Genomic DNA, 43,230 nt, shown 5'->3' on the forward strand with positions numbered 1-43,230 from the left:
AGCAAAAAGCCCCGATGTTTCCATCGGGGCTTTGCAATTTGGCGGTGAGGGAGGGATTCGAACCCTCGATACGTTGCCGTATACACACTTTCCAGGCGTGCTCCTTCAGCCACTCGGACACCTCACCAAATTTTGGTCTGTGGTTTAACGTGTTCAGCCAACACGGTGTTCGCTACGCTGTTGCGCTGGAACGGGGCGTAATTTAGGGGAAAGCCCCGCCCGCGTCAACGGCTTTTTTCACCTGGCGAACCGTTCGAACACTTAATGCACAGATTCCGGTGCAACCTGAATTTCCGGCAGGTTGAGGAAGCCGGAACGTTCGCATTCGGCAACCAATTCGTGGGTGGCGGCGATGGTGCTTTGCACGAACAGCAGGAACTGCTCGACGCTGAGTCCGGCCTTAGTAAAGACGGTGTGGCCGACCACCAGCCGCGGCAGGTTGTCATCGATGATATCGAGGAACACCTTGAGGGAGGGGTACTGCATATTGAGTCGGCCCAGTTCGGCAACCAGCGGCAGCATTGCGGAGGGGCGCACTTCCAGCTCGGAGGAGAACAGCAGGCCTTCCTCTTCCACGAAGATCCGGCTCTCCTGAATACCATCGACCGACTGCAAAGAGACAATGTGGATACCGTGACACTGGTCGCAGACATAGTGCTCGATACGAGCCTGTTGCAACCAACGCATTATCATTTCGGAGCTGGGGATATTCATCATTTCCACGACAAGATTGGGATCAAGGGGCGCAGTCTAAACCAATTTGCTATCAACAAAAAGCACGCCAACCCGATAACCCTGCGCCTCGCTTCTTTTTGGCAAGCGCTATGCATATACTCAGCCAAATCCACGATGACGCTTGCCCCACAGGGGGCCCCATGACTATCCAAGAAAAGTATCGCCTTCATCTGAAATCACTCTCGGATGAGCTGCTCACCCTGCAAAAACCCATCCGCATTCTGGATGCCATCAAATGGCCACGCCATCTGCAGGATCGCTTTCTGGCAAGCGGTGGCAGGGAGCTGCCCGCTATCGACAGGCACTTCTATGATGCCCTCCCCCTCGGCTTCGATCCGCGCAACAAGTATCTGGAGCTCAAGGAGCTGCGGGACAGGATCCGCAGAAAGTTGGGGCCACAGGACGATCTTGGCCGGATCCTGCAAGAGACGGTCGATCAGTACATGGTGGTGATCGAGATGCTGCGCCAGCGCGGCCAACCCGATTTTCAGCGTTACAGCCAGCTGCTTTATGGCTCTGCCAGCGATCACCTGCGCGGGGATCGCAAAACTCTCAAGGAGCTGGGCGCCCGCCTGTGCGATATCTTCTCCCTGCCCGGCGCGCGCCATCTGGTGCGCCCCTACCCCAAGGAGTTCGAAGGAGAAGCGGCAGTCGCCAAACTACAGGGCAAGCTGTCGAGCTACTTCAGCGACGGCACTGTGCAGGTGAAGCTGAGCGATGGCATCGTCTCCGACGCCGCGGCCGGGGGCGACTACATCAAGCTCAACTCCCACGCCCGTTTCTCCGAGCTGGATTTGCAGGTACTGGAGGTACACGAGGGGTGGGTCCATGTCGGCACCACCCTCAACGGTCGCCAGCAGCCCTATGCCACCTGGCTGAGCGCCGGTTCACCGCGGATCACCGCCTGTCAGGAGGGGCTGGCGGTATTGATAGAGACCCTCACCTTCAGCTCCTTTCCGGATCGGGCCAAGCGTATCTCCGATCGGGTGATGGCCATCGACATGGCCGAGCGCGGCGCCGATTTTATCGAGGTGTTTCAGCACTTCGTGCAGCAGGGCACCAGCGAGCACGACGCCTACAAGATCACCCAGCGGGTCTTTCGTGGCGGCATGGTGGGCGGCGGCGCCTGCTTTACCAAGGATCTCTCCTACGTGCGTGGCTATGTGGAGACGGTCAACTTCATCCGCAGCGCCGTACTGGAAGGGGTGCCCGAGATCCTGCCGATGCTGTTTGTCGGCAAGGTGACACTGGATGACATTCCGGTGCTCTATCAGCACTATCTGGAGGGGCTGATCGCCGCTCCCCGCTATTTGCCGCCGATGTTTCGCGATCTCACCGGCCTCTATGTCTGGTTCGGTTTTGCCTCCGGCATGTCACTGGTCGATATCGGCCGGGTACAGCACCATTTCCGCCAGCTATTTCAACGCCTGCCGGTGGCCGACCCCATCATTGCGCCGGTGGATATCGAGATCGACTGAACCGCAGAGAAGCAAGCAGGAAAATAAAAAGGGCGCCAGATTGGCGCCCTGCTCGACGATTCAAATATCGCAGCCGAATTACTTGTAAGCCCGACCTTCGAGATAGTGTTTGCGACAGAGTGACACATAGCGATCGTTGCCGCCGATCTCCACCTGTTCGCCATCACGCATCACCTGCCCCGCTTCGTTGACCCGGGAGTTCATGTGAGCCTTGTTGCCACACCAGCAGATGCTCTTCAGCTCTTCAAACTTGTCGGCCAGACAGAGCAGATGGTAGGAGCCCGGGAACAGCTCGCCGCGAAAATCGGTCTTGAGGCCATAGGCCATCACCGGAATATCCTGCTCATCGACGATGCGGGCCAGCTGGTAGACCTGCTCACGGGTCAGGAACTGGGCCTCGTCCACGATGAAAACATCGATATGTTTCTTCGCATGGCGCGCTTTCACCATTTCAAACAGATCGCAGCTGTCGCTGAACACGTCCACCTTCAGTTCAAGGCCAACCCGGGCACTGATCACCCCGACCCCGAAACGGTCATCGATGGCTGGCGTCATCGCCAGAGGATGCATACCCCGCTCCAGATAGTTGAAGTGCGCCTGAATGAGCTGGGTGGATTTGCCTGAATTCATGGTGGCAAATTTGTAGTGCAGTGAAGCCATGATACTGTTCCGAAACTGAATTTATGGGGCGCATGCTAACCAAAGCCCCTGACAAAACCAAGGGGCCCGCGGGCCCCTTGCTCTATAAATGTTACGCGGTGGCCAGCACTGGCCGCGCTTTGGCCTTTTTCAGGTGATAGCCGGTAAAGAGCACGAACCAGAGGGCACTGACACTGAAACCGGCCAGGCTGGAGTGCATCAAGCCCATCGCCAGGTAACCGATGGCCGCGCCGAAGGCGATGGCCAGTGCATAGGGCAGCTGGGTCATCACGTGATCGATGTGATGGCAACCGGCACCGGTGGCAGAGAGGATGCTGGTGCTGGAGATGGGTGAGCTGTGATCCCCGAACACCGAGCCAGCCAGTACCGCAGCCAGCATCGGCAACATCAGGCTGATGTCGCTGGCGGCGGCCATGTCACCGGCCAGCGGCAGCATGATGCCGAAGGTACCCCAGCTGGTGCCGGTGGCAAACGCCATGGCACAGGAGAGGATAAAGACCACAGCAGGCAGCACTTCGATCGGCAGGTTGCCGTTAGCCAGCGAAGCCAGGTACTTGCCGGTCTCCACATCACGCACCACGGCACCGATGGTCCAGGCGAACAGCAGGATGTTGATGGCCGGCAGCATGGCCATGACACCTTGCGGCGCGGCCTTGATCCAGTTCTTGGCTCCCAGCTTCAGGCGCATCGCCAGACCGATGGAGACCACCAGACTGCACAGGGCACCGTAGACCAGCGAAGAGCCGACGTTGGTGTTTTCGAACGAGCCGAGCACGCTGAACGGCAGCCCCTTCTCGCTCAGCACCGCAGCACCGGAATCAATCATGAAATAGATGGTGGCAGCTGTCAGGGTCAGGATCGGCAGTACCATGTCGATCATGCCGCCGTTGCTCTCTTCCGGGCTCTCCATATCCAGACCGATGGGGCGGCCCTTGGACTCATCCCACAGCTTGCCTTCCAGCGCCCACGCTTCGTGTTGACGCATCGGGCCGATGTCGAGTTGGAATGCAATCACCACCAGCACCATGATCAGGGTGAAGACGGCGTAGAGGTTCATCGGGATCATCTCGACAAATGCCGCGATGGGGCTCTGTTCAGTCAGACCGTGGGCCGCCATGATGCCGCCAACCAGGGCGATGATATAAGCCCCCCAGGAGGAGATGGGCATCAGCACGCAGACCGGCGCCGCGGTGGAGTCCAGCAGATAGGCCAATTTGGCACGGGAGATCTGGAAGCGGTCGGTCACCGGACGGCAGATAGCCCCCACCGACAGGCTGTGGAAGAAGTCATCGATAAAGAAGGCAAACACCATCATGCCAGTCAGCGCTTTGGCGCCCTTGCGGGTCTTGGCACGACGCTCGGCCCACTCGGCAAAGGCACGGGTCGCCCCGGAGACGCTCATCAGGCTGATGAGGCCACCCAGCAGCAGCATAAACAGGATCATGTTGACGTTGTCACGATTGAGCGCGCCATCGACCCAGAAGATCTTGAGCACGGTATTCAACATGTAATGCAGGGATTCGAGGGGTGAAAACTGATTGAGCAGCAAACTGCCGGTGACGATGCCCACACCAAGGGACAGAAGCACGCGGCGGGTCATGATCGCCAGCGCGACAGCCAACAGGGGGGGAAGAACGGACCAACCGGAGTCGGCGAAATGACTAATGTCCATGATCTCTTTGCACCTAAAGATTACAGGTGGAGATCTACCGAGAGGATCTAAAGAAACAAAACCTATGGGGAGGTCATACTCCTCAGCCCCTTCAGGTAGCGCTCCATAGTGGATGACTATGGCAGTCCTGCACCTATTAGATGCAGAACCAGCAGCCCGGTATGATGGCCTGGCCACTTCGGCGCTGACTCCTTTCCTTGTGCATCACAGGCATCACCCTCCGCACAAATACTCATAGGCAGCGCGCCTCTACTTAAAGGTATTCGCCGCACATTTTATCGAGATGGCGGCTTATAGCAAGTTTTTTGATTAAATAGTCATGATAAACAGATCAAGGTCGGAAAATGGTAGTCAAATGATGCAACAACGCCAGCTTTGACGCTATTTTCACCTGCTGCGGTTTCATTGGCATCCAATCACCAAGCCTATTGCTGGCCATATTAAATATCTGTATTGATGTTCCCCACGGATATAATATTTAACCCAGCTTGACTTATTTAAATCGCCAAGCAAGAATCTGCTGGAACATATTATTTTTCTCTGACTCGACGTGGTAACTCCTATGAATGAATTTTTAAAGGTACTGCTTAATATCCGCAGTCTGCGTGCGACCTGCCGCGAGCTTTCTCTGGAACAACTGGAAGAGGCACTGGAAAAACTCTCTACTATCGTTGCCGAACGTCAGCAGGATGAAGCTGCCGAGCGTCAGGCCCGTGAAGAGCATCTGCGGAAAATTAACGAATATAGCGAAATGCTGAAAGCCGCCGGTATTGACCCGGCAGAATTGGTAAGCGCTGTCGCTACCAACCCCGGCAAATCAGAAAAAGCCAAGCGGGCGCCACGTCCGGCCAAATATCGCTATCAGGATAATGGCGTAGAGAAAACCTGGACCGGCCAGGGCCGTATGCCTTCGGTCATTGCCAGCGCAGTGGCAGCAGGCAAATCACTGGAAGATTTTGCTATCTGACAGCTTTTGCGTTGCGAATAAAAAAACCTCGCCTTGGCGAGGTTTTTTTATTGCAGCTTAAACGTGAAATATCAGATAGCCGATTGCGGGCGATCTGCTGCCTTAACCCACAGCACTTCACGATCCCCTGCTACGCAGATGAGATAGCGGGCAACGGTAAAGAACCAGTCACTCATCCGGTTCAGATAGGGCAGCACCTCGGGATTGACCCGCTCTTCCCGGCTCAATGTCAGCAGCAAGCGCTCGCAATGACGCACCAGAGTACGCACCACATGTGCTTGCGCCGCGGCACGGGAACCACCGGGCAATATAAATTGGCGCAGCGGTGGCAATGGCTCACTATAACGATCTATCTGCTGTTCAAGGCGATTGGTCCAGGCGGCATTAACCTGCCAAATCGATTCATTCTGGGCGTCGCTGGAGAATGCCAACTCGCCCCCCAGATCAAACAACTCCTGTTGCAACAGCTGTAAATCGGCCAATAAGCCGACCTCTTGCGATGGGACGTCACAAATCAGCAAGCCAATATGGGAGTTGAGCTCATCGATATAACCGTAGGTCTCGACCCGCAAATGATCCTTAGGCAATGGGATACCATCGGCCAGCCGGGTCATGCCCTTGTCGCCCTGCCTCGTATATATTCTCATACCGATATCCTGTTAATAATGGGAATAATCATGGACTCGAGCCCATTGAGTTTGATTTCGTAAGCCAGCGCCAGCGTCTGGCCCAATTTACCCGCCGGAAAACCGCTGCGCGCCATCCACACCAGATAGGGCTCGGGAATATCGATGATACGCCGCCCCTTATATTTACCGTAAGGCATCTTGTTGGTCAGGGTCAGCAGTACCTGTTCGTCGGATAGCCAATCCATATTAATCGATATCCAGATATTTATGAGTCTGGATTGAGAGTCGCCAGTTACGCGCAATACAGGTATCCATCGCCAATTGGGTGGCCCTTGGCTTCTGGCTGATCGGCTGCAAGGCAATGACCACATCAGGGCGCAGGGTAGCAGTAGCGAGCAGCGTATCCAGCTCTTCAATATGGTGCTCGGTGGCCACCGGATGCTTGATCTCGTTGGCCCGCTCCAGCGCCGAGACCAGCACAGGCAGCCCCCCTTTCATGCCAATTTTGGGGGAGACGGTCACCCAGGTCTGCTCATGGGTCTTGATCTCGCTGGTGCCACTGGTTTCAATCTGCACCTGATAACCCGCCGCCAGCAGGGCTGACGAGAGTTCGTGCAGATCGTAGAGGCAGGGCTCGCCACCGGTGATCACCACATGGCGCGCCTGATAACCCAGGTCGGTAAAGCTCTTGATAATCTGCGCGGTGCTAAGTTGGCTCCAACAATCGGATTCGTTGGAGCGATCCAGCACCGCCGCCTTGCCCACTTCACGAGCCGGATCAACAACCCAAGTATGACGGGTATCGCACCAGGGGCAGCCCACCGGGCACCCCTGCAGGCGAACAAAGATGGCGGGCAGGCCGGTAAAGATGCCCTCCCCCTGGATGGTCTGGAAAATCTCGTTGATTGGGTAGTGCATCTCGATCACGGCTTGTTGCAAAAGTCGCGGATTATACCCCAAGCCACGGCAAGACGCAGGCTCACTCTGCGCTTTTCTCGCCCAGCCCGGTTTTCTCAAACAGTCTGGCCATGATGCCAGCCTTGTCGGCCAGATAGTTGTTCAGACCGCGACTGCGCAGTTCACACGCAGGACACGTGCCGCAGCCGTCACCGGCAATGCCGTTGTAGCAGGTCAGGGTCTGCTGGCGCACCGTGTCGAGGTGACCATAGTGATCCGCCAGAGCCCAGGTCTCGGCCTTGTCGAGCCACATCAAGGGAGTTTCAAAACGGATGCCGCGATCCAACCCCAGCGACACCGCCTGATTGAGGGCCTTGACGAACTCGTCACGGCAATCGGGATAGCCGGAGAAGTCGGTCTCGCAGACACCGGTGATCACCGCTTCGGCGCCCACCTGATAGGCATAGATGGAAGCCAGGGTCAGGAACAGGATATTGCGGCCCGGCACGAAGGTGTTGGGCAGCCCGTTATCCTGCAGCTCGCAGCTGACTGGAATGTCGTCACGGGTCAGGGCAGAGACCGCCAGCTCATTGAGCAGCGTCACATCCATCACCTTGTGGGCGGCAATCCCCAGTGCACTGCCCAGACGGCGCGCGGTGTCGATCTCTTCCCGATGGCGCTGGCCATAGTCAAAGGTGATGGCGTGCACTTCATCATACCGGGCCAATGCCTGCACCAGACAAGTAGTGCTGTCCTGACCGCCACTGAAAACCACGACTGCTTTTTTCATCTTGATAACTCCTTGAATTGTCACGCGCGGCGGCCTTCGGCAAAGTCCTGCCACTGGGTATTCAACCGATTGAACAGGGTCAGCAAGGGCACATAGCGCTCCGGCCTCCCCTCCCACCGGGACAAGAGGTGATAGCCCGCCTCTATGGTAGAGAGGGCATCGGGAAAGGGTTTCTTTCGAATGGCATATTGACCGGCAATGGCACCAATGCCGATACGGGGCAAGCGGGCCAGTGCCGGGTTGCTCTGCAACATGCGATAGGCTTTGCGCCAGGTGCCGTCAAGCAAGATAAAGGCGACGGATGCGGAGCTAGAGGATTCACTCTCCCGCTGTTGGCGAAGATCGGTCAGCGAAATGGCATCCTCATCCGGCCAGAGTAGATAGCAGCGACGAGAAGGATCTGCAAGCAACCCATTGAGCCACTCATCGCGGGAAAAGTCCTCCCCCACATGGATCTCGCACTGTTGCAAAGAGGCCGCCAGCAGCGCCGCAGTCCCCTTGGGATGTGCCACCTCGTTGGGGTGCTGCAAGATGTAGAGGGGTGTGTGATTGTCAACCGGCACAATATAATCGCACAGGCAGGCTTTGAGGGCTCGGGTGCAACGTGTACAGTATCGACTGTTCTTGTCGTTGGACTGTTTCATGTTGTCAGACAAATCTGGATTGCTCTGGGTTATCACGCTCTCTCTCACCAGCTTGCTACTCTTCTTTACCGTTCCCAATCTTCAGCTCTCATTCGATCGGCCCTTGATCGCCGGGGGCGAAGGGTGGCGGATCATAACAGGCAATCTGGCTCATACCAATCTGTGGCACCTGCTGCTCAATCTGGGCGGCCTCGCCATCCTCTATAGCCTGTTTCGCGACTATCTGGGTGGAGCTCGCCTGCCGCTGCTGATGTTGCTGCTCTGGTTGGCAGTGGGCTTGGGGATCTGGTGGTGGTGCCCGCAGACCCAATGGTACATGGGGCTATCCGGCTCGCTGCATGGCCTGTTTGTCTGGGGGGCAATGCAGGATATCCGCCACGGACGCCGCACGTCGGGCTGGCTGCTGTTGGCAGGGATGGGGCTCAAGCTGGCAATGGACTTCTACAACGCAGGAGAGAGCCCGATATCCACCCTGATCAATGCCAAGGTACACATCGGCTCTCATCTTATCGGGGCCGGTGCAGGCCTGTTACTCGGCCTGCACCGCGTATCACTGAGTGAGCCTGTTACGCACCAGCCAGCTCGGCATTGATGCTGGCCAGCATGGCGGCCGGATCGGCAGCCTGCGTAATGGGGCGACCGATAACCAGATAATCGGACCCCGCCTCGACCGCCGCTTTCGGTGTCATCACCCGGCGCTGATCCCCGGCCGCTGAACCGGTCGGGCGAATACCCGGGGTCACCAGCTTGAACTCATCACCCAGCAAGGCTTTAAGCTCATGGGCCTCGTTGGCAGAACAGACCACCCCATCCAAGCCGGATGCCTTGGTCAAGGTAGCCAGCCGGATCACCTGCTCGGCAGGGCTCACATCCAGACCAAGAGGGATCATGTCGGACTGCTCCATGCTGGTCAGCACGGTCACGCCGATAAGCAGGGGGGCCTTGTCGCCATAAGGCAGTAGCGCCTCTTTGGCGGCACGCATCATCCGCTCGCCACCACTGGCATGCACGTTGACCATCCAGACACCGAGCTCGGCACTGGCTGCCACCGCTTTGGCAACAGTATTGGGAATATCGTGAAACTTCAGATCCAGAAAGACATCGAATCCCTTGGCCACCAGCTGGCGTACAAACTGCGGGCCAAACAGGGTAAACATCTCCTTGCCTACCTTGAGACGGCACTGGGCCGGAGAGATACGTTCAACGAACGCTAAGGCATCTGCCTCGTGCTGATAATCCAGCGCTACCAGTACTTTGGGATCTTGCATCTCACATCCTATTGCTTGTTATTCACCGTCCAAACCGCGGATCGGCTTGATGGAACCCCACTGGCGACAAGACGGGCACTGCCAGAACAGCGAGTGAGTGGCAAAGCCGCACTGCCGACACTTGTGGGTTGACTTGATTTTTATCTGCTCGCCGACCAGCTGTTGCAGCAGTTCGAGGCTCTCCTTGGCAGGCCCCTCTTCCGCACTGGCCAGCTGAAAACCCACCAGCTGGTAAAAACCTTTCATCGACGGATGACGACGCAGCTGACGCAACACCAGCGAACGGGCCTGGCTCAGGCCATCACGCTCTTCAACCAGCTTGGCAAGGGCCAGGGTCACGCTGACACCGGCGTGATCTTCCACAGCCTTCTCAAGCAGCGGGATCAACGCAGGCGTGCGCCCCAACTGCTGATAGCACTCGAGCAATTTGGGCATTGCCTCGGAGGCAAAGTCGATATCCTGCTCGAACACCCGCAGCAGCTCCTTGCTGGCCTGCTCATACTCCCCTTCCGCCATGGCGAGCTCAGCGAGGCGCAAACTGGCCCGGGCACATGCCGGATTGATACTGAGCGCCCGTTTGAGCTTGGCCAGCCCTTCCCCTTTATTGCCCTCACGCAGTGCGATCTCGGCTTGTTCGCAATAGAAATGGGAAATGGGGTCGGCCAGCTTCTTGCCCTGGAATTTTTGCAGACGCACCGCCACATCGATGGCCTTGTCCCAATCCCGCAACTGCTGATGGATGATCAACAGCTGTGCCAGCGCCGTCTCTTCATAGTCGCTGTCGTCACACAGCTCATTCCAGAGCGCTTCCGCTCGGTCCAGCAGACCAGCAGCCAAAAAGTCGCGAGCCAGCTCCTGCAGAGCAAGCTGGCGCTGCTCCCGGGTCAGCTGGCGGGTTACCAGGTTCTGGTGGATCTTGATGGCACGATCGACTTCCCCACGCTGGCGGAACAGGTTGCCGAGGGAGAGGTGTGTTTCAATGGTTTCACTGTCCACCTCAAGCAGCTGGATAAAGAGATCCACCGCCTTGTCGGATTCATCGGACAGCAAATAGTTGAGGCCCGCCACATACTGGCGGGAAAACTGGTTACTCTGTTTCTGGGTGTCCTGGCGAACACTCCTGCGACCCATGTACCAACCATAACCAGCGGCGATGGGCAACAGCAGGAAAAGCAGTTCAAGCATTGAGGAACATTATTCCTTACCCGGTGACCGGGCCAGCTCCAACTCGCGGGATTGACGACGCATGGTGCGGTTGAGGGTGCGGTTTTGCATTTTCAGGCGCAGGAACAGCAGGCCGAATACCAGCCAGCCCAGCAAAAAGCCGCCAGCAAAGAAGAAGCCCAACAGCATGGCAAGTGAAAACTCACCCTGAGCGATCAAGTAATTGAACTGAACCAGCTGGCCATTTTGTGAGCCCAGCGCCAGGGTCAGAACAAACACCAGCACCAGCGGAATGAGGGCCAAAATACGCTTCATAAGAGCTCCCTGTCAGTATCTAATGAGAGGCTGATTATCCTTAAAATCGCAGGCAGACTCTAGAGTGAATGGGAAAAGAGTTTAAGAAACAAGACGATTGGCACAGGAATCGGTGCCAAAAAGAAAAAAGGCATACCCGAGGTATGCCTATTTCTGCATCATTCAATGATGTTGACGCGCTCGCGCAACTCTTTGCCAGGTTTGAAGTGCGGGACATATTTCCCGGTCAGTTCAACCTTGTCCCCAGTCTTGGGGTTGCGGCCCACACGGGGCGCACGATAGTGCAGTGAAAAACTGCCAAATCCGCGGATTTCAATCCGGTCGCCGTTTTGCAAGGTCGACGCCATCTGCTCAAGGATCTCCTTGATGGCGGCTTCGACATCCTTGGCCGGCATATGCATGCGGCTGGCTGCCAGTTGTTCGATGAGATCTGATTTGGTCATAACGTTAAATCTCCTTCCCCGATCACATGCAATATTCATTTTGCCAGGATAAAAAAGGGCGGCGCAATGCCGCCCTTTTCTTGCATCAAGGATTACTCACCCTTGGCGGCTTTGAACGCTTCCATCATAGCATTGCTGAACACAACTTCTTCTTGCTGGTTCAGGTTATCGATAGCAACACGCTCATCAGCCTCGTCCTTAGCACGGACAGACAGGCTTACGGTGCGGTTCTTACGATCAACGCCCATGAATTTAGCTTCAACTTCGTCACCAACAGACAGCACCAGAGTGGCGTCTTCTACGCGGTCACGAGCAGCGTCGGAGGCACGCAGGTAGCCTTCTACGCCATCAGCCAGTTCGATAACGGCACCTTTGGCATCAACCTCGGTAACCTTACCCTTCACGATAGCACCTTTCTTGTTGTCAGCCAGGTACTTGTTGAACGGGTCTTCTTCGATCTGCTTGACCCCCAGGGAGATGCGCTCACGCTCCGGATCCACTTGCAGAACAACGGCTTCGATCTCGTCGCCTTTCTTGAATTCACGCACGGCTTCTTCGCCCTGGTTGTTCCAGGAGATGTCAGACAGGTGAACCAGACCGTCGATGCCGCCATCCAGACCGATGAAGATACCGAAGTCAGTGATGGACTTGATCTTGCCGGAAACACGGTCGCCTTTGGCGTGAGTTTCGGCAAACAGCTGCCACGGGTTGGATTTGCACTGCTTCAGACCCAGGGAGATACGACGACGCTCTTCGTCGATGTCCAGAACCATCACGTCAACCACGTCGCCAACGTTAACAACTTTGGACGGGTGGATGTTCTTGTTGGTCCAATCCATCTCGGATACGTGTACCAGGCCTTCAACGCCTTCTTCGATTTCAACGAAGCAGCCGTAGTCGGTCAGGTTGGTCACGCGGCCAGACAGACGGGTGGTCTCCGGGTAACGCTTGGCGATAGCAACCCAGGGATCTTCGCCCAGCTGCTTCAGACCCAGGGATACACGGGTACGCTCGCGGTCGAACTTCAGAACCTTGACAGCGATCTCGTCGCCAACGTTGACGATTTCGGAAGGATGCTTAACGCGCTTCCACGCCATGTCGGTGATGTGCAGCAGGCCGTCAACACCGCCCAGATCTACGAATGCACCGTAGTCGGTCAGGTTCTTGACGATACCCTTAACTTCTTGACCTTCTTGCAGGTTAGCCAGCAGGCTTTCGCGCTCGGAGGTGTTCTCGGTCTCGATCACGGCACGACGGGAAACAACAACGTTGTTGCGCTTCTGGTCCAGCTTGATGACTTTGAACTCGAGTTCTTTGTTTTCCAGGTGAGCGGTGTCACGGATCGGACGCACGTCAACCAGAGAACCCGGCAGGAAGGCACGGATGCCGTTCAGTTCAACGGTGAAACCACCCTTGACCTTGCCGTTGATGATACCGATAACGGTAGCTTGCTCTTCGTAAGCCTTCTCAAGCTGCAGCCAGGCTTCGTGGCGCTTGGCTTTTTCGCGGGACAGCTTGGTTTCGCCGAAACCATCTTCGATAGAGTCCAGAGCCACGTCAACGGTGTCGCCGACGTTGATTTCCAGCTCGCCCATGGCGTTCTTGAATTCTTCAGCCGGGATAGCGGACTCGGATTTCAGACCGGCGTCAACCAGTACGAAACCGTTCTCGATAGCAACGACAGTACCCTTGACGATGGAACCTTGACGGGTTTCAACGGCGTTCAGGGACTCTTCAAAGAGTTGAGCAAAAGATTCGATCATTGTTTATGTCACAAATGAAACATCCACTTGCAATCCGGCACAAGCGGGGCTGTTTTAAATAATCTGCGCCATCCTTGGTGCAGACGACCGGATGTCAGCTTGCGCTGGCATCACCAAGTTGTTGCTCTGCATAGGCGAGTACTGTTGCCAGCACTTCATCTATGGTCATGGCGGTAGAGTCTACCACCAGAGCATCTTCTGCCGGTTTCAGGGGTGCAGTAGCGCGATTTCTGTCGCGATCGTCACGTTCCCGAATCTCGGTTAAAAGACGCTCAAAGTTAACATCAAAGCCCTTATCTTGCAACTGCTTATAGCGACGCTGGGCCCGTTCTTCGGCACTGGCGTCGAGGAAAATCTTCACCTCGGCCTCGGGGAAAACAACTGTGCCCATGTCACGACCATCGGCAATCAGACCCGGGGCCTGACGAAATGCACGCTGACGGCGCAACAATGCTTCGCGCACCCGGGGGAAGGCGGCGATTTTACTGGCAGCATTACCCACTTCTTCGGTGCGGATGGTGCGGGAGACATCTTCCCCTTCCAGGATCACCTTGACCAGATCGCCCTCAACCTGAAATTGCACATCCAGATTGGCGGCCAGCGGCACCAGTGAGGCTTCACTGTCCAGCTCTACATCGTGATGCAGGGCGGCCAGGGACAACACCCGATAGATGGCGCCCGAGTCCAGCAAGTGCCAACCCAGCTTCTCAGCAAGCAGCTGACACAAGGTGCCTTTACCTGCACCACTGGGGCCATCAATTGTCATTACGGGGGCCATCTGAGGCATAACTTCTCTCCTGCACTGTGTTGCTCCCATCCCGAAGGGGTGGGTTAATGGGCGCCGATTATACCCGAATGTGGTGAGCCTGGCAGTCATCAATCCGCACAAAGAGCCAAAACCTCGACGGACAGCTGTGCTTGTATCTCATTTGGAGATTTCATTAAGCAATGCAGGGACTTGTTCTTATGGTTGTTCCTGACAAGGCGCGCTAAACTGGCCCCCTTTTTTGAGCCGTTAGTAGTAAGGAGCAACCTATGAGCAGCGTTACCCTCGTGGCCAAATCAAAATTGCCAACCCCTTGGGGCACCTTCACGCTGGTAGGTTTTCAGGAAACCGGCACAGGCAAAGATCACGCCGCACTGGTGATGGGCGACATTACCGGTGAAGAGCCCGTGCTGGGCCGGATCCACTCAGAGTGCCTGACCGGCGACGCCCTGTTCAGCCTGCGTTGTGACTGCGGTTTCCAGTTGCAGGCGGCTATGGAGAATATCGCCAAAGCCGGTCGTGGCGTGTTGCTGTATGTGCGTCAAGAGGGCCGTGGTATCGGCTTGCTCAACAAGATCCGCGCCTATCACCTGCAGGATCAGGGGGCCGATACCGTGGAGGCCAACGTGGCCCTTGGTTTCGCCGCCGACATGCGCGATTACACCATCTGCGCCGACATGCTCAAGCAGCTTGAAGTCAAGTCTCTCAAACTGATGACCAACAACCCGCGCAAGATGAAAGCCATGGAATCCTTCGGTATTCCGGTGGCCGAACGGGTTCCGTTGCAGGAAGGACGCAATCCCCACAACGAGTTCTATCTGTCGACCAAGGCCAACAAGCTGGATCATATGCTGAAGAAGTGAGCCAGCATTGACGAATGCCAGATAGTCAAACGCCTCCCATTGGGAGGCGTTTTTCTTGGGATGACCACACATCAACCCAAGCTATCTAAGTGGTACGGTCAAATTGGCCAGCAGAGCTTCAAGCTCTTCGCCAGTGCGGGCTGCACAGTATTGTTCGACCCGCTCGCGGGTCAATTGCGGCGCGAGACGTTCAATCAGATCGTAGAGATAGCCGCATAAAAATGCCCCTCTGCGCAACCCGATAGCGGCCACACATCCTGGTAGCCAGGGCACCGTTTTGAGCACCAGATCGCCATCGCGCTGGGGCTCCCAGGCAAAAGTTGCCATCACCCCGATGCCCATCCCTTGTCTGACATAGGTCTTGAGCACATCACTGTCGCTCGCACAGCAGGCGATCCGGCTCTCGGCATGAGCGCAATCAGTGCCATGAGCTGTGGAGAGAGCCCTTCCATCGGTCACCAATGCAAACTCCACCAGCTCAGCCGGAGTCAGCGATATTGCTTTGGCCAACGGATGATCCTTGGGTAGCACCAAGCCCCGTTGCCACTGAAAAGAGGGGAGCACAAGCAGATCGCTCCCCTCCTCCGGTTCATCCGCCAGCAGCAGATCGGCAGCGCCATCATGCACGGCTGCGCGGCACTGCGTCGCACTCCCCTGCATCACAGTTACGGCAACTTTGGGAAAGCGGGCCATAAAACCCTTGAGGATGGCGGGCAGAATATAACGGGCTTGCAGATGAGTAGCCGCAATGGTGAGGGTTCCCTGCTCCGGATGCACATGCTGCCTGGCCATCACTTTGATGGTGGCGACCTTGTCCAGCACCTCGGCGGCCACTTTGATCACATCCCGACCGATGGGAGTGATCTGGGTCAGGTGTTTACCGCTGCGCTCGAAGATCTGGATCCCCAGCTCATCCTCCAGCATCCGCACCTGTTTGCTGATCCCGGGCTGGGAGGTAAAGAGGCTCTCGGCGGTGGCCGACAGATTCAGCCTGTGGTTCGCCACCTCGACGATATAGCGCAATTGCTGCAATTTCATGGTGTAGCCCTCAAGCGAACCCACCGTTAATAGTAACAAACTTTCAGCAATGGCCCGCCGCCATCAGGCCGGGCGCTCCTTGAGTAGGAAATCACGCAAGGCACGGTTGGCCATGGAGAGCGGATCGCCACGCCGCCACGCCACGCAGAGATCGAGATAGATAGGCGGGTCGAAGGGCACGCCACTCAGATCCGGCTCCTCTTCCAGCACCATCCGCAAGAAGGTGGTCACCGCAAAGCCTTGCCGCACCACCGCCTTGAGCAGAGGGATAAGATTGCTCTCGAAGGCGATATCGGGTTCGACGCCCAGGCTCTGGGCCAGCGCCTCCATATGCTCCCGGTGGTAGAAACCACGGCGAAACAGCGCCAGCTCCTGAGCGAAAAACTGAGAGAGGGTGACGGCCGATGCGCCACGCAAGGGGTGATCGTCCCCCACCACCATCAACATCTCTTCACTCAGCAGATGTGCCCCCTCGATGGCGGGGGGAAGATCACTGGTGATGAGAATGGCCAGATCGAGGGAGCCATCCACCATCCGGCTGAGCAGCTCACGGGTGCCGGCCTCTTCGACCCGGATCTTGAGGCCGGGATAGCGATGCTTGAAGGCCATCAGTCGAGGGGGAAAATAGTAGGAGCCCATCATATAGGGGATCCCGATCCGCACCTCCCCCCGCTCCAGCCCCTTGAGCTCGGCCATCTCGGCCTCGGCCTGATGCATCTGCAACAACAAGCGCTCGGCATGGCGACAGAGTACCTCTCCCTCCGGGGTGAGCCGTACCGCCCGGTCCTGTCGATCAAACAGCCGCAATTCGAGCTGCTGCTCCAGCTTGGCGATGGCCATGCTGATGGCCGGCTGTGCCACATGCAGACTGTTGGCTGCCTTGGTAAATGAGCCGGCATCCCTGACCGCCAGCAGATAGGTGAGCTGTTTCAGATCCATGTATCAATTCGTCTTATGAGATGGATAACTTAAATATATTATATTTATAACCGCAAGGACTCTACCCTGACCAAAAGTAGTCAGGACAATACGCAATGATTGAAGTTGGAAGTCGCGAGTGGATACGTGCAACCCTGGCCCTCAGCCTGGGCTCTTTTCTGGTGTTTCTGAACCTCTACCAGACCCATCCCCTGTTACCCCTGATTGCCGAGGTCTTCTCGGTCAACTCCCTCTCGGCCAGCTGGACCCTGGCAGGATGCACTGCAGGCCTCGCCGCCTCCCTGCTGATCTGCGCCAGACTGGCGGATCGCCATGGCCGTCGGCAAGTCATGCTGGGGACACTCACCCTGGCGATCCTGCTCTCACTGTTAATCCCGCTGGTTGAGCAGTTTGGCACCCTGCTGCTGCTACGCATCCTGCAGGGCGCGCTGCTGGCAGGGCTGCCCGCGACCGCGATTGCCTATATGGGGGAAGAGTTCAGCAAACGGGCGCTGCTCTCGGCGGTGGGGGTCTATATTGCCGCCAACTCCCTCGGTGGCATTGCCGGTCGGGTGGTCGGCGGTCTGTTGGCGGGCTGGTTTGGCGACTGGCAGCATACCTTTCTGGGGATTGGTGTGATCAGCCTGTCACTGCTGCCGCTGGTCTTCTGGCTGCTGCCCCATCAGACCCGCTTTGTGGCGAGCGCCCCCGTTCGCGGCCAATTTGCTCGCGCCTTGCAGCAACACCTGACCAATCCCTTGCTGGTAGGGGCTTACCTTATCGGCGGGCTCAACTTTATGGTGTTTTTGAACCAGTTCAGCTACCTCACCTTCCTGCTGGCCAAGCCTCCTTTCTCCTTGCCCACCCAGTGGCTCGGCATGCTGTTTCTCACCTATCTCTCGGGGACGGTGGCCTCCTCTCTGAGCGGTCGCTTTGCCAATCGCTGGGGGGCACAACGCATGCTGCTGGTCGGGATCGCGCTGATGGCCCTCGGGAGTCTGTGGCTGCTGCAGGGCAGTCTGCTCGGGATCCTGAGTGGCTTGCTGATCTCCAGCTTCGGCTTTTTCCTGGCACACGCCTGCGCCAGCGCCTGGGTTGGTCATCATGTCGAACACAACCGCGCCCTCGCCTCCTCCCTCTATCTGGTGGCCTACTATCTGGGAGCCAGTCTGGGGGGACTTTACCTGCACCCCTTCTGGGAGCAGGGTGAGCTGGGCGGTCTGGTCATGGGGATTGAACTGGTCCTCATCCTGACGGCGGGCTTGAGCCTCTGGCTCGGCCGTCTCAAGCAGCGAAGCCAATCGCCACTGCCTGCCCAGCAACCCCACCGACACGGGTAACGGGCTCAGCGCAAACAGGGTCACCCACGAGCAGATAGCGCTCTCGCCACCAAGCGTCACCAGATAGCAAAAGGGGTCACACCGGTGACCCCTTTTGCTGCGTTATTCAAGAGCCTGTCAGGCTCGCACCGCATTGAGCACAGGATCACTCCTGATCGAAATAATCCGCAGGCACCGCGACCACAGCGTCGGTCGCCACCTCTTCGGCGATCACCTCAGCCAGCGGGCGCAGATGAAACTTGATCTGGCCGGAAGGCAACATCAGGCCAATATCAGGGTTGCGGGTATCCTGCATGTTGCCAGTTTTGAATGGCAACTCGGGATAGCGCGCTACCAGATCTTGCAGTGAAGTAACCACCAGCTCGATATGTTCCAGCCCCGCCTGATGGACGCGCCCCGGTTTCGGTGCAGCCAGCTCGATACAGGGTACCTGTACCTCACCAGCCAACAGCGGCTGATGCAACTGATAAGTGGCGATGGGACGTCCGCCAATCATCCCCTCCACCAGCAAGGAGCCCGCCTCGGCCAGCACAGCACATAGCGCACGGTATTCCTGCAGGGTAGCCGCCCGATAACAGAGGTGATCGACCGTTGGCCGGGAAATGGTGACGCCAGTGGCGGCCAGTTCGGCCAACAGCTGAGAAACAAATGGGGCCATTGGCCCCAGTGTGGAATCGAGTGGGTGGGACATGCTTACCATTTCTTCTTGGGTTGAAACAGGACATCGAGCTCGTCAGCTTCCTTGTCCTTGATGTTTTGCAGATCCTGCGCGCTGTTTTGCTGCTGCAGCTCTTCAAGCTCCTTGAGCCCCTGACGCATATCTTCTTCACGGGCCAGCAGATAGGGATCCTTGTCGCCCACGCTCGCCATGGCCGACAGACCTTTGGTATAGAGCTGGCGGCATGTACCATATTGGCCCTGAATGCGGGCATCCATCGCCCGCTTGACCAGATTGGAGATGTTGATCTTGAGCTGCATCAGCTCAAGGCGGCGCTCTTCTTGGGCAAACCCCTGAGGGTCAATCTTGCCCTTGTTGTGCTCTACCCGCAGCACGGCCCGCATCTTCTTGACCAGCTGCAACATCTGGATCGCCTGACGATCGGACTCCGGGGTCTTGAACTGACCCTCATCCTGCACGCTGTAGTTCTCCTGCACATTCTTGATCTGGGTCTGCACATCGACGATGCGCTGCTTGATCTGATTGTTCGGCATCACCTGGGCGATGGCGCGATAGGCATCGAGGATCCGGTGCTGCAACAGCAACACCATGTTCTTGGAGAAAGGCACCAGATTGACGTTCAGCAACACCTCTTCGGTCTCGTCAGCCACCGTCTTGTGTCTGGCAACGGCGTGACGCTTGTCCGCCTCTGCCTTCTGCTTATATTGCTGCACCACGTTATAGGCGATAACCAAAAACAGGAGTGCGCCAATAGACAGCAATACCAAAGTTAAAATCATAGGATGTCCAAACCCCTGTTCCTATCCAATTGCGTGATCCTACAACAGCTTACCCACTTAAGGTAGCCTGCAGATCTCCCCTTGCCCACGATTTGTCACCAAGCTGTGCCCCCGGTCTCAGGGAGAGATTGCAGGATCAGGGGATGATGACCATGACGGTCACCTCCCCATAGTATCGCCCATCAGCGCCATTACTTGAGGTTAAAGCCCCGCGATTGCAGGAATCCCAGCATGAAAGGGCGGGACTCCTTGCCCAGAATGGCGCGGATCTGGCCGCTCCAGGTCTGCTGCTTGTTGTTGCTGCTGCGGGCCTGATAGTAGTCCGCGATCTGCTGATCGTACCGGGCCAGCAGGTCGCGATCCAGCTCGTGCTGGTAGCGCTCCTGATGCACCACCAATCCCCTGGGCAGACGGGGTTTCTGCTCCGGCTGCTGAGCAGGATGACCAAGGCAGAGGCCAAACAGCGGGATCACCTGATGGGGCAAGCCGAGCAGTTCGCTCACCTCGGCCGGATGGTTGCGAATGCCGCCGATATAGACCCCGCCCAGCCCCAGCGACTGCGCCGCCAGCAAGGCGTTTTGCGCCATCAGGGCGCCGTCGATGGCACCGATCAGCAACTGCTCCGCATAGCCGGTCTGGGCCTCGGGCACGATCTGGGTGTGGCGGTGGTAATCGGCGCAGAACACCAGAAACTCGGCCGCCTGCACCACATAGGGTTGATTGCCCGCCAGCATGGCCAACTGCTGACGCGCCTCGGGCTCGCAGACTCGCACAATACTGGTCACCTGCAAAAAGCTCGAGGTTGAGGCGGACTGGGCGGCGGCGAGAATGACATCCAGCTGCTGCGGGGCGATCGGCTCGGCAGTGAACTGACGAATGGAGCGATGGGAAAGGATAAGATCGATGGTCTGATTCATGGCACCTCCAAAATGAGGTAACACCATAGCGAAAAAAACGAGGGAGCCCAAGGCTCCCTCGCACACCCAGCTTAAGGGGCCGGATAGACGTAAGGGGCTTGCAACCCGAGCGGGAAGCCGAGCGCCCAGTAGAGCAGCAGGAAAATCGTCCAGCTCACCAGGAAGGCCAGCGAGTAGGGCAGCATCATGGAGACCAGAGTACCGATCCCGGTGCTCTTCACATACTGCTGGCAATAGACCACCACCAGCGGGAAGAAGACCATCAGCGGGGTGATGATGTTGGAGGCGGAATCCCCGACCCGATAGGCCGCCTGGGTCAGCTCGGGGGAGATCCCCACCGCCATCAGCATGGGTACCAGGATCGGACTGATCAGCGCCCACTTGGCGGAGGCCGAGCCGACTACCAGATTGACGCTGGCGGTGAGCAGGATCATCCCGACGATAGTCACCTCACCGGGCAGCGCCAACGCATGGAGCACTTCGGCACCGGAGAGGGCCAGCAGGGTGCCCAGATTGGAGTCACCAAACGCCTTGATAAAGAGCGCGCAGAAGAAGGCCATCACCATGTAGGAGCCCATCTTGTTCATGGTGGCCGACATGGCATCGATCACATCCTTGCCACTCTTGAAGCTGCCTGCGACAAAGCCGTAGACAATCCCGGGCAGGATAAAGAGCAAGAAGATGAGCGGCACAATGGACTTCATCACCGGCGCGGCGAAGGTGGTCAGGGAGCCATCGGCAGCACGCAGCGGTGAATCGCTCGGGGAGAGCGCCAGCGCCAGCAGCACGATAGCCGCCAGCATGGCAAACCCGGCCCAATTGAAGGCCCGGCTCTCTTGCGCGCTGTAGCGCCCCATCTCGTCGGCACTCTCCAGATCCTCGTTGAGCGCCACGTGTTTGAGGCGCGGCTCCACCACCTTTTCGGTGATGAACCAGCCGACGCAGATGATCAGCAACGAAGAGGCACCGGTAAAGATGATGTTGCACAGGGTGTTGACCATGTAGTCAGGATCGAGCAACTGAGCGGCGGACTGGGTAAAGCCCTGCAGCAGCGCATCCCCGCCGGAGGGCAGGAAGTTGGCGGCAAAACCGCCGGAGACACCGGCAAAGGCAGCGGCGATCCCCGCCAGCGGATGGCGTCCGGCAGCGTGGAAGATGATGCCACCGATGGGGATCACCAGCACATAACCCGCATCTGCGGCGGTGTGGCTGACGATCGCTACCAGGATCAGCATGGGAGTGAGAAAACGGGCAGGCGTCACTTTCAGCAACTTTTTCAGACCGGTATTGATAAAACCGGACTGCTCGGCCACCCCGACCCCGAGCATGGCCACCAGCACGATCCCCAGCGGGGCAAAGCCGGTAAAGGTGGTCACCATGGTGGAGAGAAACTCGGCCAGACCGGCACCGGTCAGCAGGTTGTTGACCACTACCGCCTCTCCGGTACGGGGGTTGACCAGATCAAACTGGAATTGTGACAACACCCAGGAGCCGACCCAGACGATCAGCAAGGCGTAGAGGAACAGCATGGCGGGGTCGGGTAATTTGTTCCCGGCTTTCTCGACGCCATTGAGGAAACGGTTCAGCCAACCCTTGGGAGGGCTGGCCGGACGGTCATTGACAGCAGCATGACTCATTATTGCGATACTCCTTTCCCTAGAAACGAGGTCGCATGCTAGCAACTCCAGCCAATCCGTCTCATGACCGATCGCAAAAGAATGATTAATTTTGATTAAATATTACGGAATAAAATACCAAGTTGTGGTCTAACGCACACTTGTTACTCTGCCATTACGGCATCTAGCAGTGGATAACGCCCAACCTGGCACTCCACCACGAAACCGCTCGCCTCGACTTGCGCTACAGTCAGCGGCTTGCTGAACAGATATCCCTGGAACACATGGCACCCCTGGGTCTGCAGTGCGGCCAGCTCGTGAGGCTCCTCCACCCCTTCCGCCATGATCCCCAACCCCAGATTAGTAGCCATGGCCGCAGTCGCCCGGATCACTGGCAAGTTGAGACCGACCACGAAGGAGCGATCCAGCTTGATGTTGTTGATCGGCAACCGGTTGAGATAGGCCAGAGAGGAGTAGCCGGTACCGAAATCATCGATGGCAATCTTGATCCCCTGCTCGCTCAAATCATCGAGAATGCCGAGGCACCCCTTCATATCGAGCATCAGCACGGTTTCGGTCAGCTCCAGCGTCAACAGGGAGGCATCCACCCCGTGCAGCTCCAGTTGCTGGCGAACTTGCCCGGGCAGCGCCGACGAGAGCTGGAAACCGGAGAGGTTGACGGAGACAGGCACTCGCTGATGGAAGCGCGTCTGCCAGCTGGCGACCTGTGCCAGCGCGGTGGAGAGCACCCAGCTGCCGATCTCGCGGATCAGCCCCATCTCTTCGGCCAACGGGATAAATTCCACCGGCGAGACATGGCCGAGCACCGGGTTGTACCAGCGCAGCAGCGCCTCGTAACCGATCAGACGCCGTTTGGCGGCATCGACCTGCGGCTGGTAACAGAGGCTCAGCTCCTGACGGCCGATGGCCTTGGCCAGAAACTGTTTGAGATTGAGCTTGCGCTGCAGGGTCTGTTGCATGCTGGGGGTGAAACGCTGCCAGCGCAGCCGCCCCATCTGCTTGGCCTGATACATGGCCATATCGGCACGGGTGATGAGGTTGTCCCCGTCATCCGCATCATCGGGATAGATGGCGATACCGATACTGCCGCCGATGGTCACCTCCGGCAGCCCGCTCAGTTGCAGCGGCTTGGTCATCTGGGAGAGCATCTGATCGGCCACCTCTTGCGCCCGATCCCCCTGATTGCCCAGCGGCACCAGTGCTGTGAATTCATCGCCACCGAGGCGAGCCAGCTCCACATCCCGCGGGCAAATCTGTTTGAGGCGACCGGCGACCCGCTCCAGCAGGCGATCTCCCGCCTTGTGGCCGTAGTTGTCATTGACCAGCTTGAAGTTGTCCAGATCCATGAACACCAACGCGAAACGCTCCCCCAGCCCGCAATAGGCCTCAAGGGATTTCATCAAGCCATACCGATTGAGCAGGCCGGTCAGGGAGTCGTGCCAGGCGAGGTGGCGATGCTCCAGCTCTTCAAGTTTGCGATCGGTAATATCCCGCATGGTGAGCAGAATGCGGGCCCCCTGCTGGATATAGCGGAACTGATACTGGAACCAGCGCATCCCCTTGAGGGTTCGGCACTCCCCCTCGGTCACCACTTCATCGAGACGGGAGAGCTTCTGGTAGAAGCTGTCATCATTGCCGGAGAAAACCTGGGAGAGCTTGGCGATCTGGTGGCCAAAACACATTTCGAAGTGATAGTTGCCACTCTCGAAAACACCATGGCTATCGAACAGGCAGGCAAGGGTATCGCCGGTTGCCAGCGAGGACTCCTGATAGAGGGTATCGGAGTCGAGCACCGCTTCGGTCATCATCATCAGCCGGCCAGCCAGTTGAATACCAGAGAGACGCAGATAGATCTGCTTCTTGACCCCCTTTGGGGAGAGGGTCCACCACTCGTTGTAACTGCGCCCCTGCTGAAAATCACCCAGATAGCGCTGCAGCAGCAGATCGATGGCGGTTGCCATATCGGCAGAGAAGTCGCGGGAGCAGAGTTCGTCGAGTGACGTCGCCTCCCACACGGAGAGCGCGGCGCTGTTTGCCCAGAAAATATGGTGATGCTCGATGTCATAAACCCAGATCGGGGTATGCAGAACATCCATCGTCTTCAGTAACCGTTCGTCAAGCGTATTCATCTGGTCAAGGTCATTCATGCTGGATGGTCACTGGTTAACCGGAAAACAGATCTGGCAAACCGCTAGCTGCAGAATGCAAGGTGCAAATACCTCTCGGCCATTATCCCTTTTCACATAGCCAAGAGCGGACAAAACTATTTCAGATATCAACAACAGGGCCGCCTGTACGGCAATACTACAAAGGACTCAGCCAAGGACCCTGTTAATCCAAGCAAATCATATAGTCGATTTTTAACTTTTTTCCCCAGTAAAAACAAGCACTAAGAGCTATCCACTCGAGACCTTGAAAGAGCAATTGCATATTTGCTGCGACAAATTTGTTATTAACATTTAAATCAATGGCGGAAATAGTCATCACTCTCTGTCACAAAGCTTCCATTAATTAACCAAGCGGGTGGATAAACAGCCAAAAAAACGCCAAAACGGACAAAAATAGTTCACTAAGGCGGAATCGATATACCCCAAATTCATTTTTCAACAGGCAATGAGCAAAACCCGAATATATGATCTGCATCACATTGGCTGTGGATGGCAAACCACCCCGGCTGAGTACGCAGAGCAACCCGGCGCCCTTCCATCAGGTTGCGATATCGGCCTTCGCCCGCGGTTATCGCGGAACAAATCAGGGAATATGGCAAACATCACTGCCGCAGTACCATTTGGCATCGTGCCGAAATAATCACCAGCTCGAGGAAACTGAGATGACGGGCAGATGGAGAACTGGTATCAACAGAAATCGAATCCAGATCAATTAAACGCTGAATTACCCTTGCCAACCCGGAACGCTCTTTTTATGGTTGCCCCCTTGTTACACCCAGAACAGCGTTTATGAAGCACATCGAAGAGTTCTACCTGTTCGTCAAGGTGGTGCAAGAGGGAGGATTCTCCCACGCTGCAGCCGCACTGGGCATGCCAACAGGCACCATCAGTCGACGCATTTCCCAGCTGGAAGAGCAACTGGGTTGCTCCCTGCTACATCGCTCTACCCGCAAGCTCCGACTTACCGATGATGGCCTCAGATACTACGAACGTCTCTGCACGCCACTCGCGCAAATCGAGCAGGCCACCAGCGAGATCCAAGGTCAAGAGGCCGACATCACCGGGCTTATCCGGATAGCTGCGCCGATCGCACTCTCCAACACCATCCTCATCGATATGCTGGCCGAATTCGGGCTGCACTATCCCGAGGTACAGTTCGATATCACCCAGACCAATGATCACCAGCACCTGTTCGACAATGATCGGGATCTGGTGTTCTTCAACGGTGAGCTGCCCCAGTCGCTGCCAAATGCGATCTGTCTCGGTCATATCGAGTACGGCCTGTTTGCCTCACCACTCTATTTGACCAAGAAGGGCACCCCCTCCCACCCCAACCAGCTGGAAGAGCACGATCTCATCTACTGCTGGCCTCACCAGCACTGGCAGCTGACCGACAAGGATGGCCAGAGCGTCTGCATCAAACGCAGCGCCAAACTGACCGTCAACCAGACCCAGGCCGCGGTACGCGCAGCCCGGCGTCATCTGGGGATCGTCAACGCCCCACTGCACTATCTGAGCAGCTTCCTCCATGACGAGCAGCTGGTGCCGGTACTGACCGACTGGCAAACCGGCAATCGACCCTTCTACATGTTGTGTTGCCAGCACCAGTTCGCTCCGTTGCGTGTTAAGATGTTCGTTGAATTTGTTGAAAAATACTCAGCACGCTATCGCAATCGGCAATGGGACAATCAATTTTCACAAGGTGATAGCCTCACCCATTGCATCTGACCGTTAGCGGGCCACACTTATAGCATCCCTTGCCAACAGAGCCTGCCTAACGCCATGAATGTATTGATATGTGATGACTCCGGGTTCGCCCGCAAACAGCTGGCGCGGGCGCTCCCGGCCGACTGGAAAGTCGATTTGCACTACGCAGCCAATGGTCTCGAAGGGATCGAACAGGTGCTGATGGGTCATGGCGATCTCATCTTCCTCGATCTGACCATGCCGGAAATGGACGGTTACGGCGTGCTGGAGACCCTCCAACGGGAGGGTCTACGCAACAAGGTGATCGTGGTCTCCGGGGATATCCAGCCAGAGGCCTATCAACGGGTCATGGGGCTGGGGGCGCTCGATTTCATCAAGAAACCCGCCGCCCCAGAAACCCTGCTCGCCCTGCTCAAAAAGCATGATTTCTGGAGTGCCGCCCCGAGCGGTCAACCAAGCGCCCCCGAGCAGCAGCCAAACGGCGTTGTAGCCGATGCAGGCGTCAAGATCACCCCCGAAATCCGCGATGTCTATCAGGAGCTGGCCAACGTCTCCATGGGTCAGGCCGCCGACTTGCTGGCTCGTCTGCTCAACGCCTTCGTGGTACTGCCTATCCCCAACGTCAACGTGCTGGAAGTATCAGAGTTGCATATGGCCCTCTCGGCCGCTGCGGATTCAGATACCCTCTCCGCCGTCTGTCAGGGGTTTATCGGAGCTGGGATCGCCGGTGAAGCGCTGATCCTGTTCCATGACTCCAGCTTCAAAGATTTGGCCAAGCTGATGAACCATCAGGGGACGCTGGATCGCACCGCCGAACTGGAGCTGCTGATGGATACCGCCAACGTGCTGATCGGCGCCTTCCTGCGCGGCTACGCCAACCAGCTCGACACCCCCTTCAGTCAGGGGCACCCGGTGGTGCTCGGCCAGCACAGACCCATCAACGAGCTGATCAACACTAACAAGAGTCGCTGGCGCCGCACGCTCGCCATCGAGATCAACTACCGGATCCAGGATTACGCGGTGCAGTGTGATCTGCTGCTGCTGTTTACCGAAGATTCCATCGCCACCATGAACAACAAAATCATGCACATGCTCTAGGAGTGACTATGGAAATCCGTGAATTTCATTGGTTGATGAACATAGTCCAGAACCTGGACGTAGGCCTGGTAGTGCTCGACAAGGAGTACAAGGTACAGGTGTGGAACGGCTTTATGGAGAGCCACAGTGGCCGACTGGCCAGTGACGTGCGCGATGGCGTACTGTTCGAGCTCTTCCCCGATGTAGACAGAGCCTGGTTCGAGCGCAAGGCCAACATGGTCTTCAAGCTCAACAACCGCGCCTTCAGCACCTGGGAGCAGAAGCCCTATCTGCTGCGTTTCTCCAACTACCGCCCCATTACCGGCTCGGCCCCCCACATGTTCCAGAACCTGACGCTGGTGCCACTGGCCGATTTCGGCGGTCAGGTGACCCATATCGCGGTGATGATCTACGATGCCACCGATGAGGCCATGCTGATGAGCGGCCAGCGGCAGGCTTGAGCTTGCAGCAAATAACAGAGGGCGCCGCGGCGCCCTCTGTTATTCCACTTTTTGCAATATATCATTTTTTAATGAACTGATTTATAAAGGTTTATGGCTCTAACGCTGATGATAGTGGTACACAATTAGGACGTGGTGAAATTTGAGGGCATTGCTATAGATTGCTACAGATAGTAACTCTCTGTAGTGGTCTAATCATCCCGGACACCATTTTAGGTGGTACAGTCTCCACCATGACCTGAGGTGTTCAATGACAAGATTACGTCTCTCATTTACTGCCGAATTCAAACTCGAAGCCGCATCCCTGGTACTCGACCAGGGATATTTTGTCCCTGAAGCCAGCCGTTCACTAGATGTCGGTGAAACCGTGCTCCGTCGCTGGGTTCAGCAACTGCAATCCGAACGAACTGGCACAACCCCAATCGGCAAAGCACTGACTCCGGAGCAGCAAAAAATTCAGGAGCAGGAAGCCCGTATCAACCGGCTCGAACGTGAAAAGGACATACTAAAAAAGCTACTGCTCTCTTGATGGCGGACGAGTTCACACGTACGCGCTGATAGACCGATTAAGGGAGCAAGCCCCATCACTTTGGTCTGCTGCGCTTTCGATGTTCCAACATCCTGCTTTTACGACTATCTGGCTCGCAGGCGGACGATTAACCGTGAACGTATGCAACAGCGCTGTGAGTTGCGCCGTTTGTTCAAAGAAAGCCGGAACTCAGCGGGCAGCCGCGCCTTGATGTCGATGATGCGGGAGTTGGGGTATCAGATTGGTCGATTCAAAGTACGTAACCTGTGCGTATTCCGGCGAAGTTGAACAGCCATTCCGGCCAACGTGAACACCCTGATCCTTAACGCGCTCACGTCATCTCGTTTCTAACTCGACAGTTCAAATTGGGTCAACTCACTTCCCCTCTTTCTCATCGATTCTCCCTTCAGTGACAGCCGGTGAGCGTTGTGCATCAGCCGGTCCAGGATCGCATCTGCCAGGGTGTTGTCCCCCAAGCTTGCGTACCACTCTTCCGTTGGCAGCTGACTGACCACGACCGTCGAGTATTTCCCATACCGATCATCCATGATCTCCAGCAGGGCGTTGCGCTGCTCGGCATTCACCGCTTCCAGTCCCCAGTCATCGAGGATCAGCAGCTCTATCCTTGCCAGTTGACCCAGCAGTCTGGCGTAACTGCCATCTACCTTGGCCTGGCTCAGTTCAAGCAGCAGACGTGGCAGGCGGTAGTAACGAGTGCTATGCCCTTGCTGACAGGCTTGGTAGCCCAGCGCACAAGCCAGGTAGGTTTTTCCACAGCCACAGGGACCGGTAATGAGCAGGTTCTGCCCCCGGTGCAGCCATTCTCCTTGGGCCAAGTTTGCTACCTGTGACCGCTCCAGGTTGCGTGCAGACTGGTAGTCCACCTCTTGTACCGTGGCCTGGAGTTTGAGCCGCGCCTGCTTGACCAGCCGAGCTTGTTTACGCTGCTCCCGGCTCAGTTGTTCGTGTTCGACCAGCAGGCTTAGCCGCTCGATGAAGGGCAGCCCTTCGTAGGTACTCGCCTGTTCCAGTTGTTGTTGCACGGCATCCGCCATGCCGGTCAGTTTCAGGTTTCTCAGGCGGGTCAGGGTTTGTTGGGTCATGGGGCGTATCCTCTTTAGTGGAAGCTCTGGGGGCCACGGATGTTCTCGTGCTCTTGCGGTAACTCTGGGTAGCTCAGCGGGCTTGCGGGCAGTTGGTCACGGCCACTGGTCAGCACCGACTTGAGCTGTTTGAGTCGCACCAGACCTTCCCAGTTGGCCAACTGGCAACAGGCTTCAACCCGTGATGGCGGATACTCCCGGCTAAGACTCAGCAGCCCCAGGCAGAGTCGGTATGCCTGCTCGGCATGGGCTTTCTCTTCCAGCCGTTCGCTAACCCAGTACAAGGTGCCCGGTCCGATATCAGCAGCCCACTGCTTGAGACGGACTGGGGTCCAGCGTTGCTGCTTGCTGTGGCGTTCCGGCATGTGTTCCGGGAGCGTGCTCATCCCCGGGATGGTTTTACGCGGATGGCTCGCGACCAGCTGTTGCTGGTGATAGACCTGGAGCAAAGTGTCGCCAGCATGGAGCTCCAGTTGCTGGCCCACATACTGGTGTGGCACCGAGTAGTGGTGCTGCTCATAGCTGACGTGATAGTCGATGTTGACCTTGACCGTTTTGATGGCGACATAGCGATAGGGATGCACCGGCAGCGGTCCCAGTGCCGGGCGGTCCAACTGCTCAAATGCGTCACGTCGGTTACCGGGCAGTTGCTTGAACGGGCGCTCGTTGAGCTCATTTAACAAAGCCCGGATGCACTGGTTGAGCTCGGCGAGCGAGAAGAAGGTCTGATGGCGTAGACGGGCCAGGATCCAGCGCTCGACGATCTGCACACCCACCTCAGCCTTGGCTTTGTCCTTGGGCTTGTAAGGGCGCGCTGGCATCACCGCCACCTGATAATGCTCAGCCAACTGCTGGTAGCTGGGATTGAGCTCGGGATCGTATCGGCAAGCCTTGCTGACACCGCTCTTGAGGTTGTCGGGGATCATTAGTGCCGGTGTAACACCGAAAAACTCAAAGGCACGGACATGGCTTTGCAGCCAGTCCGGCAGTGACTGTGACCAGGTGGCCTCGGCAAAGGTGTAGTTGGACGCACCGAGCACGGCGACAAAGACTTGTGCCTGACGGACCTCACCCGTAGTCGGCGACACGATGGGTACCCTGGGCCCGCAGTAGTCGATAAAGAGCTTTTCCCCCGCCTTGTGGAGCTGGCGCATAGAGCGCTTTTGTAACTGACACCAGGACTTGTAACGGTCGCAGAACTGGGAGTAGCTGTAACAGCTGTTGGGATAGCGCTGGGTGTACTCCTCCCAGAGCAGCTGTTTGGAGACCCCTTGCGCTTGAACTCCTGATGGACAGAGGGCCAATCCGGTACAACATGGCGGGCCGAGATGGTGGTATCGGCCTGCGGATAGAACAGGGCAGCCAGTCGGCCATCATCAAGCTCGGTAGGTAAGGGCTAGGTAAGGCCGAGTGCCTGGGCACTTTTGAGGAGTTTCTGGATGGAGCCGACACTCACCTTGGTACAGATACTGATTTGGCGAACAGAGAGGTCAGCTTCCAGCCGCAGTCGCAGCACTTCACGAATTTTACGCATTGCAATCCTCTTGGCAGACATAGGCTCTTCCCTGGCAAAAGGGAGAACGTATCAAAGGCTGTTAAATCAATGCGTTAAGGATGATACTGGTGAATGTGAACAGTGATTCCGGGATGTTGAACACTGTTTCCGGAAAGGAGGGGCAAAGTGTTCAGGTTGAGCCGGAATTGGTGTTCATGATCGGCCGGAATATGCAACCTGATGAAGGAAGCCGGGCTGGTATCCAAACAGCCGGGCGCACACCGCTATAAGGTGGCACAGTCTGAACGACCGGATATCCCCAATCTGCTGACCCGTGAATTTGATGTCCAGCAACCCAATCAGGTGTGGTGTGGCGATATCACCTTCGTCTGGGCAGGTGGTCGCTGGCATTACCTGGCAGCGGTTCTTGACCTGCACATCCGGCAACTCTCAGCTGAGCGATGTCTGATAAACCTGATGCAGAATTGGCAATCAAAGCACTGGAGATGGCCTATCAGCAGCGGGGTTGCCCATCCGGTGTGCTATTTCACTCTGACCAGGGCAGCCAATATGGCAGCCGGGTATTTCGGCAACGACTGTGGCGCTATCGCATGACCCAGAGTATGAGTCGGCGTGGCAACTGTTGGAATAACGCCCCGATGGAGCGGTTGTTCAGAAGCCTGAAGTCAGAGTGGCTCCCGGCGATGGGATATATGAGCTTGCGAGAGGCGAAACGAGATATCAGTTATTACCTGATGGATTACTACAACTGGCGGCGTCCACATCACCACAATAATGGGATACCGCCAGCAAAAGCCGAAGAACGGCCTAACCAAGTGTCCGGATTTAGTTGACCACTACAATTGGTAGTCACACTCTTGTTGCAATCAGCATATATTGACAAGAGTTTAGAAAAACCAAAAATCTAACCGTGTAAAAAAAGCTTTCATTGAAAAATCATAATCATCTTTTCATGTAGTTAAGGTCTACCCTGTAACACATATCATACGACTTACTGTCACATCCCAGTGCCCCCTGCAGTAGATCACCAGAGATTGCCTGTCAGAATATTTATGTACCTCGGCAAACACACTTCTTCATATAAGCTGCTAAAATAGATGACAAGGTCAAGTCACTCATAGAAATCAGCTTTATTAAGAACCATTCGATACCAATCATGCATCATTTCAAGAGGAAAAATAGCAAGATGGAGGAACATGCACATATCGGAAAAAATAGAGACAAGGTTCTCCTGATTGTAGAAGACTACGCACTTCACCGTACCATACTGGTCAGTATGCTTAGAAACATGGGTTTCCAACATATTTTAGAGGCAGAGGATGGGTTTGATGCGCTGGAGGTTTGTGAACAAAACTGTGTCGACATTCTGTTCTGTGATCTAAGGCTCCCAGGAATGGATGGCATGGCGCTACTACGAAGACTTTCCTCTAAAGAATTTAAAGGAGGAATCATTCTTTCTAGTGTGCTAGAGAACGATGTGGTTGATGCGGTATTGCGAATGGGAGCAGAATTTGGCCTACAAATATTAGGTAAAGTTGATAAACCGACCACCCCCTCTCAGCTAGAAGCATTAATCGACCGTTGGTCACCTGTATCAACCGTTTTATCCGATAAGAAACAAGAACCACGAATCACCAATATTGACCTGGAATATGCGATTCTGCATGGACAGATATACCCATGGTATCAACCCAAGGTTGACTTTTTCACTGGTGAATGGTGTGGCATTGAAGTGCTTGCTCGTTGGCTTCATCCAACATATGGGATGATACCACCGGATCTATTTATACCATTGGCAGAAAAACATGACCTCATGCACCTACTTACCGAGATGATTATTCGTGATGCCCTTTCACAATACCATCAGTGTGCCAAAGGCAAACCATCATTAAATATGGCTCTAAACTTATCGGCGAGTTCACTTACTGATAAAAGCTTGAGCAATTTTCTGCTACTACATTGTGGATTGAACCAGATCCCCCCTCAGAAAATCACTCTGGAAATTACGGAAAGTGCGTTTACTGAAGATATCGGTCAAGCACTTGAAGTATTGACACGGTTAAGAATGCATGGGTTCGGTATTTCTATTGACGATTTTGGCACAGGATACTCATCACTACAGCAGCTGGCTTTGCTCCCTTTCACCGAGTTAAAACTTGATCGTACTTTTGTCGATCACTGCCACAACATGCCATCACATCTGGCTATCATAGAAACAAGTATCAAGTTGGCCAATAGCCTTGGACTAAAAACAGTGGCCGAGGGAGTAGAGAATATATATACGTGGCAAACTCTAAAAAAATTGGGCTGCGATATATGTCAAGGTTATATTGCAGGAAAAGCGATGCCATATCATGAATTGAGCAGTTGGCATCTCAATTGGAAAGATAAGTCAGTAACGTTAAATTCTAGATTTGAGTGAACTTAAAATAAGAAGACCCCTTGCATTTTTAATCCAAGGGGTCTGAAAAATACCTCAACTATAGTGTGGCAATTTAAAATACCCTTAACATCTTCTCTTATGAAATTACACCTTTACTCTCCTGCCAATATAAAACCCCCTGTTTTACTTGGCCATAAATATCATTAACCTGATCCAGCGCGCTCGGCATAGACCCACTCAATTGGGGTGCTTGTTCCCACTCGGTGCAACATTCAACAAGGTGATCAGCACCGATGATCCTTGCACCACCTTTAATTCGGTGCAAGTAATCGAGAAAACGCCGGCTATCATTATCGTTACTAGCCAATGTCAACATCGCGATATCTTCATCCGTTGCCTTCAAGAACTCTTGTAACAAAGGCAACATAAACTGGGTGTTTCCGGCTGCTAATCCCCCAAGCACCTGGTCAATCCGTTCAGCTATTGCTGCACTAGTCGTCACTTGTGCATCATTACCCGATGGTCGTGGATCATGCTTGGCAAGACAATCTCGAATCTGATCCAGACTGACAGGCTTGAATAAACAATCATCCATGCCTACTTCGATCGCATGCTGGATCTGCTCTTGTCTCGCATCGGCGGTCAGCCCAATAATAACAGTCCGTTCTCGTTGCTCGTCTCGCTCTTGCTGACGATAGCGCTCAGTAAAATCAAGGCCATTAATATCCGGCATATTAAAATCGGTAATAATGAAATCGAAGCGTTGATCCACTAACTGCTCCAAGGCATCCCGACCGGACTCCGCCATCGTAACCTCGTGTCCTAAAAAGGTCAGTTGTTGATTCACCAACAATCGATTAGTTGGATGATCATCGATAATCAGAATTCGACTGCTCCGGGTGGCAATAGCTGATAGGTCACTCAACGTCGGGAGTGATGGCCGCACCATAGCCGAACTGACAACGATTGGTAACCGAAGTGATATCAGAACCCTTGTACCTTGACCCGGCTCACTCATCAGTTCGAGACGGCCCCCCATCATTTCGCACAGGGTACGACAAATCATCAAACCGAGCCCAGTACCAGAACGATACTCATCTTGAGACTGTTCTACCTGACTGAAAGGTTGAAACAAGCGAGTTTGATCATCCTGGCTTATCCCTATCCCGGTATCCGTAACATTTATCGTCACCACGCACTCGTCACCCTCGCTTAAGAGTGTAAGAGCAAGATCAACGCCCCCTCTATGGGTGAACTTAATCGCATTGCTGATCAAGTTTGATATGATCTGTTTGTAACGCATCGAGTCGATCAAAACCGTCTGTTCATCATCGATGGAACATGTGAGGTAAAGCCCCTTTTCTCGTGCATTCGCTGTGAAAACATTAATGACTGAGCGGCTAAGTTCAGCAATATTATGAGGAGCAGGAGATAACTCAAGCTTGCCTGATTCAATTTTGGATACGTCAAGGATATCCCCAATCAATCCCAGCAACTCTTTCGAAGACTTGAGTGCTATTTCGATTGAATCATTCGCCTGTGCACTAATACCACCTTTACGAAGGGTCAATTCAAGTAAACCAATAATTGCATTCATCGGGGTGCGAATTTCATGACTCATGGTCGCCAGAAATGTTGTCTTGGCTCTATTAGCATATTCTGCACGTTGTGAGGCTTCTGCCAACTCCTCCATCAAGCGATGACGTTCACTGATATCTAGCCAACCACCAATAATACCACTGACTTCATCGGATAGATCATGATAGATATGCAACCAATAATAAACATGAAAGGCTCGACCATCCGCAAGTTTCAATAAGTGATCATTATTATAACTAACCCCATTTTCATGAAGCTTACGGTAAATCTCTCGAAGATCTTCTTGTGATTGTTCCGATATCGGCAGGTTGGCAATATTTGTGCCTAACATGCGCTCTTTTTCAACCCCGACAAAGCTACAGTAGCTTTTATTACATAGTATAAAGTTGTTATCTTTATCTCGGGCGAATACAGGATGCGGAATACTGTCAACCAGATCGTCCATGAATTTAAGCTGTTGCTTTAGCGCCAATTGAGCACGCTTTCTTTCATTGTTTTGGCGGCGCAAGATCAATGCCCATGATACCACTATCAATAGCGTGACGGTTGCCGCAACGATCTCCAGCCAGAATTGATGAAACACATCATTCAAGGTCAATATATCTTGCTTGGCACTAACTCGCCAACGACTGGATAATACTTCCAGTTCATCTGGCGGAATTGATGCAATGACCTTATCCAATATTTCAATCAGCTCACGATTCTCTGGCCGTGTTGTAAAGGCTGCAGCCACCGGCTGAGAGTCATAAAGTTCCCCCCCCACAGCAAGTGAATCGGTATGATTACTATTGATGAAATATTGAGCAGGCCTCAATGGCACAATAGCAGCATTACACAACAGATTGGCAACGCATGCCAATGCATTATCGTACTTGTCAAAATAGGTGACTTTCAGATTATCAGACTGGTACTCTTCAACCAATTTCTCCGCTACGGTACTCTTTACCAAGGCTAACGGGCCATCCTTCAGCACACTCTCAACATCTGAATATTTATCATAATTTTCCTTTCTGATCACATAAACCAACGGATCCAATACAAAAGCTCTGCTAAAAACCAATGGCTGGCTGTATTTTCTATTGGGGCTGGCAATGGTCACATCTGCATCACCAGATTGCACCGCATCCAATTGATGACGCAAGTCATTCATGACTGCCAACTTGACATTAATCCCGAGCCGTAGCCGAATCGTTTGTATCAGATCAGCCAAGATCCCTCGAAAATAGCCATCCTGATCGACGAATCCCATCGGCGGGATCCGGTCATTGACTGCCAGGGTTATCTCTTTCTTTTGTGCCAGAAATGTCTTTTGGGCCGCGGTCAGATTGAGCGACTCGCCAACCAGTGAAACTCCACCTCCAGCCCAGCGTTGATAAATGGCGTTGATGGATGTAGCCGGGATGGTGTCGATGGCTTTGTTTATTAATTGCTGGAGGAGTTTGTTTTCAGGAGAGAGGGCAAATGAGAAACCGTAAGAGTTGAATGGTATCGTTTTTCCGAATTCAACATTCTCCAGATAGAATTTGTTGACTAAAAAGTTCCCAGATAACAAGTCGATCAAAACTGCGTCATTTCTTTTGTAGGCGACACTGGCCAAGGCACTGTAACGTCCTGAGTAATGAATGACTTTTTTATCACTGAACAAGGAGTTGAAAAACTCATCTGGCAGGTAATCTTGTGGCACCGCAACTGATTCAACGTCATCTACCTCTATTCCCTGGCGAATAAAGAGCACCGGGGTATCGCTAATATAGGGTTTGGTGAGTAAAAAACCCTGAAAAGATTCGTAGGTGTTTGCGGCACCAATAAAATCCACCTCACCACGCCTGATTGCCTGCAGCGCTACTGAGCGTGTCTCATAGCGCTTGGCGATGACAGGGATGCCCAAGGTGGCAGAGAGCAGCCCCACGATGTCTGCAGTAACCCCCTCATAGTCACCTGACATTAGGGAGATATCGAGCGGTGGATTGTCGGGGGCAGGCACAGCCAACACCAACTGCTTTTTATTGTGTAACCACGCCTGCTCGGCGGTATTAAAGGGGCTAGCGGTTCGACTGACGGGGGCCGGCTCACGGGAAAAGATTGGAATTACGCTCTGATCCGTTGTTTCCGAAGCAACAACGGCGGAACAAGTGATAAAAAAAAACAGTGTCAGAATGTTTTTCATAGCTCAGACCAGATTATGGCGTTTGGCAAAGTTAAGCAGATCGACAATATTGTTGAGCTGCAACTTGGTCATCAGCCTTGTTTTATAAGTGCTGATGGTTTTTTCACTTAATACCAGATCGTTGGCGATTTTCTTATTATTATCACCTCTTGCCAGCGCCATCAGCACACTCATCTCACGCATAGAGAGCGTCTTCAACACCTCGGCACTGTCGATATCTGACTTGCTGGCAGCATCAAAACGGAGGGCATGGTCAAATAGCACGTAGCCAGCCAGCACCTGCTCTACCACGGAAGAGAGCTTGGTGAGGTCATCAAGCTTGGAGACAAAGGCAGAGACACCCAGTTGAACACAGCGGGTTTTGACGTGATCGCTGTCATGGGCACTTAACACGATAATTCTTGGTGGCATGGCCAGCTCGTGGCAACGCTTGATAACATCAAAGCCATCGATACGGGGAATATTGATATCGAGCACCAGGATATCGGGCGCTTGCTGGCGGATCTGGGCCAGGGCATCGATACCATTATCAAATTCACCCGAGATCTGGTGGCCCTTATTTTTTAACAGAATGCCGACGGCCATTCTGATGGCCGGATGGTCATCCACAATCATGATTGTTGCCATGTGATTCCTCTATCAAGCCAATGATTAAGTCAGTAAGTTATTGATTATAAGCTAGAACATTATCAAACCGTGGGCAAGTCGGCAGGCTGATTATCCCTGCCGACCGTTATACAACGCCTAGCGTAATGACATTCTGGCCAAGAGATTGTGCCCTTTGAGCCGGTGCACCATCACCGCTGTGATATGCAGCAGCACCACGGCGATCATGGCAAAGGCCAGCACACTGTGGCACTGCAACAAGATCTGGTAGGTGCTGTTCGTGGCCGCTTGTTTGGGATCACCCAACTCGACGAGGTTGGGCAGGGTCAGCCACTCTTGCCAGAACAGGCGCAACTCATATCCTTTGGCATTGGCGGTGGCCCACCCCAACAGGGTCAGAATAATCACCCCATACTGCAGGAACAGGTGCACAGCCTGCTCAAGAGCATGCTTGAGCGGGTGTTCCACATTGATTGAATGGGGTCTCTGGGCGCGGTGCAGTCGGGTATTGCAGATCCGCACCAGGGTCGCCAACAGTAAAAAGAAACCGACCGTTTCATGGCCGATAAAAGCGGCAAACACAGTGTCTTTGTCAAAGGGCAACTGGAAAGTCTTAATAGACCAATAGAAGCAGGCCAGCAGGATAACCAATACCATCAGAACTGCGACAAGCCAATGCATGATGATCATAGAGGTTTTGAATTTATTTAGCATCATTACTTACCATTTTTAAATTATCAACAAAAATATTATTTACACAAAACCAGCAATCAATGAAGTTAATGCCACTTAGTGTATTTTTATCACACCTATAATATTCTCTTCTGAGAAGTCTATTACGATGTAACTATCAGTGGTCCTCCTCACCTAAAAGCATTTATATATTCCTTGCTAGCTTATGCAGGTCACGTTCCGCGATACCATCAAAACTTTTTTTCCATTTACGACATCAAAAACAAAAAATGCCGATGAACATTATGTATGGTCAAACACTTCCGCAAAGGCTGACAACGCCTGCTAAATTTAATAATCCAAAATCTGCGTCAAGAAAATCAGTTACGCATATTAATTTTATCCAATGGTGGACTTTGCAAAACAATATCAGAATTCGCGTATTCTCTTTGTATTGAGGGCTATACCAATAATGGCCGCTATACAGAAACACATCTTTCAGTACATAGAGTTTGTATTACAAAGACAAAACTTGAGCAGTTAATTATCGTTTACCATCCATCGCGAATTAAATACGTGGGCATTATTTCAGTTTTTTTTACGACAGTATGTAGGTGAATTCTGAATCGTTGATGCGGTCGGTGCTGGTGATGCGCAAGGATGCGCTGGCACAGTGGAAGAGGATATCGGGGTAACACCGTCGCTCACTGGCAGAGAGGGCTATGTATCGGTTCAAACAGTTGTTGGCGGGGAAAGTCAGTCTGCGTAACTACAACGGCCAAGCGGGAGAGGTAATGGCGTATGTCAGCCATAAACAAACTCAATACCCCAGGTCTGCCTGTCAGAAAGCCCCGAGAGTAACGGTCACTTGGGGCTGGGGCTATGGTTGATTTGGGGTAATACCTCCGAGCGGTTGAGCTGGTATGATGGGTGCCTTTGAGACTCATAGCTTCATGGCATCCATCACCGTTCACTGCCCTCGCTGCAACTCTGACCACGTATATCGCCATGGGAAGACCCCTGCCGGCCATGTTCGCTATCGTTGCCCCGTCTGTCCGCACGTGTTTCAGCTCACCTACACCTATGAAGCCTGCAAGTCTGGCGTCAAAGACAAGATTGTTGATATGACGTTCAACGGCTCAGGTGTTCGTGATACTGCTCGCGTTCTGAAGACTGGCATCAACACTGTCATACGCGCCCTAAAAAACTCACCCCAAGGCAAGTAACCTCCGAAAAGGTGGTGCTCGATGACGTGACGCTTATCGGTGAACTTGATGAACAATGGGCCTATGTTGGCAATAAATAGCATCGACATTGGCTTTGGTATGCCTTTGATACCAAGAGAAAACGAGTCGTGGCCTATACCTTTGGCCCACGCAATGATGAGACATGCCGTCGCTTGCTGAGCCTGCTTTCTTCGTTCCAGATAGGCTTTATCACCACTGATGACTGGGGAAGCTATGCCAGAGAGGTGCCGAGCGAGATGCATCTGACCGGTAAGATATTCACCCAGCGTATCGAGCGTAACAACCTGACGCTCAGAACGCGCATCAAGCGATTGGCTCGCAAGACCATCTGCTTCTCTCGTTCCATTGAGCTCCACGAGAAAGTGATTGGAGCCTTTATAGAAAGACACCATTTCAACTGATTGACGGCATTACCAAATATCAAACCTATAAAAATCACTCTAAAAAAACAACAAAAAAACCACATGTCAAATATAGTGCTACCGTCATATCACAAGCAATAAAAATGGGATAAGTGACATTTTTAATCATAGAACTACAGCTTATCGAACGTTAAAACTCGATGCTAATATTCAATCAGAGCATACATCTAGCATAAATCAATTAACATGGGTAAAAAAACTCCGCACACCGTATATTTAATTACAAAACAAACTAATGCTAGTTTAAAATGAATATTGATCAATCTAAGGGGGTTATGGAAAAAAACGATGTTATTTATCGTCCCGTATACCCCCTTACCCTTACAAGCTACTCTTTTATAGATACATGGTCATAACTAATATAGTAGTACAATCCACTAACCTGAGTAGTATTAATACTTAACTGAGTATAATATTGGTCTTTTGATCCTATAGTAGCATAAAAACTAACGCTACCTAACGTATCACCACGCAACACATTTCCATATCCAATTTTGAGCGGTGGACCGCATTTATCTGCAGAGTACCCCGGTTCATTAACACGCCACCCTGAAGTGCCAGGGAAAACACTAACTACTGGGGCGGAGCCATTATTAATACTTGCTGTAAATCTTTCGTCTGCATCGAGTGACATAACAAATACTTTGACATTTGTTACTGGCTTGTCAAAAGATAGCGTTGCGCTAGCACCTGATGCAAGGCCTGGAGGGGTCACGTAGCCACGGCAAAATTTTTCAGCTGGATATGGTCCGTCGAATGCTGTTCCTGTAATAGTTAAGGGGATGCCATTTATGTTCTTAGTTCCAAGTACCGCCTTACCGGTTAACCAACTGCTAGCAGCAGGAATAGCCGTAGTTGAAAATGGAATCGTTAGGATATTGGATGCAGCAACCGTAGATATGGCCGTTTCGCTAGGGAAGCTACGCGCCTCGGTTAAGCCCTTGACCTTAAGTTGGAGCTGTTTACCTTCCATACCTGCTGACGGTGTATATGCCGGAATGGTCGTAGGATTGTTAGTGGTCTGCTCTGTACCCGCACCGTCTACCTCCCATACGTAAGACCAGCCGATATGCGCATCATTATCTGCATCTTTTACCGCAGGCAATGCTGATACCGTGATATCTGTGTCGCCGGCCGTGATTGTGGGGGTGCCTTCCAGGGTGACCTGATGACCATAAACTGGAAGCGTACTACCGCTTTCCGCTGCGACTACCATTTGGCTCAATGATAAATAGATCCCTGAAGCGACCAAGGTTAATGGCAACCAAAAAGGTGCGCTGGTTTTCAGTGCTAATCGATGACTCATTTTCTGACCCTCTTCATATATGTCTTATACGATTGTCTCGATAAAAAATATGAGGTTTGTTGTTTATTCATGTAGTGAGGCCTGTTTTCACAGGCCTCACTGGGTATTTATGTGTAGCTAGCGATTACTTGCCGTTAGCATCCACGCGGAACTCGTAACCTTGATCTGCACCAGTCAGAGTATAAGTTGCGCTTTCGGCACCAGCCACATCTTCCCACTCACCATCGGTGACGGTATTGCGGCGCTGCCACTGGTAGGTGGCGTCAGTACGGTCACGCTTGGCGCCAGCACCGTCATCCAGGGTCACTTCGGAGTGCAGCACATCGCCGACGACCGGGTTACCGGTGATCTCTGCACCAGCGGCATCCACTACCTTGACGGCGGTGGCCTGCTCAACCACGTTGTCAACTGTGATGGTGATGGTGATGCTGTCTTCTGCACCTGTTACCGGATCCTTCACTGTGACTTCCACCACATAGGTACCGTTGCCATCGCTATCAAGCGGGTTTTCGGCATCCTGCGGTTTCAGGGTCAACACGCCATTTTCATCGATGGAGAACTGGCCACTGTCTGCACCACCCAGGCTCCACTCCAGCTCGCCACCAGCGTTGTTGTTAGTGACGGAAGAACCGATATCGACCTTGATCTCCTGGTTCTCGGGGCCATGGCCGTTACCGTTAGCATCGATAGCGATAGAGCCCGGGATCTCCGGATTCGGGTCGATCGGGCCTTCACCACCAATCTCCAGCTCACCGGCAGCAATGGTGATAACGTTGGAGAGGCTCTCTTCTGAATAACGGGTGGCCACCGGGAAACTGCGCTCGTCCGCTACGGCACGCAGTTTGAGGGTTAGCTTCTTGCCCGCATCGGCAGCGGACGGGGTGTAGGACGGGATCGCATCAATGCTGCCAGCGAGCTGTTCGGTGCCGACGTCAACGCCGTCCAGTTGCCATACGTAGTACCAGTCGGCCAGGGCATCACCGTCCGCATCGGCAGTACCGGGAACTGATGGCAGCGTGACCGGCACACCGACTACGCCCAAGCCCTCTATTTGGGGAGCAGCTACGACGGTGATTTGACGGCCGTGAATGGGGCCTGCGCTGTTGGTTGAGACCAGTGCGGCAGCGCCATTGCTCAACAGCGCGGCCAGCAGGCCAGCTGCCAGGGTAGAACGACGGATTGCAGGGCGCTTGCGGCCAAACTTGTTGATATGGTTCATTTACTTTTTCCTGTTAATTACTACTTGGTGTTGGTTGCCCATCAGCCGATGGGCAACCTATTTAGTACAAGACGGTTGACGAGACCTTCGTCTCTTGGCCGTCACTGTGTGGTGACGTGGACACGGAAGGTGTAACCCTGATCCGCCCCGGTCGTGGTGTAGCGATCCTGGGTGCCGATATCGGTCCAGTTCACGCCATCCTTGGTGCGCTGCCACTGGTAGGTCAGCCGCGTACCGTCAGTCAGTTGTTCGTTGCCCCGTCCAGTTTGTGCATCTGCCTCTCCTTCCAGGCGAACCTGGGCGTAGAGGATGGTGCCCACCGGTGCATCAGCAGGGACTTCGTTACCGCTCTGGTCGGTCACTCGCACGCCATCGCTGGCGATCTGTCCGGCAGCAAAGTTCACATCAGCCTGTTGACTGGCGCCCAACAGGGACGCGGTCACAGTGACGCTGGCAATCTCGGTATGGCTCACCTCGATGCGGGCGATACCGTTCACATCAGTGACACTGGTTGCTCCTGAGAGGCTACCGGCACTGGTGGTCCACTCGACGGTCACACCGGCTTTCGGATTGCCCGCCGCATCGACTACCGCCACTTGCAACTCGTTACTGTCAACGCCATTCGGTACAGCGTTATTGCGCACAACAGTCAGGCTGTTATCACTCAACTTCATACCACCGTTAAG

37 protein-coding genes, 1 tRNA gene, 5 pseudogenes and 1 riboswitch are annotated in these 43,230 nt (G+C 54.3%); of the genes and pseudogenes, 13 read left to right on the forward strand and 30 right to left on the reverse strand.

Annotation, left to right across the window (positions count from 1 at the left end; all coding sequences use genetic code 11):
- Window positions 1-39 precede the first annotated feature (39 nt).
- Window positions 40-127 (reverse strand) — tRNA-Ser (locus tag LRL22_RS11710).
- 134 nt (window positions 128-261) lie between these two features.
- Complete coding sequence (locus LRL22_RS11715; protein WP_005337119.1) at window positions 262-717, reverse strand: YbjN domain-containing protein; 456 nt, start codon at window positions 715-717, stop codon at window positions 262-264.
- A gap of 158 nt (window positions 718-875) precedes the next feature.
- Between LRL22_RS11715 and LRL22_RS11720 the strand changes: the two genes are divergently transcribed.
- Window positions 876-2,213, forward strand: coding sequence for a flavohemoglobin expression-modulating QEGLA motif protein (locus LRL22_RS11720; protein WP_005337120.1), 1,338 nt, complete (start codon window positions 876-878; stop codon window positions 2,211-2,213).
- Window positions 2,214-2,291: 78 nt separating this feature from the next.
- Here LRL22_RS11720 and LRL22_RS11725 read toward each other — a convergent pair whose 3' ends face one another.
- Window positions 2,292-2,873 (reverse strand): thymidine kinase, encoded by a 582-nt coding sequence (locus tag LRL22_RS11725; RefSeq protein WP_005351181.1) that lies wholly within the window; start codon window positions 2,871-2,873, stop codon window positions 2,292-2,294.
- 91 nt (window positions 2,874-2,964) lie between these two features.
- A complete protein-coding gene (locus LRL22_RS11730; RefSeq protein ID WP_005359896.1) occupies window positions 2,965-4,545 on the reverse strand; it encodes a Na+/H+ antiporter NhaC family protein in 1,581 nt (526 codons plus the stop codon).
- A gap of 88 nt (window positions 4,546-4,633) precedes the next feature.
- Window positions 4,634-4,805, reverse strand: a riboswitch (Lysine riboswitch).
- 302 nt (window positions 4,806-5,107) lie between these two features.
- Between LRL22_RS11730 and LRL22_RS11735 the strand changes: the two genes are divergently transcribed.
- Window positions 5,108-5,512: an H-NS family histone-like protein gene (locus LRL22_RS11735; RefSeq protein WP_075115902.1), complete on the forward strand. Its 405-nt coding sequence runs from the start codon at window positions 5,108-5,110 to the stop codon at window positions 5,510-5,512.
- Window positions 5,513-5,583: 71 nt separating this feature from the next.
- On the opposite strand, the gene LRL22_RS11740 is transcribed toward LRL22_RS11735, so the two are convergent.
- The 5 genes from LRL22_RS11740 to LRL22_RS11760 form a co-directional block, all read right to left on the reverse strand.
- Complete coding sequence (locus LRL22_RS11740; RefSeq protein WP_270905445.1) at window positions 5,584-6,159, reverse strand: cob(I)yrinic acid a,c-diamide adenosyltransferase; 576 nt, start codon at window positions 6,157-6,159, stop codon at window positions 5,584-5,586.
- Window positions 6,156-6,386, reverse strand: a complete 231-nt coding sequence (locus LRL22_RS11745; RefSeq protein WP_270905446.1) for a DUF3820 family protein — start codon at window positions 6,384-6,386, stop codon at window positions 6,156-6,158. The genes LRL22_RS11740 and LRL22_RS11745 overlap by 4 nt, the downstream gene beginning before the upstream one ends.
- Window position 6,387: 1 nt before the next feature.
- On the reverse strand, window positions 6,388-7,059 hold the full coding sequence (gene queE / locus LRL22_RS11750; RefSeq protein ID WP_019444695.1) for a 7-carboxy-7-deazaguanine synthase QueE: 672 nt from the start codon (window positions 7,057-7,059) through the stop codon (window positions 6,388-6,390).
- A gap of 61 nt (window positions 7,060-7,120) precedes the next feature.
- Entirely contained in the window at window positions 7,121-7,828 is a 708-nt protein-coding gene (gene queC / locus LRL22_RS11755; protein WP_005359893.1) for a 7-cyano-7-deazaguanine synthase QueC, read from the reverse strand.
- Between the two features lie 20 nt (window positions 7,829-7,848).
- Complete coding sequence (locus LRL22_RS11760; RefSeq protein ID WP_270905447.1) at window positions 7,849-8,472, reverse strand: tRNA-uridine aminocarboxypropyltransferase; 624 nt, start codon at window positions 8,470-8,472, stop codon at window positions 7,849-7,851.
- Between LRL22_RS11760 and rrtA the strand changes: the two genes are divergently transcribed.
- Window positions 8,471-9,064 (forward strand): rhombosortase, encoded by a 594-nt coding sequence (gene rrtA, locus LRL22_RS11765; RefSeq protein WP_164537041.1) that lies wholly within the window; start codon window positions 8,471-8,473, stop codon window positions 9,062-9,064. The two genes, LRL22_RS11760 and rrtA, sit on opposite strands and share 2 nt — an antisense overlap.
- Here the strand turns inward: rrtA and pyrF are convergent.
- The 6 genes from pyrF to cmk form a co-directional block, all read right to left on the reverse strand.
- Window positions 9,039-9,740, reverse strand: a complete 702-nt coding sequence (pyrF, locus tag LRL22_RS11770) for an orotidine-5'-phosphate decarboxylase (protein ID WP_005351164.1) — start codon at window positions 9,738-9,740, stop codon at window positions 9,039-9,041. The two genes, rrtA and pyrF, sit on opposite strands and share 26 nt — an antisense overlap.
- 18 nt (window positions 9,741-9,758) lie before the next feature.
- Complete coding sequence (lapB, locus tag LRL22_RS11775) at window positions 9,759-10,925, reverse strand: lipopolysaccharide assembly protein LapB (RefSeq protein ID WP_005346478.1); 1,167 nt, start codon at window positions 10,923-10,925, stop codon at window positions 9,759-9,761.
- 9 nt (window positions 10,926-10,934) lie between these two features.
- Window positions 10,935-11,219 carry a LapA family protein gene (locus tag LRL22_RS11780; protein WP_005337143.1) on the reverse strand — a complete coding sequence of 95 codons (285 nt, stop codon included), beginning with the start codon at window positions 11,217-11,219 and terminating at the stop codon, window positions 10,935-10,937.
- Window positions 11,220-11,377: 158 nt separating this feature from the next.
- Window positions 11,378-11,662: an integration host factor subunit beta gene (gene ihfB, locus LRL22_RS11785; RefSeq protein WP_005299934.1), complete on the reverse strand. Its 285-nt coding sequence runs from the start codon at window positions 11,660-11,662 to the stop codon at window positions 11,378-11,380.
- A 92-nt stretch (window positions 11,663-11,754) separates the two neighbouring features.
- Window positions 11,755-13,425, reverse strand: coding sequence for a 30S ribosomal protein S1 (gene rpsA / locus LRL22_RS11790; protein WP_005337148.1), 1,671 nt, complete (start codon window positions 13,423-13,425; stop codon window positions 11,755-11,757).
- Between the two features lie 94 nt (window positions 13,426-13,519).
- Window positions 13,520-14,212, reverse strand: a complete 693-nt coding sequence (gene cmk, locus LRL22_RS11795) for a (d)CMP kinase (RefSeq protein WP_019444698.1) — start codon at window positions 14,210-14,212, stop codon at window positions 13,520-13,522.
- A 248-nt stretch (window positions 14,213-14,460) separates the two neighbouring features.
- On the opposite strand from cmk, the gene ribA reads away from it, so the two are divergent.
- Window positions 14,461-15,054 carry a GTP cyclohydrolase II gene (gene ribA / locus LRL22_RS11800; protein WP_005337152.1) on the forward strand — a complete coding sequence of 198 codons (594 nt, stop codon included), beginning with the start codon at window positions 14,461-14,463 and terminating at the stop codon, window positions 15,052-15,054.
- 81 nt (window positions 15,055-15,135) lie between these two features.
- Here ribA and LRL22_RS11805 read toward each other — a convergent pair whose 3' ends face one another.
- Both LRL22_RS11805 and LRL22_RS11810 read right to left on the reverse strand, forming a co-directional pair.
- Window positions 15,136-16,092: a LysR substrate-binding domain-containing protein gene (locus LRL22_RS11805; RefSeq protein WP_227094700.1), complete on the reverse strand. Its 957-nt coding sequence runs from the start codon at window positions 16,090-16,092 to the stop codon at window positions 15,136-15,138.
- A 63-nt stretch (window positions 16,093-16,155) separates the two neighbouring features.
- Complete coding sequence (locus LRL22_RS11810; RefSeq protein WP_005351154.1) at window positions 16,156-17,031, reverse strand: LysR family transcriptional regulator; 876 nt, start codon at window positions 17,029-17,031, stop codon at window positions 16,156-16,158.
- 95 nt (window positions 17,032-17,126) lie between these two features.
- Here LRL22_RS11810 and LRL22_RS11815 point away from each other — a divergent pair, with 95 nt between their 5' ends.
- Window positions 17,127-18,350 carry an MFS transporter gene (locus tag LRL22_RS11815; protein ID WP_064341137.1) on the forward strand — a complete coding sequence of 408 codons (1,224 nt, stop codon included), beginning with the start codon at window positions 17,127-17,129 and terminating at the stop codon, window positions 18,348-18,350.
- Window positions 18,351-18,495: 145 nt separating this feature from the next.
- On the opposite strand, the gene LRL22_RS11820 is transcribed toward LRL22_RS11815, so the two are convergent.
- The 5 genes from LRL22_RS11820 to LRL22_RS11840 all read right to left on the reverse strand — a co-directional run bounded on the left by LRL22_RS11820 (window position 18,496) and on the right by LRL22_RS11840 (window position 24,458).
- A complete protein-coding gene (locus LRL22_RS11820; RefSeq protein WP_213387360.1) occupies window positions 18,496-19,050 on the reverse strand; it encodes a VOC family protein in 555 nt (184 codons plus the stop codon).
- Window positions 19,044-19,808: a hypothetical protein gene (locus tag LRL22_RS11825; RefSeq protein ID WP_005337161.1), complete on the reverse strand. Its 765-nt coding sequence runs from the start codon at window positions 19,806-19,808 to the stop codon at window positions 19,044-19,046. The genes LRL22_RS11820 and LRL22_RS11825 overlap by 7 nt, the downstream gene beginning before the upstream one ends.
- A gap of 191 nt (window positions 19,809-19,999) precedes the next feature.
- Window positions 20,000-20,725: an oxygen-insensitive NADPH nitroreductase gene (nfsA, locus tag LRL22_RS11830; protein ID WP_042081916.1), complete on the reverse strand. Its 726-nt coding sequence runs from the start codon at window positions 20,723-20,725 to the stop codon at window positions 20,000-20,002.
- 71 nt (window positions 20,726-20,796) lie between these two features.
- Complete coding sequence (locus LRL22_RS11835) at window positions 20,797-22,362, reverse strand: AbgT family transporter (RefSeq protein ID WP_005351146.1); 1,566 nt, start codon at window positions 22,360-22,362, stop codon at window positions 20,797-20,799.
- A 143-nt stretch (window positions 22,363-22,505) separates the two neighbouring features.
- Window positions 22,506-24,458, reverse strand: a complete 1,953-nt coding sequence (locus LRL22_RS11840) for a putative bifunctional diguanylate cyclase/phosphodiesterase (RefSeq protein ID WP_267512313.1) — start codon at window positions 24,456-24,458, stop codon at window positions 22,506-22,508.
- Between the two features lie 861 nt (window positions 24,459-25,319).
- Between LRL22_RS11840 and LRL22_RS11845 the strand changes: the two genes are divergently transcribed.
- The 4 genes and pseudogenes from LRL22_RS11845 to LRL22_RS11860 all read left to right on the forward strand — a co-directional run.
- Window positions 25,320-26,258, forward strand: a complete 939-nt coding sequence (locus tag LRL22_RS11845; RefSeq protein WP_005337171.1) for a LysR family transcriptional regulator — start codon at window positions 25,320-25,322, stop codon at window positions 26,256-26,258.
- 54 nt (window positions 26,259-26,312) lie between these two features.
- The gene (locus LRL22_RS11850) at window positions 26,313-27,335 is read left to right on the forward strand and encodes a response regulator (protein WP_047438363.1); all 1,023 of its coding nucleotides are present in this window, start codon (window positions 26,313-26,315) and stop codon (window positions 27,333-27,335) included.
- 8 nt (window positions 27,336-27,343) lie between these two features.
- Window positions 27,344-27,775: a PAS domain-containing protein gene (locus LRL22_RS11855; protein WP_005337175.1), complete on the forward strand. Its 432-nt coding sequence runs from the start codon at window positions 27,344-27,346 to the stop codon at window positions 27,773-27,775.
- A 250-nt stretch (window positions 27,776-28,025) separates the two neighbouring features.
- Window positions 28,026-28,571, forward strand: a pseudogene (locus LRL22_RS11860) (transposase); the annotation flags it as partial.
- An 80-nt stretch (window positions 28,572-28,651) separates the two neighbouring features.
- Here LRL22_RS11860 and istB read toward each other — a convergent pair.
- Together istB and istA are read right to left on the reverse strand one after the other, a co-directional pair.
- Window positions 28,652-29,407: an IS21-like element ISAs29 family helper ATPase IstB gene (gene istB / locus LRL22_RS11865; protein ID WP_270905448.1), complete on the reverse strand. Its 756-nt coding sequence runs from the start codon at window positions 29,405-29,407 to the stop codon at window positions 28,652-28,654.
- A gap of 14 nt (window positions 29,408-29,421) precedes the next feature.
- Window positions 29,422-30,962 (reverse strand): annotated as a pseudogene (istA, locus tag LRL22_RS11870) (IS21 family transposase).
- A 174-nt stretch (window positions 30,963-31,136) separates the two neighbouring features.
- Here istA and LRL22_RS11875 point away from each other — a divergent pair.
- Both LRL22_RS11875 and LRL22_RS11880 read left to right on the forward strand, forming a co-directional pair.
- Window positions 31,137-31,756, forward strand: a pseudogene (locus LRL22_RS11875) (IS3 family transposase); the annotation flags it as partial.
- A gap of 353 nt (window positions 31,757-32,109) precedes the next feature.
- Window positions 32,110-33,345, forward strand: a complete 1,236-nt coding sequence (locus LRL22_RS11880) for an EAL domain-containing response regulator (RefSeq protein ID WP_270905449.1) — start codon at window positions 32,110-32,112, stop codon at window positions 33,343-33,345.
- A 97-nt stretch (window positions 33,346-33,442) separates the two neighbouring features.
- Here the strand turns inward: LRL22_RS11880 and LRL22_RS11885 are convergent, their stop codons facing one another.
- The 3 genes from LRL22_RS11885 to LRL22_RS11895 form a co-directional block, all read right to left on the reverse strand.
- Window positions 33,443-37,072, reverse strand: coding sequence for an ATP-binding protein (locus tag LRL22_RS11885; protein WP_270905450.1), 3,630 nt, complete (start codon window positions 37,070-37,072; stop codon window positions 33,443-33,445).
- Window positions 37,073-37,075: 3 nt separating this feature from the next.
- A complete protein-coding gene (locus tag LRL22_RS11890; RefSeq protein WP_270905451.1) occupies window positions 37,076-37,699 on the reverse strand; it encodes a response regulator transcription factor in 624 nt (207 codons plus the stop codon).
- A 117-nt stretch (window positions 37,700-37,816) separates the two neighbouring features.
- Window positions 37,817-38,395 carry a cytochrome b/b6 domain-containing protein gene (locus LRL22_RS11895; RefSeq protein ID WP_336296648.1) on the reverse strand — a complete coding sequence of 193 codons (579 nt, stop codon included), beginning with the start codon at window positions 38,393-38,395 and terminating at the stop codon, window positions 37,817-37,819.
- 593 nt (window positions 38,396-38,988) lie between these two features.
- Between LRL22_RS11895 and LRL22_RS11900 the strand changes: the two are divergent.
- Together LRL22_RS11900 and LRL22_RS11905 are read left to right on the forward strand one after the other, a co-directional pair.
- Window positions 38,989-39,211 (forward strand): annotated as a pseudogene (locus tag LRL22_RS11900) (IS5/IS1182 family transposase); the annotation flags it as partial.
- 92 nt (window positions 39,212-39,303) lie between these two features.
- A pseudogene (locus LRL22_RS11905) lies at window positions 39,304-39,998 on the forward strand (IS1 family transposase).
- A gap of 349 nt (window positions 39,999-40,347) precedes the next feature.
- On the opposite strand, the gene LRL22_RS11910 reads toward LRL22_RS11905, so the two are convergent.
- The 3 genes from LRL22_RS11910 to LRL22_RS11920 all read right to left on the reverse strand — a co-directional run.
- Window positions 40,348-41,325, reverse strand: a complete 978-nt coding sequence (locus LRL22_RS11910) for a hypothetical protein (protein WP_270905453.1) — start codon at window positions 41,323-41,325, stop codon at window positions 40,348-40,350.
- A gap of 124 nt (window positions 41,326-41,449) precedes the next feature.
- Entirely contained in the window at window positions 41,450-42,544 is a 1,095-nt protein-coding gene (locus LRL22_RS11915; RefSeq protein ID WP_270905454.1) for a hypothetical protein, read from the reverse strand.
- A 101-nt stretch (window positions 42,545-42,645) separates the two neighbouring features.
- On the reverse strand, window positions 42,646-43,230 hold a 585-nt coding region (locus tag LRL22_RS11920; protein WP_270905455.1), incomplete at its 5' end, for an Ig-like domain-containing protein.

It is taken from the genome of Aeromonas sp. PI_26 (genome assembly GCF_027854445.1).
Taxonomy (GTDB): Bacteria; Pseudomonadota; Gammaproteobacteria; order Enterobacterales; family Aeromonadaceae; genus Aeromonas; species Aeromonas veronii.

Bases quoted from the DNA above. Each gene is read 5' to 3' on its own strand.
- LRL22_RS11715 (WP_005337119.1), bottom strand. From the start codon at position 717: ATGATGAATATCCCCAGCTCCGAAATGATAATGCGTTGGTTGCAACAG.
- LRL22_RS11720 (WP_005337120.1), top strand. From the start codon at position 876: ATGACTATCCAAGAAAAGTATCGCCTTCATCTGAAATCACTCTCGGAT.
- LRL22_RS11725 (WP_005351181.1), bottom strand. From the start codon at position 2,873: ATGGCTTCACTGCACTACAAATTTGCCACCATGAATTCAGGCAAATCC.
- LRL22_RS11730 (WP_005359896.1), bottom strand. From the start codon at position 4,545: ATGGACATTAGTCATTTCGCCGACTCCGGTTGGTCCGTTCTTCCCCCC.
- LRL22_RS11735 (WP_075115902.1), top strand. From the start codon at position 5,108: ATGAATGAATTTTTAAAGGTACTGCTTAATATCCGCAGTCTGCGTGCG.
- LRL22_RS11740 (WP_270905445.1), bottom strand. From the start codon at position 6,159: ATGAGAATATATACGAGGCAGGGCGACAAGGGCATGACCCGGCTGGCC.
- LRL22_RS11745 (WP_270905446.1), bottom strand. From the start codon at position 6,386: ATGGATTGGCTATCCGACGAACAGGTACTGCTGACCCTGACCAACAAG.
- queE (WP_019444695.1), bottom strand. From the start codon at position 7,059: ATGCACTACCCAATCAACGAGATTTTCCAGACCATCCAGGGGGAGGGC.
- queC (WP_005359893.1), bottom strand. From the start codon at position 7,828: ATGAAAAAAGCAGTCGTGGTTTTCAGTGGCGGTCAGGACAGCACTACT.
- rrtA (WP_164537041.1), top strand. From the start codon at position 8,471: ATGTTGTCAGACAAATCTGGATTGCTCTGGGTTATCACGCTCTCTCTC.
- LRL22_RS11760 (WP_270905447.1), bottom strand. From the start codon at position 8,472: ATGAAACAGTCCAACGACAAGAACAGTCGATACTGTACACGTTGCACC.
- pyrF (WP_005351164.1), bottom strand. From the start codon at position 9,740: ATGCAAGATCCCAAAGTACTGGTAGCGCTGGATTATCAGCACGAGGCA.
- lapB (WP_005346478.1), bottom strand. From the start codon at position 10,925: ATGCTTGAACTGCTTTTCCTGCTGTTGCCCATCGCCGCTGGTTATGGT.
- LRL22_RS11780 (WP_005337143.1), bottom strand. From the start codon at position 11,219: ATGAAGCGTATTTTGGCCCTCATTCCGCTGGTGCTGGTGTTTGTTCTG.
- ihfB (WP_005299934.1), bottom strand. From the start codon at position 11,662: ATGACCAAATCAGATCTCATCGAACAACTGGCAGCCAGCCGCATGCAT.
- rpsA (WP_005337148.1), bottom strand. From the start codon at position 13,425: ATGATCGAATCTTTTGCTCAACTCTTTGAAGAGTCCCTGAACGCCGTT.
- cmk (WP_019444698.1), bottom strand. From the start codon at position 14,212: ATGCCTCAGATGGCCCCCGTAATGACAATTGATGGCCCCAGTGGTGCA.
- ribA (WP_005337152.1), top strand. From the start codon at position 14,461: ATGAGCAGCGTTACCCTCGTGGCCAAATCAAAATTGCCAACCCCTTGG.
- LRL22_RS11805 (WP_227094700.1), bottom strand. From the start codon at position 16,092: ATGAAATTGCAGCAATTGCGCTATATCGTCGAGGTGGCGAACCACAGG.
- LRL22_RS11810 (WP_005351154.1), bottom strand. From the start codon at position 17,031: ATGGATCTGAAACAGCTCACCTATCTGCTGGCGGTCAGGGATGCCGGC.
- LRL22_RS11815 (WP_064341137.1), top strand. From the start codon at position 17,127: ATGATTGAAGTTGGAAGTCGCGAGTGGATACGTGCAACCCTGGCCCTC.
- LRL22_RS11820 (WP_213387360.1), bottom strand. From the start codon at position 19,050: ATGGTAAGCATGTCCCACCCACTCGATTCCACACTGGGGCCAATGGCC.
- LRL22_RS11825 (WP_005337161.1), bottom strand. From the start codon at position 19,808: ATGATTTTAACTTTGGTATTGCTGTCTATTGGCGCACTCCTGTTTTTG.
- nfsA (WP_042081916.1), bottom strand. From the start codon at position 20,725: ATGAATCAGACCATCGATCTTATCCTTTCCCATCGCTCCATTCGTCAG.
- LRL22_RS11835 (WP_005351146.1), bottom strand. From the start codon at position 22,362: ATGAGTCATGCTGCTGTCAATGACCGTCCGGCCAGCCCTCCCAAGGGT.
- LRL22_RS11840 (WP_267512313.1), bottom strand. From the start codon at position 24,458: ATGGATGTTCTGCATACCCCGATCTGGGTTTATGACATCGAGCATCAC.
- LRL22_RS11845 (WP_005337171.1), top strand. From the start codon at position 25,320: ATGAAGCACATCGAAGAGTTCTACCTGTTCGTCAAGGTGGTGCAAGAG.
- LRL22_RS11850 (WP_047438363.1), top strand. From the start codon at position 26,313: ATGAATGTATTGATATGTGATGACTCCGGGTTCGCCCGCAAACAGCTG.
- LRL22_RS11855 (WP_005337175.1), top strand. From the start codon at position 27,344: ATGGAAATCCGTGAATTTCATTGGTTGATGAACATAGTCCAGAACCTG.
- istB (WP_270905448.1), bottom strand. From the start codon at position 29,407: ATGACCCAACAAACCCTGACCCGCCTGAGAAACCTGAAACTGACCGGC.
- LRL22_RS11880 (WP_270905449.1), top strand. From the start codon at position 32,110: ATGGAGGAACATGCACATATCGGAAAAAATAGAGACAAGGTTCTCCTG.
- LRL22_RS11885 (WP_270905450.1), bottom strand. From the start codon at position 37,072: ATGAAAAACATTCTGACACTGTTTTTTTTTATCACTTGTTCCGCCGTT.
- LRL22_RS11890 (WP_270905451.1), bottom strand. From the start codon at position 37,699: ATGGCAACAATCATGATTGTGGATGACCATCCGGCCATCAGAATGGCC.
- LRL22_RS11895 (WP_336296648.1), bottom strand. From the start codon at position 38,395: ATGATGCTAAATAAATTCAAAACCTCTATGATCATCATGCATTGGCTT.
- LRL22_RS11910 (WP_270905453.1), bottom strand. From the start codon at position 41,325: ATGAGTCATCGATTAGCACTGAAAACCAGCGCACCTTTTTGGTTGCCA.
- LRL22_RS11915 (WP_270905454.1), bottom strand. From the start codon at position 42,544: ATGAACCATATCAACAAGTTTGGCCGCAAGCGCCCTGCAATCCGTCGT.